The 57,671-nt window shown below is 41.6% G+C and carries 47 protein-coding genes (1 of these 47 running past the window's edge); 18 read left to right on the forward strand and 29 right to left on the reverse strand.

Features of this window, described 5'->3' with window-relative positions:
• Window positions 1-140 precede the first annotated feature (140 nt).
• The 6 genes from argC to egtD all read right to left on the reverse strand — a co-directional run bounded on the left by argC (window position 141) and on the right by egtD (window position 8,943).
• On the reverse strand, window positions 141-1,112 hold the full coding sequence (gene argC / locus V7K42_RS23110; RefSeq protein ID WP_334919679.1) for an N-acetyl-gamma-glutamyl-phosphate reductase: 972 nt from the start codon (window positions 1,110-1,112) through the stop codon (window positions 141-143).
• A 241-nt stretch (window positions 1,113-1,353) separates the two neighbouring features.
• Window positions 1,354-2,868, reverse strand: a complete 1,515-nt coding sequence (glpK, locus tag V7K42_RS23115) for a glycerol kinase GlpK (protein ID WP_334919626.1) — start codon at window positions 2,866-2,868, stop codon at window positions 1,354-1,356.
• A gap of 130 nt (window positions 2,869-2,998) precedes the next feature.
• Entirely contained in the window at window positions 2,999-4,168 is a 1,170-nt protein-coding gene (locus tag V7K42_RS23120; protein ID WP_334919627.1) for a helix-turn-helix domain-containing protein, read from the reverse strand.
• A gap of 1,087 nt (window positions 4,169-5,255) precedes the next feature.
• Complete coding sequence (locus V7K42_RS23125) at window positions 5,256-6,548, reverse strand: hypothetical protein (protein WP_334919628.1); 1,293 nt, start codon at window positions 6,546-6,548, stop codon at window positions 5,256-5,258.
• A gap of 860 nt (window positions 6,549-7,408) precedes the next feature.
• On the reverse strand, window positions 7,409-7,603 hold the full coding sequence (locus V7K42_RS23130) for a hypothetical protein (RefSeq protein ID WP_334919629.1): 195 nt from the start codon (window positions 7,601-7,603) through the stop codon (window positions 7,409-7,411).
• Window positions 7,604-7,908: 305 nt separating this feature from the next.
• A complete protein-coding gene (gene egtD, locus V7K42_RS23135) occupies window positions 7,909-8,943 on the reverse strand; it encodes an L-histidine N(alpha)-methyltransferase (protein ID WP_334919630.1) in 1,035 nt (344 codons plus the stop codon).
• 176 nt (window positions 8,944-9,119) lie between these two features.
• Here egtD and V7K42_RS23140 point away from each other — a divergent pair, with 176 nt between their 5' ends.
• Complete coding sequence (locus V7K42_RS23140; protein ID WP_334919631.1) at window positions 9,120-9,953, forward strand: nucleotidyltransferase domain-containing protein; 834 nt, start codon at window positions 9,120-9,122, stop codon at window positions 9,951-9,953.
• A gap of 240 nt (window positions 9,954-10,193) precedes the next feature.
• Here the strand turns inward: V7K42_RS23140 and V7K42_RS23145 are convergent, their stop codons facing one another.
• The 4 genes from V7K42_RS23145 to V7K42_RS23160 all read right to left on the reverse strand — a co-directional run bounded on the left by V7K42_RS23145 (window position 10,194) and on the right by V7K42_RS23160 (window position 13,586).
• Window positions 10,194-10,574, reverse strand: a complete 381-nt coding sequence (locus V7K42_RS23145) for a DUF423 domain-containing protein (protein WP_334919632.1) — start codon at window positions 10,572-10,574, stop codon at window positions 10,194-10,196.
• Window positions 10,575-10,646: 72 nt separating this feature from the next.
• A complete protein-coding gene (locus V7K42_RS23150) occupies window positions 10,647-11,126 on the reverse strand; it encodes a hypothetical protein (RefSeq protein ID WP_334919633.1) in 480 nt (159 codons plus the stop codon).
• A 514-nt stretch (window positions 11,127-11,640) separates the two neighbouring features.
• Entirely contained in the window at window positions 11,641-12,327 is a 687-nt protein-coding gene (bchM, locus tag V7K42_RS23155) for a magnesium protoporphyrin IX methyltransferase (RefSeq protein ID WP_334919634.1), read from the reverse strand.
• A 269-nt stretch (window positions 12,328-12,596) separates the two neighbouring features.
• Window positions 12,597-13,586, reverse strand: a complete 990-nt coding sequence (locus V7K42_RS23160) for a DUF4351 domain-containing protein (protein WP_334919635.1) — start codon at window positions 13,584-13,586, stop codon at window positions 12,597-12,599.
• A 425-nt stretch (window positions 13,587-14,011) separates the two neighbouring features.
• Here V7K42_RS23160 and V7K42_RS23165 point away from each other — a divergent pair, with 425 nt between their 5' ends.
• Entirely contained in the window at window positions 14,012-17,038 is a 3,027-nt protein-coding gene (locus V7K42_RS23165) for an SMC family ATPase (RefSeq protein ID WP_334919636.1), read from the forward strand.
• On the opposite strand, the gene V7K42_RS23170 is transcribed toward V7K42_RS23165, so the two are convergent.
• A complete protein-coding gene (locus V7K42_RS23170; protein WP_334919637.1) occupies window positions 17,035-18,480 on the reverse strand; it encodes a peptidoglycan-binding protein in 1,446 nt (481 codons plus the stop codon). The genes V7K42_RS23165 and V7K42_RS23170 overlap by 4 nt on opposite strands.
• Window positions 18,481-18,744: 264 nt before the next feature.
• On the opposite strand from V7K42_RS23170, the gene V7K42_RS23175 reads away from it, so the two are divergent.
• Window positions 18,745-20,511: an MHYT domain-containing protein gene (locus V7K42_RS23175; protein WP_334919638.1), complete on the forward strand. Its 1,767-nt coding sequence runs from the start codon at window positions 18,745-18,747 to the stop codon at window positions 20,509-20,511.
• A 39-nt stretch (window positions 20,512-20,550) separates the two neighbouring features.
• Here V7K42_RS23175 and V7K42_RS23180 read toward each other — a convergent pair whose 3' ends face one another.
• The 9 genes from V7K42_RS23180 to V7K42_RS23220 all read right to left on the reverse strand — a co-directional run bounded on the left by V7K42_RS23180 (window position 20,551) and on the right by V7K42_RS23220 (window position 27,620).
• Window positions 20,551-21,054 carry an SH3 domain-containing protein gene (locus tag V7K42_RS23180; protein ID WP_334919639.1) on the reverse strand — a complete coding sequence of 168 codons (504 nt, stop codon included), beginning with the start codon at window positions 21,052-21,054 and terminating at the stop codon, window positions 20,551-20,553.
• A gap of 118 nt (window positions 21,055-21,172) precedes the next feature.
• On the reverse strand, window positions 21,173-22,684 hold the full coding sequence (locus tag V7K42_RS23185) for an AAA family ATPase (RefSeq protein ID WP_334919640.1): 1,512 nt from the start codon (window positions 22,682-22,684) through the stop codon (window positions 21,173-21,175).
• 813 nt (window positions 22,685-23,497) lie between these two features.
• Window positions 23,498-24,019 (reverse strand): YceD family protein, encoded by a 522-nt coding sequence (locus V7K42_RS23190; protein WP_334919641.1) that lies wholly within the window; start codon window positions 24,017-24,019, stop codon window positions 23,498-23,500.
• 141 nt (window positions 24,020-24,160) lie between these two features.
• Complete coding sequence (locus V7K42_RS23195; protein ID WP_334919642.1) at window positions 24,161-24,703, reverse strand: Jag family protein; 543 nt, start codon at window positions 24,701-24,703, stop codon at window positions 24,161-24,163.
• Window positions 24,700-25,854 carry a membrane protein insertase YidC gene (gene yidC / locus V7K42_RS23200; protein WP_334919643.1) on the reverse strand — a complete coding sequence of 385 codons (1,155 nt, stop codon included), beginning with the start codon at window positions 25,852-25,854 and terminating at the stop codon, window positions 24,700-24,702. Before yidC ends, V7K42_RS23195 begins: the two co-directional genes overlap by 4 nt.
• Before the next feature lie 183 nt (window positions 25,855-26,037).
• Window positions 26,038-26,430: a PH domain-containing protein gene (locus V7K42_RS23205; protein ID WP_094327631.1), complete on the reverse strand. Its 393-nt coding sequence runs from the start codon at window positions 26,428-26,430 to the stop codon at window positions 26,038-26,040.
• Window positions 26,417-26,839 (reverse strand): ribonuclease P protein component, encoded by a 423-nt coding sequence (rnpA, locus tag V7K42_RS23210; protein ID WP_334919644.1) that lies wholly within the window; start codon window positions 26,837-26,839, stop codon window positions 26,417-26,419. The genes V7K42_RS23205 and rnpA overlap by 14 nt, the downstream gene beginning before the upstream one ends.
• Window positions 26,840-26,855: 16 nt before the next feature.
• Window positions 26,856-26,990, reverse strand: a complete 135-nt coding sequence (gene rpmH / locus V7K42_RS23215; protein ID WP_099102484.1) for a 50S ribosomal protein L34 — start codon at window positions 26,988-26,990, stop codon at window positions 26,856-26,858.
• Between the two features lie 117 nt (window positions 26,991-27,107).
• Window positions 27,108-27,620 carry a DUF2808 domain-containing protein gene (locus V7K42_RS23220; RefSeq protein ID WP_334919645.1) on the reverse strand — a complete coding sequence of 171 codons (513 nt, stop codon included), beginning with the start codon at window positions 27,618-27,620 and terminating at the stop codon, window positions 27,108-27,110.
• 761 nt (window positions 27,621-28,381) lie between these two features.
• On the opposite strand from V7K42_RS23220, the gene V7K42_RS23225 reads away from it, so the two are divergent.
• The 4 genes from V7K42_RS23225 to V7K42_RS23240 all read left to right on the forward strand — a co-directional run bounded on the left by V7K42_RS23225 (window position 28,382) and on the right by V7K42_RS23240 (window position 32,002).
• On the forward strand, window positions 28,382-29,548 hold the full coding sequence (locus tag V7K42_RS23225; RefSeq protein ID WP_334919646.1) for a Re/Si-specific NAD(P)(+) transhydrogenase subunit alpha: 1,167 nt from the start codon (window positions 28,382-28,384) through the stop codon (window positions 29,546-29,548).
• A 31-nt stretch (window positions 29,549-29,579) separates the two neighbouring features.
• The gene (locus V7K42_RS23230) at window positions 29,580-29,873 is read left to right on the forward strand and encodes an NAD(P) transhydrogenase subunit alpha (RefSeq protein ID WP_100900811.1); all 294 of its coding nucleotides are present in this window, start codon (window positions 29,580-29,582) and stop codon (window positions 29,871-29,873) included.
• The gene (locus tag V7K42_RS23235) at window positions 29,870-31,276 is read left to right on the forward strand and encodes an NAD(P)(+) transhydrogenase (Re/Si-specific) subunit beta (protein ID WP_334919647.1); all 1,407 of its coding nucleotides are present in this window, start codon (window positions 29,870-29,872) and stop codon (window positions 31,274-31,276) included. The genes V7K42_RS23230 and V7K42_RS23235 overlap by 4 nt, the downstream gene beginning before the upstream one ends.
• A 207-nt stretch (window positions 31,277-31,483) precedes the next feature.
• Window positions 31,484-32,002, forward strand: coding sequence for a hypothetical protein (locus tag V7K42_RS23240; RefSeq protein ID WP_334919648.1), 519 nt, complete (start codon window positions 31,484-31,486; stop codon window positions 32,000-32,002).
• A gap of 188 nt (window positions 32,003-32,190) precedes the next feature.
• Here the strand turns inward: V7K42_RS23240 and V7K42_RS23245 are convergent, their stop codons facing one another.
• The 4 genes from V7K42_RS23245 to petN form a co-directional block, all read right to left on the reverse strand.
• On the reverse strand, window positions 32,191-32,382 hold the full coding sequence (locus tag V7K42_RS23245; protein ID WP_334919649.1) for a hypothetical protein: 192 nt from the start codon (window positions 32,380-32,382) through the stop codon (window positions 32,191-32,193).
• Window positions 32,383-32,522: 140 nt separating this feature from the next.
• Window positions 32,523-35,672: a GAF domain-containing sensor histidine kinase gene (locus tag V7K42_RS23250; RefSeq protein WP_334919650.1), complete on the reverse strand. Its 3,150-nt coding sequence runs from the start codon at window positions 35,670-35,672 to the stop codon at window positions 32,523-32,525.
• A gap of 152 nt (window positions 35,673-35,824) precedes the next feature.
• A complete protein-coding gene (locus V7K42_RS23255; protein WP_189524930.1) occupies window positions 35,825-35,971 on the reverse strand; it encodes a hypothetical protein in 147 nt (48 codons plus the stop codon).
• A gap of 22 nt (window positions 35,972-35,993) precedes the next feature.
• Entirely contained in the window at window positions 35,994-36,083 is a 90-nt protein-coding gene (petN, locus tag V7K42_RS23260; RefSeq protein WP_012408302.1) for a cytochrome b6-f complex subunit PetN, read from the reverse strand.
• Between the two features lie 280 nt (window positions 36,084-36,363).
• Here petN and V7K42_RS23265 point away from each other — a divergent pair, with 280 nt between their 5' ends.
• The 5 genes from V7K42_RS23265 (at window position 36,364) to V7K42_RS23285 (ending at window position 42,900) form a co-directional block, all read left to right on the forward strand.
• Complete coding sequence (locus V7K42_RS23265; protein ID WP_334919651.1) at window positions 36,364-38,250, forward strand: ATP-binding protein; 1,887 nt, start codon at window positions 36,364-36,366, stop codon at window positions 38,248-38,250.
• A 28-nt stretch (window positions 38,251-38,278) separates the two neighbouring features.
• Window positions 38,279-39,544, forward strand: a complete 1,266-nt coding sequence (locus tag V7K42_RS23270; RefSeq protein ID WP_334919652.1) for a sensor histidine kinase — start codon at window positions 38,279-38,281, stop codon at window positions 39,542-39,544.
• A 127-nt stretch (window positions 39,545-39,671) separates the two neighbouring features.
• A complete protein-coding gene (locus V7K42_RS23275; protein ID WP_334919653.1) occupies window positions 39,672-40,103 on the forward strand; it encodes a hypothetical protein in 432 nt (143 codons plus the stop codon).
• 178 nt (window positions 40,104-40,281) lie between these two features.
• On the forward strand, window positions 40,282-41,244 hold the full coding sequence (locus V7K42_RS23280) for a protochlorophyllide reductase (RefSeq protein ID WP_334919654.1): 963 nt from the start codon (window positions 40,282-40,284) through the stop codon (window positions 41,242-41,244).
• A gap of 1,035 nt (window positions 41,245-42,279) precedes the next feature.
• A complete protein-coding gene (locus tag V7K42_RS23285) occupies window positions 42,280-42,900 on the forward strand; it encodes a TMEM165/GDT1 family protein (RefSeq protein WP_334919655.1) in 621 nt (206 codons plus the stop codon).
• Between the two features lie 67 nt (window positions 42,901-42,967).
• Here the strand turns inward: V7K42_RS23285 and V7K42_RS23290 are convergent, their stop codons facing one another.
• Window positions 42,968-43,861: a tetratricopeptide repeat protein gene (locus tag V7K42_RS23290; RefSeq protein ID WP_334919656.1), complete on the reverse strand. Its 894-nt coding sequence runs from the start codon at window positions 43,859-43,861 to the stop codon at window positions 42,968-42,970.
• Window positions 43,862-44,239: 378 nt separating this feature from the next.
• On the opposite strand from V7K42_RS23290, the gene V7K42_RS23295 reads away from it, so the two are divergent.
• The gene (locus V7K42_RS23295; protein ID WP_334919657.1) at window positions 44,240-45,277 is read left to right on the forward strand and encodes a hypothetical protein; all 1,038 of its coding nucleotides are present in this window, start codon (window positions 44,240-44,242) and stop codon (window positions 45,275-45,277) included.
• A 68-nt stretch (window positions 45,278-45,345) separates the two neighbouring features.
• Here V7K42_RS23295 and V7K42_RS23300 read toward each other — a convergent pair whose 3' ends face one another.
• A complete protein-coding gene (locus tag V7K42_RS23300; RefSeq protein ID WP_334919658.1) occupies window positions 45,346-46,515 on the reverse strand; it encodes a homocysteine biosynthesis protein in 1,170 nt (389 codons plus the stop codon).
• Between the two features lie 395 nt (window positions 46,516-46,910).
• Between V7K42_RS23300 and V7K42_RS23305 the strand changes: the two genes are divergently transcribed.
• Window positions 46,911-48,188: an MFS transporter gene (locus V7K42_RS23305; protein WP_334919659.1), complete on the forward strand. Its 1,278-nt coding sequence runs from the start codon at window positions 46,911-46,913 to the stop codon at window positions 48,186-48,188.
• Between the two features lie 180 nt (window positions 48,189-48,368).
• Window positions 48,369-49,553, forward strand: coding sequence for an anion transporter (locus tag V7K42_RS23310; protein ID WP_334919660.1), 1,185 nt, complete (start codon window positions 48,369-48,371; stop codon window positions 49,551-49,553).
• A 237-nt stretch (window positions 49,554-49,790) separates the two neighbouring features.
• On the opposite strand, the gene V7K42_RS23315 is transcribed toward V7K42_RS23310, so the two are convergent.
• The 3 genes from V7K42_RS23315 to V7K42_RS23325 all read right to left on the reverse strand — a co-directional run bounded on the left by V7K42_RS23315 (window position 49,791) and on the right by V7K42_RS23325 (window position 52,993).
• Entirely contained in the window at window positions 49,791-50,018 is a 228-nt protein-coding gene (locus V7K42_RS23315; protein WP_334919661.1) for a hypothetical protein, read from the reverse strand.
• 278 nt (window positions 50,019-50,296) lie between these two features.
• On the reverse strand, window positions 50,297-51,571 hold the full coding sequence (gene metK, locus V7K42_RS23320) for a methionine adenosyltransferase (RefSeq protein ID WP_334919662.1): 1,275 nt from the start codon (window positions 51,569-51,571) through the stop codon (window positions 50,297-50,299).
• A gap of 417 nt (window positions 51,572-51,988) precedes the next feature.
• Complete coding sequence (locus V7K42_RS23325; protein ID WP_334919663.1) at window positions 51,989-52,993, reverse strand: phosphoribulokinase; 1,005 nt, start codon at window positions 52,991-52,993, stop codon at window positions 51,989-51,991.
• Between the two features lie 1,209 nt (window positions 52,994-54,202).
• Here V7K42_RS23325 and petH point away from each other — a divergent pair.
• From petH to V7K42_RS23340, 3 genes are all read left to right on the forward strand, one after another.
• A complete protein-coding gene (gene petH / locus V7K42_RS23330; RefSeq protein ID WP_334919680.1) occupies window positions 54,203-55,549 on the forward strand; it encodes a ferredoxin--NADP reductase in 1,347 nt (448 codons plus the stop codon).
• 139 nt (window positions 55,550-55,688) lie between these two features.
• The gene (locus tag V7K42_RS23335; protein WP_334919681.1) at window positions 55,689-56,975 is read left to right on the forward strand and encodes a homoserine dehydrogenase; all 1,287 of its coding nucleotides are present in this window, start codon (window positions 55,689-55,691) and stop codon (window positions 56,973-56,975) included.
• Window positions 56,976-57,103: 128 nt separating this feature from the next.
• A protein-coding gene (locus V7K42_RS23340) for a Uma2 family endonuclease (RefSeq protein WP_334919664.1) crosses the window boundary here: on the forward strand, window positions 57,104-57,671 show its 5' portion. It continues 149 nt past the right edge of the window; only the first 568 of its 717 coding nucleotides appear in the window; the start codon lies at window positions 57,104-57,106; its stop codon lies off the right edge, out of view.

Below are 57,671 nucleotides of genomic sequence, written 5' to 3' on the forward strand. Positions count from 1 at the left end.
TCAATCACTTGTCTAGACTGAGTTTTACACGATTTTGACCACTGCAAACACCACGCTTGACAATTTCCCCTTTTCCTTAACTTGTCACCAATGATCGAGATGTAGTGAGAAATCTGGGTTCTCTATTCCTTAATGCTTTTTTATAACAATCCCAATTCTTCTGGAAAGCCCAGCATGATGTTTAGGTTTTGGATTGCGGCTCCTGATGCGCCTTTGCCTAAGTTGTCGAGACGAGCAACTAGCAAAGCTTCTTTGGTGGTGTCATTGGCGAATACAAAAACCTGAACAATATTGGTGCCATTCACTGCGATCGCATCCAAAAATACTCCGTCTCGCAGCAGAGTAGAATCTTGATATGGAGCAACCTGCACAAATTTTTCACCTTGGTAGTAATTAGCGATCGCTTCATAGATTACTTCACCTGATGGTGGATTATCCAAAGTTCCTAGTGGTAAAGGAACTTGAACTAGCATCCCTTGCTCAAAATCCCCTACTGACGGTACGAACAGTGGCGGCGATGCTAACCCTGAATAATAATGCATTTCCTTGACGTGCTTATGTCCAAACTGCAAACCGTATATGCCATAGGGATATAGTGACTCGCCCTCAGCTTGCTGTTCGTGGAAAGTATGGTATTGATTGATGAGATTCTTTCCGCCACCAGAGTAACCCGATACTGCATTAACAGTGATGGGAAAATTATTTTTTAAAAGTCCCTTAGCAATTAACGGACGGATACAGGCTAAAAATCCTGTGGGATAACAGCCTGGATTGCTGACAAACTGGGCGCTGGCGATTTTCTCTCTCTGTCCTGGATTGAGTTCAGGGAACCCATATACCCAGCCATTAGCTGTGCGATGGGCACTACTCGCATCAAGAATCTTAACCGTAGTACTACTTACTAAGCTAACAGCTTCGCGGGCTGCATCATCAGGTAGGCAGAGAATAACAACATCGACGGCATTGATTAGTTTAGCTCGCTCACTTGCATCTCTACGTTTAGATGCCTCAATGCTAACTAACTCGATATCATCCCGTTGATTGAGACGTGAGTAAATTTGTAAGCCTGTGGTTCCTGATTCGCCATCAATAAAAATCTTAGGTTTAGTAATCATGCGGGAAGCATCCTTAGATGTAAGTAGTATTTTAAAACAGCTATAGCAATCCGATTTGATTTCTGAATCACTCGTAGAGGTAAGGGATTGGGGACTGGGGATTGGGGACTGGGAAGAGAGAGAAAAATAGGTGGATTAATTACAGCACTGGTTTTGCACGTGGGAGTGCGCGATCCACGTTATTTGGAACAAAATTCTAGTACCCATTCGGTTGAAGTTTTGCCTGAGCAGTAAGCATTTACTCCTCCCAAGCGAGAGTACGTTTCACTGCTTTTTGCCAAGTACCAAAGTTGGACAATGGGTCATTGCTTTTTGGCTCAAACACACGCTCAATTTGTCGTTGCTGCACCAGTGCTTCATAGCTCTCCCAAAATCCTACAGCTAAACCTGCTGCAAATGCTGCACCCTGAACAGTCGTATCGCGCATTATCGGCCTTTCAACTGGAATACCTAATACATCAGCCTGGAACTGCATCAAAAAATTATTCTCACAAGCACCACCATCTACGGTTAATCGACCAACTGGATTACTACTAGATTCATTAATTGCTTGCACTACCTCCAGAACTTGATAGGCGATCGCTTCTAACACGGCGCGTACTAGATGCTCTGGTTGGACGCTGGCGGTAATGCCGAAAAAGGCTCCCCTAGCACTCATATCCCAATAAGGTGCGCCTAGTCCACTAAATGCAGGCACAAAGTAGACTCCGCCATTATCTTTGACCTGATTTGCCATCGTTTCACTTTCAGCAGCAGTTTTAATCAGTTTGAGGCGATCGCGCAACCATTGAATACACGCCCCACTAGTAAACATACTGCCTTCTAAGGCATAGCCTACATCTAATGCTCCGCTTGAATTTGCTTGTGTCCATGCCACAGTGGAAATAAGTTGATTGGGCGATCGCACAATTCGATCGCCTGTGTGAGCTACCAAAAAGCTGCCAGTACCATAAGTGCATTTCATCAAACCGGGGCGATCGCAGCCATGACCAAATAAAGCCGCTTGTTGATCTCCCAAGATAGCTGTAATGGGAATTTCAGCGCCCAACAAAGTAGTATCGGTAACTCCAAATACTCCTAAACTAGGCTGAATCTGAGGCAAAATATCAGCCGAAATCTGAAACAGATCCAGTAATTTCTCATCCCACTCACAGGTTTTGAGATTCATCAACATTGTCCGGCTGGCGTTGCTGTGGTCGGTGGCATGGACTTTCCCGCCTGTGAGATTCCACAACACCCAGGTATCAATAGTGCCTGCTAAGACATCGTTTAGGTCAACATCTGTAACTTTGTCTAATAGCCACCTGAGTTTGGTAGCAGAAAAATAAGCATCAATGATTAATCCAGTGCGATCGTAAATTTCATCACCATAGCCTTGCTTTTGTAACTGGTGACAAAGGGGAGCAGTACGGCGATCTTGCCAGACGATCGCTCTATGGAGTGGTTTACCAGTAGTTTTGTCCCAAATCAAGCAGGTTTCGCGCTGTACAGTTAGTCCCAAAGCTGCGATCGCTGATGGAACAACCTGGGCATTTTTAATCGCGGTTTGCATCACCCAACACGTATCTTTCCAGATTTGTTGAGGATCGTGTTCTAACCATCCGGGCTGCGGATAATACTGAGTTAGTTCTTTATATGCCTGCCCAACAATCTTGCCGTCGGCGTTAAATACAAAGGCGCGGTTGCCTGTTGTACCTAAGTCTAGTGCTAAGATGTAGCCCGATGATGGAGTTGTGTTGCCAAGTGTGTGCATAGCTGCTTTAAAATGCTGCGTAGGTGTAGCCCGCCGTAGGCATCGCGATTTTAGCAATCCGCATTAAATCAGATATACATTATTTTGTGTACCTTTAGGTCATATTTCCTCACCAGAAATCTATCTGTAATTAATCGAAATCTCTTAAAATAATGTGTTTTTTTAAGTCAAAACTGATAATACCTTCTTCTTGTAATTTGCCCATCAATCGTGTAATTGTTACTCTAGTAGTACAGCAGGCGCTAGCAATATCTTCGTGAGTAAAGCGAACACTTAAGCGAGTTCCCTCCGGTACACTTTCACCCACTTCTCGTTTTAAAAGTTTTAATAGATAGTACAAGCGCTCTTGTATTCGTCGCCTTCCAGAAATGACTAAAAAAGACTCTGTTTGCCGTAATCTCTGATTGATTTTTGGTAAAAGCGTATGGCTCAGATTTGGAGAAGCCTCTATCTCTGCCGCGTAAATTGATACCAACTCAACATCAGATAAGGCTGTTGCTTGGTAGATGTTTAGAGAAGTCAAACTAGAGCCAAAAACCATTCCTGCTGTTGCTAATCCTATCAACACTTCTTCACCCGTTTCACAGTAGGTACTGAGTTTGACTAAACCCTGAGAAACATACCAAATGACTAATGGATTGAGGGGAATAGTTTCACCTTTATAATGTTTATGCACGTGGCGATCGTTGAAGAAATCGCCGTCATTCTTGACTATTCCTGATTCTAAGTACTGACGGTCACTAATATTACGTACTATCCAGCGCAGAGAGATTGCCTTATCTTGCTGATTGCGGACAACTGTCACTGTCAAAGCTGCATCAAAAAATTCGCCATAACGTTGTTGCAAGCGTACCAATAACTCTCTAACTCTGTCTGACTGGGATAACTGGATGAGTTCGCTGTAAACCTGTTGACGTTCTTCTAGAGGGACAAAGTTAATCATTGGTTTGCCCACCAAAAAATGCTTTGAAACATTGAGCAACTTAGCTGCGGTATGATTAGCTTCTTGAATGATTCCTTCTGTATTAGTTACTAAATAGCCATCTGGCGCAAACTCAAATAAATCTTGGTAGTGTTGGCGTTCTGCTTCTAGCCAGTTCCGTGTTTGTACAAGTTCCTCGTTTTGTTGATACAGTTCTTGTGCCGCTAACTTTACTATCTTTGAGTTGTTGTAAAGTTCTTTAAAAGCTTGCGGCAGTAGATCCTCTGAAATCCAAGGTAATACATTAGCAGTTTGGTATAAATCTGCTAAACGCTTCTGCAATGTTTCTGCGCGTTGAATAAATTTTTCTATGTTCACCTTAAATTACCGCTACTTGTTTGCAGAGGTTGAGCAAAAAAAATATACCAGTAGGAAATTACAGAGTGCCCATTGATAACTGTAGTTATTCAGATACTTTTTTACAATAAAGTCTACGGTATTTTGCTAAGTATTACTTCTACCTTTGGTGGGACAATTCTATAAACTCAGCTAATAAAAACACCAAAATATGCTGACCTAAGATTATGCTAATTTATGAATAAACTGATAAGCCAGTAAAAACGGCGAGTAGCAGACAAACTAGATAATAAAGCATAAATCGGAAAAATTCTGGACTCAACCTTTGTTTAACTCACTTTGTCATTCCCCCAATGAATGATTTAGTGTTAATGATAATTATTTTTAATATTATTAAGATGATAACTGATAATATTTTCCTCACCTTCCATCACAAGAATCAATCCACTACTACTAAAGACATATAATTTAAGTTAAGCTTGCTTGTGTTCATAAACACATTTATTAGTAATAATTTTCATAACAAAATTCCTAACTTCTTTAAAAAGCAGCAAATAAGAGCCTTTCGGTTTTCAAATCGATTATGTAACTCTTTAGTACAGGCAAAAGTAAAACCGAAGTCGACCAGTCGCAAAAGATACTTGATGGAATTATAATTACTGAATTATCTTTGATAAATTAAAAAAATTCGTATAGAAAATCACGTAACAACTTAACAATTATCCGCCTCTTTAGTTAGAGGATAAATGAGATAGTCAGCTGGTGTAATTTAACAATGCGTAACAGCTAATCAACGCGCAAGTCATAAGGAGTGATGGGTGAGGTGTCAATACGATAAAATCTCGTCACTCCTTTTTATCTACTCCAATTTGCAGCGCTTTTCAAGTAATTGAACTGCACTGTACAAGTTGTGGTCTAAATGGATGTTTTAAAAATCCCTTTGTTCGTATCAAAATGTCCTAGATCCCTCTAAATCCCTCGGTAAATTGCGTGACTTTGATTCCGGTTCTTCCTTTTTAAGGGGGTTAGGGGGATCTAGAAGTGCTTAAATCTAACAGCCAAACACTTTTCAAACAACCTCTAAATACCTGAAATATCCGGTATTAGCTTAACGGATGCCATCATTATCAATGGCGCTGTAACTATCGCTGGGGAAAAGCCCCAACCAAGGGTCAGAACTAGGAGTTAAAAATAGTTGGGCGTATACTTGCTCATTGAGCGCTTCCACACTCCTTGTTTGCTTACCTTGGATAAACCATTGATGAATTTGGTTGTGTAGCATATATTCATTTCTGACTGTATCTAAAGCCATTGTGGTTTCAAATTTTTTTACTATTATCGGTAAATTATCTTCTTCAGTGTTGACAGAGTGAGACCTTTTAGCCCTGATTAAAGAGATGCTGTTTTGGTCTAGCTTGACATCTGCGGCATAGAGTTGAGCGATTTTGTTCCAAACTTCCTGGTCGGTAATTTTAGCTAAGGCGTTCTGATTCCGTTCAGCATCAGACTGGAAAGCACTCAGCATTGGCGTTTCAACTCTCATCTTAGAAACTGCTAGAGAACTTGCTATTTCTGCTGTTGGTGGCTGACTGGGATTGCTGGGAATTTTCACCAACTTAGGAGGAGACTGAATACCCAGGCGGGATAAATCTGCAACCCATTGGGTTTGGATAGAATTTAGGCGATCGCTGTGGTATTTTCTTAAATAAGCCTCGCGATCGCTTGGTGTCAGTTTACTATAATTTTTTACTGCTACTTCAGCCTGCTGTAACTGACGCAAAAATGCCTTGGGACTATACAACCCTGGAATTGCATCGATTGGACGACCCGATGCATCTAATATATAGTGAATGCTATTTCCTGTAATCGTCCGCTCCAATTTGCGTCCGTCGCCAAAATCAATTGTTACTTTAGGTACAGGGCGTACTGATTGCCAGTGCAAAATGAAGTGGTCTTGAAGCAGTTTAGAAATTTCACTATTTGGATACAGTGCTACCCTGAAGAACCTACTATTAGCACAACTCAAATCTTGATCCAGCCTACCTAGCAACCGCAGAGATAAAATAGGTTTGCCACTGGTTCTAGCAGCCGCCTTGGCTTGCTCTATATCAGTGTACCAGTACAGACGAGAGGCGTAACAGTCTCGTTGTTGGCAGAGTTCATCTAAAGCTACCCGAAGTTCAGGCGAAGGTACGGCTGCATCTAAAGAATTGATACTTAGCGTATTAGCATGTGATTTGAGAAATACTTGTAACCCGCTTGGGCCTTGTTTCCGAAGTACAGAAACTTCTTGAGATAGCTTGGAAATTTCAGCTACAGGAGTTTGAGCATCAGCTGTCTGCAAAAAACTGAAACCGATTAGCATGAGGGCGAAAGGATATTTGAAGGTTCTAAATTTCATATATTTTCAGAAAAATAGGGGCGTGGGTGTCGCTATTACTAACTAGAGAAATCTAGTCTAACTTGTAAGAATCCCCGGATGCTCTGAAAGTTTCAGGTGGGATAGTAAACCTTAAAATATCGACATAAGATCAAAAAATTATCACTTTATTGCTGGCTGATTCTTCCGAACCGAACGGAATGCTGCTTTAGGAGTTCTAGAGATAAACGATTAGTATCTATTACTGAACGTACACATGTATTTATTACAGAAGCTGCTTCATAAAAGTCAGGTTTTATTAAAAGTTTATATACTTTCTGCTTTAGTTACTTAAATATGTGACTTAAGAGTTGATTCCTATAAAGTAGCTTATTAAAAAAATCAGTAATTTTTCTCTTTTCTTAACAATCTAAATACAACTAAAGTATTAATGGTTGTGCTGGCTTAGTTGATGAACAAAAACGTCAACTCTTCCAGATGTATCTAATTGCTAACTCTCTATCAGACTGATTCAGCAGTTTCAAAATGACTGCTCTCTTTTGATTAAAGAGAAAATTTCATTATCCTTAATTTATAAGGGATTTGATTGGGTACGCTCCAGTCTTTTTAGCTAATTAATGTCCTACCAAGTGCTATTAATTATCTAATCAAACCTGAAAGTCAGGTTTGATTGAATAGAAATGCCATGATTTTATGGTGAAGTTACGGTTTTATTTATAACTAAGAACCAGCACAACTTCTTGAAACTTTGAATATTTTCCAACCATTTTGCCAATCTCTATGCAACAATATTTTTATCGTTTGCTCATACTAGCATTAGGAACAACTTCGATTTTCATCATTACTCCGTGTCAAGGTCAAACTCCGGTAAAGCCCAACAGTCAAAATCCTGAAAATATTAGCTCCATCTCTTCAAATTCATCTTCGGCTATTCCATTGAGTGATTCTGCCAATTCTACTAATAACAAACCAGCTATCATCTCTGAGGCAATTAATAACTCTTCTACTGCTAATACCAATATAACTACAACTAAGCCAAAGCCACGGATTCCTATATCCAGCAGAATTTTTCCCACAGCTTCGATGCAGCAATAATCAGTGGCTAATATTTACATGATGTGCGATTTTGCTAGTAAAAATATCACTCCAGCAAAAGAAATTTTAATTATTCTTTTTTAGTAGGGTGAGATGAATATTATGCATAGCGGTTCTTGTTTGTATGCAATATACCCTGACTTCACTCCCATCGCTCTCTCCTTTAAGAAGAGAAGAATGGAAGTGTTACTCCTCAACGCAACAAGGGTTGGGGCTGTTTTTGCTAGGGTCTATATTGGACTTAACTGAGAACCGCTATACTATGTGAGGCATAGCTTAATTTGCTTTATGCTTGCATTTGACAGAGCAATAAACCAAACCATTGATTTGGATCTGTCCACACTTCAAGAGGTGATAAACCCTGTGCGGAGAGTTGCTGCTTGATAGTATCGAGGTCAAATTTGCGGGAAATTTCGGTAAGGATAGTCTCACCTAGTGCAAAATTAACCTTGAGATTAAGAGCGTGTAATTCTACAATTTGCGATCTCAGGCTGCGTAAATGCATTTCTATTTGCTGCTCACTTTGATTGTAAAACGCCCAGTGTTCAAACTGCGTGGGGTCAAAATTTCCGTCAAAGCGCTGATTTAAATGCTCCAGTATATTGAGGTTAAATGCTGCCGTCACTCCCTGACTGTCGTTATAAGCTGGTTCCAAAATATGTTTCGGCTTTTGTAAATCTATCCCCAACAAGAAATACTCACCTACTTGCAGGGCTTCTGTAATTTCCGAAAAGAAGACATCACATTCATCAGGTGTAAGATTACCTAAACTGCTACCAATAAAACAAATCATCCTGCTGGGTAATTGCGTCGGTAGGAGTTGTGCAAGCGCTAATTCATAAGTTCCCGCTAGTGCATAAACTTGCAGTAAAGGATAATCTCCCAATAACTGCTTGGCGCTAGTCTCCAACATACCTGCACTCACATCAATTGGTAGGTAATGCAGAGAATAGCCTAGATTCTGGTAGGCATCTAGTAAAATCCGGGTTTTGGTAGAACTACCACTACCAAGTTCTACCAATTCACAAGGGCCAGTAATCTTAGCAATTTCGCCAGCATACTGCTGTAAAATCGTTGTTTCTGTGCGTGTAAGATAATATTCTGGTAAATCACAGATTTGCTCAAATAGCTCAGAACCACGGTCATCATAAAAGTAAGAAGGGGGTAGAGATTTAGGTGTTTGAGTTAATCCCTTCACAACATCACTCCCACTACTAGGTGCAACTATTTGAGTTGCTCCTAGCAAACGCTGTATCTGCAAGCGTTTTTCAACGCTGTTTTGAGAAGTAACATTACTGTTAACAGCTTTAGATATCGACATTAAACCTCCGTATGCTTGGCGTAATAAGTTACCTTTGATGGCAAACCTTTACTCCAATAGTGAAACACATCGTCATAGCTAATAAAATCATGCTTGAGCTATATAGCTCAAGCATTAAGACAGAAGATGCTCGTAATGACTCAGGCGAACCGAGGTAAGAAAGTAAACAGCAGATAATGAATATTCCACCTTCACTTAACACAATTATTGGGCAACAGCCTTACCCGCTTTTATTTACCATCATCAGTGGTTCCCACTTGTATGGTTTTCCGTCGCCTGATTCTGATTATGACTTGCGTGGTGTGCATATTTTACCAGTTCAAGAAGTGGTGGGATTAGAAACTGGTAATGAAACTATTGAAATTTCAGAAGTTCGTGAATCTTTGGAAATTGATTTAGTAACTCATGATGTCAAAAAATTCTTTTTGATGCTACTTAAAAAGAATGGTTACGTGTTAGAACAATTATATTCACCTTTAATATTAACAACTTCACCAGAACATCAAGAATTAAAATCTATTGCTAAGAATTGCATTACCCGTCACCATAGTCACCACTATCTTGGTTTTTCCGCAACCCAATGGAAACTTTTTGATAAAGACCAGACGCATCGAATAAAGCCATTGCTTTATGTTTATCGAGTTCTCTTGACTGGGATTTATCTGATGCAAACAGGGGTAGTTGAAGCTAATTTAATTAAGCTGAATGAGGTTTTTAATTTACCATATATTCATGATTTAATTGCCCAGAAACTAGTGGGTAAAGAAAAGTCTATTTTATCTGATGTTAATGTAGATTTTCATAGAATAGAATATGAACGTCTGCGTAATAAGTTGCAAGAGGCGTATGAATCTAGCCAATTACCTGAAGTACCTTCAGCGAATGTGGCTTTGCATAATTTGTTAGTACGCCTGAGAGGGGGAGCAACGCGAAAAAGTGAGATCCTCGTGAAAAGAGCAGGGGAGGCAGGGGTAGCAGGGGGAGCAGGGGGAGTGAAGAGAAAACTTTAGTCTTTTTTACGACCTTTATAGCTATAAATACACTTATTTCTTTCTCTTCCCCTGCCTCAATAGCATCCCCTGCTCCCCCTGCTCACAAAATCGCATTGCTCCCCTTGAGAGGGAGGAGCGATTAATATTGATTACTTTTTATACTTGAATGTTCCTTTCCCTACTTTGGAAGGAGAGAATTGAGACTCTAATAAATGGAGTTAGGAGTCAAAAACTCTTAACTCCGCATTTCTAAATTTTTTACAACTTCAAATTCCAAGCAGCAAAAGCTAAAGTACCCCAACCAGCAAGAAAAGCTACACCGCCGAGTGGTGCGATCGCTCCCAAGGATTTAATACCGGTTAAACTAAGGGCGTACAAGCTACCTGAAAAAATAGCAATACCAATGATAAACAGCCATCCACTGGCGATGAGAGTGGGTTGAGGGGACTCGGTGCGGCTAATTAGTATTGCTACTAAAAAAAGTGCCAGAGCATGATACATTTGATAGCGAGCGCCAGTTTCAAAAATTTCTAGCGATCGCTCACTAATTTTTTCCCGTAAGGCATGTGAAGCAAAAGCACCAGCAGCAACTGACAAACCGCCTAAAATAGCAGCTACACTCAAAAAAATCTGCGTCATTAGACTTAGCCGTAAGTTGATTATTAGTCATTTGTCATTGGTCATTGGTGAATAACAAAGGACAAATGACAATTAGACATCAAAATGATATGATACAGCCCCTTCTTCGTTCACTTTAAAGTTTGCATTGAATTCTTTAGCTTTTTCATCTAAATAGTGTCTGGCGTGGGTTGCGGGTAGTTGTGATTGCATTGCAAAGCCTAAAACAGTTACACGCCCATGATTTTCTTCTAGCATCTCATAAAAAATCGATTGCAGGCGATCGCTAACTTGTTGTTTAAGCGCCTTTTTCTCTTGCCGACTTTGACGATACAATCCCAATGCTAACCATGTCCCCAATGTTAAAGTTGGCACACCAAAAATTAAACCACCAACAGCAGCATTATCATCTTCGTAAGTAGCATTTGGCGCAGTAAAATCATACTTGTCTGTGGGTATTAAGATGGCATTACGTGTAGCAAATTTTTCTAATATAGCTGTTGCTGATAGCGTGAGAAACATGAATCCGAGTGTCAGTAGCCAACCAGCAGCCAATTTTTCAGCAGTTTTCATAGTTTCACTTCAGATTTACACTTTGCTAGCGATTTTAACCTTACTTTCGCAAAGCTTCCAATACATCAATCTACTCCCAGCGACGATTTTTTAGCTTTTGCATCAAATTTTTTGCCTGCCTTTGTTGAGGAAGCAAGGGTATTAAGTACATGCAACATACCCAGCAATCATGTAAGATTTCGACAAATTAAGCCATTTGATAACACCGAAATTGAACAATTCCTGCAACCATTTAAATCAGCATCCCCAAAATTTTGAACCAGCTGTATCCTCTATCAAAGCTTCTAAGGATAAAATTTATCGGAATACAAGGTAAATCTGGTTACTTTCTGGAATTATTTTCTTAGGATCGGCTGCGATCGCCATCGCTTATTTTATGATATTTACTGATGCTCCCAATCAGAGCGATAAGCAAAATCAGAATTTAGCGCCAACTACAATACTTACCAATGTTAAGCCTTGAAATTGTCAAATCGCAGCAAAGGTAAATAGACCTCTTGCTGCGATTTTCACCTTAGTTGCGTGTAGCTTCCAGCAGGCGGGAAAAATAGAAGCGAGTCTTCGTCATCGCCTTTCGTTGCAATGAAAAACCATTAGTTTCTAAAATTTTCACCACATCAGCCTCACGATGCAAATATGCACGAGTCGCTTTACTTGGCCCGGGAAAGAAACTACCAATTTTCTTGAGTATAGTCAGAGCGCAGGTTTTGGGCGCAAAACTAAGAATTATCCGCGACTGTGCCAAGGAACAGAGATGAGAAATCATCTCATCGGCTTTTTCTTGGGGGTAGTGGATGAGAACATCCAAGCAAATAACGGTATGGTAACTCCCACTTAACGATTCCAAATCCTGCACGGCAAAACTGGGATTTTCATCATTTGGCAAGGTTTGTTTGGCTCTATCCTTGCCTTCTTCCACCATTTTCTCAGAAATATCGGCGGCATAGACCTTGGCACCATCTACCGCTAGGGGAATGCTGAGACTACCGACACCACACCCAGCATCGCAGATTGATAGCTCTGGTAAATTGTTATCAGCCTTCAGCCAACCGATAACTGTATCCACGGTTTGCTGGTGTCCATTGCGAATATCTAGTTGGACTTTATTGACTTCGCCATCGCCGTAAATTCGCTTCCAACGGTCAAACCCTGTGGAATTGAAATACTCACGAACAATCGTTTTATCGTCGGCTGCGTTCATAAACTCTGATTTTTAGGGGTTCCCAATGCTTAAAATTATCATTGATAGCAACCCATAAGAGCGGTCTTCCAGATTTTTCTAAATATGGTGGACAGAAGTAGGGGGCAAATATGTATACCTCTAATTCATTTAAACAATAACCGCTATTTTTAAGAAAATATTGTTGTTTTATGACTTATCGAGCGCATTTACTACTATTTAAACATCTATTCTTTTTGTTACTATAAATTTCATTTAACCAAACTGAGTGTAGGAAAGGTGCGATCCCACTAAACTGTTTGATGAGCTTGTAGCCAATTGAGCAAATCAGCGATCGCACTAAAATCTAATAAAGCCTCACCCAGTGCTTCCAACTGTTCTAGAGAAAGACTTTGAACTCGTTCCCGAACTTCGTCGGGTAACTCTCCTACCCGTTTTTGTAGCTGTCGTAGGACGAGTGCTTGCTCACCTTCCTGTTTTCCTTCCTGTTTTCCTTCTTCCTTTCCTCGCTCGTAGCCAATGCGCTCGCCTGTAGTGATGTAACTCATGGTACGCTCCTGCTCGAATAACTTAAATTCTTGCCAAAATTCTGCTTCTAACGCTTTTGGTAAAATCATAACCCAATCGATAAAACGGTAGAGGTTGCGAATATCCCTTTCTTGCAGTCCTTGTTCATATAATCGCCGAATTAAGCTAAATTTCCAATTTTTCCGTTCTCCTGGCTGTTTACTAGTTTGCTGGGTTTTCAAATGTGCCATTATCACCGTTGCAAATGGATTATCGCTATTCTCTAACTCTGTCCATTGTTGTTGATAATCCAGCAGTTTGATAGTTCCAAATCTAAAATTAAGACCACAATCGGGATAATTGTAACTGTATTGATTTGGTCTCCAAGTAGAGTCAGCATCACACAAAATTGCTAGGCTAATGGCTGGGCTAATGGCTGGTTGAGCAAATTTGTCAAAAATTCGCAGGTTGTAAGAAAACATCCTTTGAGCAAAGATATCTTCCGGTTTGGCCTGAACTTCGACATGAATCAACAGCCAAATTTCCTCTCCTTGAATTTGCCAGACTTTGACTAACTTATCTGCATATCTTCTACCAAGTTCAGCGTCTCGTGCTATTTGTTGAAATTCCTTGTCGAGAAACTCGTGGGGACGTTCCCAATTAATTAGTGCTGCTGTTTGGGGGAAGAAAAACTGCATTGCTTGGGGAAAGTAGGCTTCTAATATTTCTTTCCACGGCGAATCGTTATCGGCTCTTTGTCGTTCCTCGATCATCAGTTGATTGGTAGATTCATGTTCTTAATAGTAAGGTGTGAGCAGCTAATATTTTTCAGTAGATTGAAGTTCCTCGATTTTCGCGTACATTCCCTTTAGCTTATAAATTCAGTCAAAAGGCGATTTGATGCTTAAGGTTGTTTTTGGTGCGATCGCTCATCGTCTTTCGAGAATTCGCCACAATAATTATAATGTTTTCACCTCAGACGACAGAGAGAAATAACGATCGCTCTCCACGGAAGTTTCATTTTTCTCCGAAAATAGCAAAAGTTTTTCATGCAACAAGAAAAATTTACTCATCCTATTGTTAATTTTTGTAAAATTGAAGTCTTCAAGACTAGAAACCTGATATCTAGATAGCTAAACTAAAAAACAGTGCATCTGTACTGTTAATTATTAAAAGTAGATGTGGCGCTATAGCCTGAATGATCCCAGTACAACTTATCCTCAAAAACTTTCTTAGTTACCGTGATGCAACTTTAGATTTTGGCGGTTTGCATACGGCTTGTATTTCGGGTTCCAATGGTGCTGGTAAATCTTCGCTTCTGGAAGCAATCACTTGGGCTATTTGGGGTGAAAGCCGCGCCACTGCTGAAGATGATGTCATCTATTCTGGCGCAAAAGAAGTTCGAGTTGATTTTACTTTCCAAAGTAACCAGCAAAAATATCGGGTGATTCGGACTCGAATTCGGGGAGGTACTAGCGTTCTTGAATTTCAGATCGAAATCCCATCTGGGTTTCGCTCACTCACTGGCAAAGGTGTAAGAGCAACCCAAGATTTGATTTTAGAACACATTAAGCTCGATTATGATACTTTTATTAATTCTGCATACTTACGTCAAGGTCGTGCAGATGAATTTATGCTCAAGCGTCCGACAGAACGCAAAGAAATTTTAGCGGAGTTGTTGAAACTCAATCAGTACGATGATTTGGAAGAGCGGGCAAAGGAATCTTCTCGTCAGTTCAAAGCACAGGCATTAGAGTTAGAGCGCTCTTTGGAGTCGATCAAAATTCAGTTGCAACAACGCGAGACTACCCAAGCGCAAAGAGTCGAGTTAGAAGCAGAACTTAACCAACTGCAACAGGTGCAAGCTTTTGATAATATTCAATTACAAAGTTTGCAAGTTGTCCAGCACCAGCGCCAAAATTGGGAACAACAACTCACTTTTGTAAAGCAGCAATACCAAAATCTTACCCAAGATTGCGATCGCCTCCAACAAGAACAATCAGCTATTGGCTCTCAGCTATCAGATTTAGAAAAAATATTACATCAAGAAGCTGAAATTAAAGCTGGATACGCCCAATATCAAAGTCTCCAATCTCAAGAAGAAGCCTTTGCTGCCAAATTTGAAGAATACACTCGCGCTGGGCAGACTCGTCAACAAAAGCAACAACAGCTTACCAAACAAATTCACGAAATCGAACGCCAACTGCAACAAGCACAAGCCCAAATCGAAGCTTTACAGCAACAAGAGCGAGATATTCAGCAAACTCTAACTAAATCAGGTGAAGTCGAAGCTGCTTTGTCACAACTAACCGCAGCCCGTCACCATGTTGCTCGTTTAGATCAACTGCAAATGCAAGTAACTCCCTTGTTGCAACAACGAGCAGCTTTACAAAGCCAACTCGATCGCACTCATGCTGGTTTAGTAGCGCGACTCGAACAACTGCAAAGTACTGAGAACCAATTGCAACGCCAGCAACGCCGCCAACCACAACTACAACAAGCGGTGATGGATGTGGCAATCCAGATTGAAGAACTGGAGAAAAAGCGGGTTTATCTGCAACGAGTCCAGGAAAAAGGGCAAGAAAGGCGGCACTTTATCGAACGTCTACAAGCTCACCAACGGGACTATGAAAAGCAACTGGGAGAATTAGAGCAAAAATTGCTTATGCTCCAAAATCCTAATGCTCTTTGTCCATTATGTGAACGTTCTTTAGATGAACATCATTGGAGCCGGGTGGTAGAAAAAACCCAGACTGAGTTAGAGGATACTCAAGGGCAGTTTTGGGTAGTAAGAGAACAAATGGCTGTGTCTGACAAAGAAATTCAAACACTGAGGCAGGAATATCGAGATATTTCTCAACAATTGGCGAGTTATGATGGTTTACGCGAACAACGAGGACAGTTGGCAGCACAGTTAGAAGCTACAACTGATGTCCAACAACAGTTACAACAAATTGCTGCTGAAAAACAACATTTAGAGCGATCGCTCCAAGCAGGTGATTATGCTTCCGATAAACAAGCCGAACTCCGGCAGTTAGACCAATATCTGCAACAAGCTAATTATAACGAACAAGACCACGCCCTCGCCCGGAGTGAAGTTGAACGGTGGCGATGGGCAGAAATTAAACTCCAGCAGATTAAAGATGCAACTAAGCGACAAACGCAACTATTAGCCCGAAAACCAGAATTACAATCCCAAATTGCTCAATTACAATCCAGAATCCAGCACGATCAAACTGATTCTGAATGTGCTAAACAAATTGCGGCTCTTGAGCGACACATTACCGAAATCGGCTACAGTTCTGAGCAGCACAACAATCTACGGATAGCTGCAAAGAAAGCTCAATCCTGGCATTTACGTTATCAACAACTGCTCTCAGCCCAGCAGCAGTATCCTCAACTCCAGACGAGATTGCAAGAGTTAGAAGACTCCAGAAGCGCTAGAGTCACCGAGCGACAAAAACTTAACGGACAAATCGAAAGCATTATCCAGCAATTACAAGCTACATCTAACCCATCTGCCCAAATTCAAGCTTTAGAGCAGCAGTTAGCCATCCGCAGACGGCAACTTGATGAGCAAATAGCCAAGTTGGGGCGTTTAGAACAGTTGGCGCATCAACTGGAAACGCTGCAAATTCAGTATGAACAACAGCAGCAGCAATTACAATCTTGCAAGCAAGAATATCGTGTTTATCAGGAATTAGCGCAAGCTTTTGGTAAAAATGGCATCCAAGCACTGATGATTGAGAATGTGTTACCACAACTGGAAGCCGAGACAAATCAACTACTTTCGCGGCTGAGTGGTAATCAATTTCATGTACAATTTATTACTCAAAAAGCTGGACGCAGTGCTAAATCAACCAAGAAAAATGCCAAGCTGATAGACACCCTAGATATTTTAATTGCCGATTCTAGAGGAACGCGCTCTTATGAAACTTACTCTGGTGGAGAAGCCTTTAGAATTAACTTTGCCATCCGTTTAGCACTGGCGAAATTATTAGCACAACGGGCGGGGGCGGCGTTGCAATTGTTGATTGTGGATGAAGGTTTTGGTACACAAGATTCCGAAGGATGCGATCGCTTAATTGCAGCGATTAATGCGATATCCTCCGATTTTGCCTGCATCCTCACCGTTACCCACATGCCCCACCTCAAAGAAGCTTTCCAAGCCAGAATTGAGGTGAATAAAACTCAAGAAGGTTCCCAGTTGAGTTTGTCAATTTAATTGTATTTTACCCGTGCATCCAAACCTAATGAGCGGAGCTTTTTACTTAGGGTTTCGGCTTGAGCGCGATCGCTAAATGCTCCAGCATTCACATAATCCCCTAGATGGGATTGCTCTGTAACAGCATCAGGTATATATTGTTGCACTTTAATCAGAGTATCATTACTGGAAATTGGCACTATTACTCTGTAAGGATTACTAGCAACTAATGTGTTGCCATTGCTAACAGGTACTACATAACCACCACTAGGAGGTAATACTGAGCGATAAGTTTGAGGTGCTACATAGTCATTATTAGGAGTTGATGCATAACTATTCGCTTCAGTATAATTGCCTCCAGTTGAGCTATTCAAGCCTAACGCTTGCCAAGTTGCCCAATCTACATTTCCAGTAGCATTAATTCGAGAATATTGCTGGAATGCAATCACAGACCCTCTGGTGTAATCGCTGAAAAAGCCATCAGGATTGGTATTAGAGAAACCCAACTGCGATAAACGCTCTTGAACTAATGTGACATTATCGCCGCGATCGCCTACAGTCAGATAATCTCTGCTCGGTTGTTGAGTAATAGATCCGCCTGTAGAGACTCTACGCACTGCCTCTAAAACTTGAGCATCGGCAATGCCATCAACAGGTAGGCGATTATTTCGCTGGAATTTGATCGTAGCATTTCTTGTTACCGGGCCAATAGTCCCAGTTGGATTAGTATTAAAATAACCTAGCTGCCGCAAACGCACTTGTAGTTCTCTGACTTGTTGAGTCGAGAGACTGTTTCTGGCTTGAGTTGGAGACGAACCGAGGAGTGCATTCCAAGTTTGTTGATTCACAATCCCGTTAGCAGCTATGCCATAATTTCGCTGGAATTTGATCGTAGCATCTCTAGTCTTTGGGCCAAAATTTCCAGTAGGATTCGCATTCAAGTAACCTAACTGCCGCAAACGCTGTTGTAACCTTGTGACGGCTGCACCAGTTTTGCCTTGAGAGAGAACAGGATATTGAACACTTGGGGAGCGCGATACACTACTAGTATTCCGACTAGAAGTTCGACATGCTCGTTGCAAGGCTTCTTGCGTATTAATACCTAAAACCCCATCAGCAGGTATTCTATTTGCTTGCTGGAATTTGATCACAGCATTTTGAGTCAAACTAGCAAACTTGCCACTGACTGGGCCATTAAAGTAGCCTAATTTTTTTAAACACCTCTGGCTACTGGTAACTTCCGGCCCATTACTTCCTATTTTCTGAAGTGCTAAAGCTTGCCCAGTTAGACTCAAAAGCCCTGTAATCATGACCCCAGACAAAAGACGCATCGCTGCACCGCTAGATAACTTTTTCCAATTCAAAAATTTGAAATTAGCTACATTAGGAACAACCTTGATGCTTTCAGATGCCTCGGAGACTGAGGCAAGCTTGGTTAAATAGCTATTTACCCCTGTTTTCACTTACTTTTTTCAAGTTACGGCTACACAAGATTATACCACTTACTTTGTATTATCTTTTCTTAGTATTATTATTTACATAAAAATTACCCGACTAGATGATACAAAAGTTTTATAGGGGGAATAATAAGCAATGTAAAGCTTTGGAGGCTTGTTTTCTATTTGCCTGACAAAATTTTTGCTATACCCATTTGGGTTTTGAGCATGAAGAACGCAGACAAATAGTCAATCTAGTCTTCAATTGAATTGCGGATAATATTCAACCTAATGCTCTACGGTATCTACGATATTCGCTTAGTCTTATTTTCCATTGCCATTGCCATACTTACGGCTTACACGACACTTGATCTAGCTATAAGAGTTACAGACGCTAAATCGCAGTCAAAGTGGCGGTGGCTACTAGGGGGAGCCACCGCTATGGGAATCGGCATTTGGGCAATGCATTTTATTGCGATGCTGGCGTTCAGTCTGCCAATTCCTATTAGCTATGACTGGTTAACAGTTTTGATTTCGGTGCTACCTGCAATTTTCGCCTCTGGATTAGCCCTGTACTTAGTTAGCCAGCCAGAATTTGGTATTTTGCGGTTGTTGAGTGGTAGCGTCCTCATGGGCACAGGAATTAGTGCAATGCACTACATCGGTATGGCTGCTATTCGTTTACCAGCCAAAATGTCATATAACTTAAGTGTGGTTGCACTCTCCATTGCGATCGCTATTCTCATCTCACTGGTTGCCCTCTGGGTAGGGTTTAACCTCAGAGCTAATAGTACAGTAACAGGACGCTTTTTGAGGATTGGCAGTGCAATTATTATGGGTGCTGCCATTCCCTCAATGCACTACACAGGGATGATGGCTACCCATTTTTCAGTCGTCGAATCGGTCGAGTTTTCAGCAGTTGATACCACTGCAACCTATTGGATGGCTGCGATTATTGGCTTATTCACATTACTCCTTCTAGGATGGACGCTGCTCACATCTTTTTTCAACGAACAATTGAGTGTTCAACTAGTCAAAACGGCTGATCTTAAACAAAACGAAGAACGTCTCAAACAAGCTTTACAAAACCAAGAAGTGCTAGCTGCTCTAGCTGAATCTCGGTCTGAAGAATTAGAGACAGCTATGTTGGCACTTCAGAAAGCTCAATTGCAATTTCTTCAAGCAGAAAAAATGTCGTCTTTGGGACAAATAGTAGCCGGAGTTGCTCATGAGATTAACAATCCTGCTAACTTCATTTATGGAAACCTTTTCCATACGGAAATTTATCTGCGGGAACTCTTAGAATTAATCAACACTTATCAGCAATATTATCCTGAACCTGAGCTTGTGGTTCAAGCGAAATTAGAGTCTATTGATTTACCATTCTTGCAAGAAGATTTACCCAAACTACTCAACTCAATGCAAGCTGGAGCAGAACGTATTAAACATATTGTGGAATCTCTACGTAACTTCTCTCGTCTAGATGAGGCACAATTAAAAGCTGTGGATATCCACGAAGGGCTTGATTCAACACTGCTCATTCTTCAGAATCGTATTAGTTATGCACCAAACAATCGTCCAGAGATTATTGTAATTAAAGAATATGGTAATTTACCCTTAGTAAATTGCTATCCCGGACAGTTAAACCAAGTATTTTTCAACATCATTGCAAATGCTATTGATGTGTTAGAAAAAAAGCTGATTAGCTTAAAATCAAAGTCTAGTTTTACACCTTTTATTCGGATTAGAACAACTGTTAATAAAGTTGGCTGGGTCAACATTCAAATTTTCGACAATGGTTCTGGTGTTAATGAAGACGTGCAAAATAAAATTTACGATCCCTTTTTCACAACTAAACCAGTTGGACAAGGAACTGGATTAGGATTATCAATTAGCTTTCAGATTGTCGTTCAAACACATGGTGGTAGGCTCAACTGTCTTTCTGCCAAGGGGCAAGGAACTACTTTTCAAATTGAGCTTCCAATTGATACATTGATACATACTTCCGGTTTTCTGGGAAAGCAATCTCAATTAATTCCAGATGAAGCTATTGAGTAGACACATCTCATTTTTGGTCATGCTTTCCTGTTGTTTGTGCTATTGTTGATCAACTTTTTCAGTATTACCTGCTTTCACCCAACCTTCTTGTTCGCTACCTTCCAAACGGATCTTTTGCCAAGCTTTATCCTCACTTTCTGACAAAATAATAATTTTTTGATTAAAAGTAACCCCACCAATTTTTTCAGCTTCTTGATTTGGTTGCGATCGCAAACTCAAGCCTTCAGCCCAACTAACACGCCCTCGGTAAGCTCCCGATGGCAATGGTTTTGGTGATGGGGTAGCCTTTGGTGATTCTGTGGGAGTGGAGGTTGGAGACGATTTAGTAGATATCCCAGGTGTAAGGCTGGGTTTGCCTTCTCCAGGCTGAGTTCCTTTTGGAGCTTGGGCTTTTACCGAGGGGCTATCGTTGGAAAAAACGGGTTTGGCAGGAGGTATGCCGGTGCGATTCATGAAATAGAGTGCAACTGCAACGCCGCCACCTACCAATACAGCGATCGCTAAGAAAAACCCAAGTAGAAATTTTGTTACGCCAGACAACATAGTTAAAACCCGATCGCCAGTGGTAAATAGTCAATAGTCAATAGTAATTCATGATTCACTATTGGCTATTAACTAGCAATTATTAACTAACTCATTATTGTAGCTACTGTTGAAGCGTTCACGTAGTGCGCCGGAGACGTTCGCTTAAAGGATTGTGTTTTGATGCTAAACGCGCTCTCCCAGCCGCCGCCCATTCTTGGAGTTGTTGAATTTGCTCTACAGCAGTTCGCGCCAAGGGGATAATTTGACTAGCTGCTTCTAAAATGTCGTCGGTAGCAAAGTCGCGGTTTTGGCTAAATCCAATATGCATCGCTTCAATTAAAGTTTGCTCAATCTCTGCCCCAGAAAAATCGGGCGTTTCATAAGCTAACCTTTCAATGTCATAACTTTTCAAGTTATGGGGGCGCAATCGGGATAAATGAACATCATAAATTGCTTTTCTCTCTTCTTGGGTGGGCAATCCCACAAAGAAAATTTCATCAAATCGCCCCTTACGGAGCATTTCTGGCGGTAAAGCTTGGATATCGTTGGCGGTGGCGACGACAAACACGGGTGAGCTTTTTTCGGCTAACCAGGTAATAAAAGTACCAAATACACGGCTGGCTGTTCCAGCATCACCTTTACTACCAAGTCCGGCAAAGGCTTTATCTATTTCATCAATCCACAAAATACAGGGAGCGAGGGCTTCGGCTACTTGGATCATTTGCCGAGTCCGAGATTCTGATTCACCCACCAAACCACCAAATAACCTGCCCACATCCAGACGTAGTAAGGGTAAATGCCAGTGGTGAGCGATCGCTTTTGCTGTTAACGATTTACCAGTTCCCTGAATACCCACCAACATTAAACCACGGGGGTGCGGTAATCCGTACTGTCGGGCCTTATCAGTAAAGGAGCCTCCCCGACGAATCAGCCAGTCTTTCAAGTTATCGAGTCCACCGATATCAGAAATTTGCTCAGTGGCGGGGTAGAAGTCCAGGATTTGGGTTTGGCGGATAGTTTGGCGCTTTTCTTCCAAAACCAGATCCACGTCTTCTGGCTGCAATTCTCCGTGAGTAGCGATCGCTTTTGCCAAAACCCGGCGAATCCGTTCCATCGAAAGTCCTTGACAAGATAGCACCAAATCATCTAAAACTTTGCCAGAAAGGGAGTTATTAGTACTTTGGAGTAAGCGTTCCACCTCAGTTTTAATTTCTGCGGCGGCGGGTAAGGGAAACTCGACGACTGTCAAAACTTCGCTTAAATCGTCAGGAATGGCGATGCGTGGCGACAATAGGACAATATTTTTTGGTTGCGACTTGAGAAGTCTGGAAAGATTGCGGAGTTTGCGGGCGATCGCTACATCATCTAAAAAGCGATGATAATCTCGGAGAATTATTACCGCAGATGCAGAAGCTGGTAATTTTTCGATAAATTCTAAAGCTTGTAGGGGGTTACGTCGCCCAAACCCAATATCATTGGGGTTTCCCTGGTAGCCATCGACAAAATCCCAAGTATACACGGGGCGATTACCCTGGTTGGTTGCTTCTTCTCGGATAGCTGCTTCTACCCGCTCCTCTTCATAAGTGGGAATATAAATCAAGGGATAGCGGGCACGTAGCAGCAGTTTAAACTCTTCACGGAAGTTCATATATAGCTGTGGTTATTAGTTCTTCTCTCATTGTTCAGGTTTGTATCGCTTCTAACAACTAAAAACTAATAACAATAATTCTAGGCTGCCATCTACAACTTTATAGAGATTGCCGATGCGATCGCTCTGTTGTGATATTACGATCTAAATTATTAGGTGGTTGATCCAATTTAATTGTGGCACTTCTGTATTTGTCCTTGCCAAAAACTTTTCTAAAATTGGATTTAACTTTAAACTTTTCTCAATAGTCTGGCTTTACATGAGTGAAGTTTGGAATTCGCTTTAAAATCTTTTCTGGCGATACATTAAAAGAAAGAGCCTGAGCTTAATCGGGAATGCTCACTCTACAAATGTGTATTCCTTGTAAACAAAACGGGCACCATATTACCATATAGCCTATTCTTGTTTGCAAATCACCAACATATTGAAAATCTACTCCTAGCTGATAACAATTTGGACAAGCTAATGCAGGTGAATTGGGCAAGTAATTATTAATATCGCTAATTAAATACATCCATCGGAGAAAAAGACTCTTCCTTTTTGGACTCATGCTTGCAACGCAAATTGATATAATTTAAGCTTAGATAAATTAATTTAGATAGTTTTATAATAGTGTGGCAAGACTAAGATGATGCATTAAAAATTTTGGAAAAATCCCAGCTTTAAAAATATAATTTAATTTTTCTCTTCACACCATTTTTGTCTTGCAGCGCCATTAGGAGCGTTAGGTACTATAGACACATATTTTATTATACAAAATAGTTAATTGCGCCGTAACGCACCAAATGGCACTTTAAAAAAGTTAAACTCCAGCTACGATCCCGGAAGTTGCTTTTTCAAAGCTTCCAGAGAAGCCCAACGGTTATCAACTGGAGTTTCAGGACTATCAGAAGTATCAACAGTATTACTTACAGGAATACCTGGACAATTGCGATCGCACAATTGGCGCTGAGGCACTGCCAAACACATCTGCTCATACAGCCATTCATTGGGATAAAAATGACCATCAGGTGGCAGGCTTTCAAGCAACTCTTCCATAACCACTTCCCGCTCTAAGGGCAAGTCATTTGCTTGATTTGCAGTTTCGTCTAACCAGATGATTTCTTTGGTATCAAGCCCTAAGCGGCGATTGTATTGCTGTAAGCAGCGATTGCAGGTACAAGTAATAATTGTTTCTGCCTGAGCGGACACTTCCAAGTAAGTGCCATTATGCTGCACGCGCACACGACCGCGAACTGGTGTTAACGTTTCCAGACCAGGCAGAAATTCTTCAACTTGAACTTCCTCTGTCCGCTCCGGGGCTTTGGTTAGCTGCGGAATATAAATTGCGTCCATAGGATTTGTGAGACATCCTCACGAAAAATTAATGGTGATTACCAGCAATAATACTGATACTACATCTTTATTTTAGCTTTTAGGAACAAGAGAAATTTTGAAATTATATTGAGCTTTCAATTAACCCTTGTACAGACGCGATTAATCGCGTCTCTCCTCACCCCTAACTTCTTCCAACGAAGCCGGTCGTACAACCAGATGACGATGGGGTTCTTTGCCGCGACTGAAGGTTTCCAAATCTCCAAATTCCTTCAAGAAAGTATGGATTTGTCGCCTTTCAGCAGAACTGAGAGATTTGATTTCTACTTCTCTACCAGAAAAGCGCACTTCATCGGCTGCTGCTTCTGCTAATGCGCGAATTTCGGCTTCTCTTTTGACCCGATAGCCATTCAATTCAATAGTGTAAGAGGCTTGTTCTTCTAGAGGTTGGCTCAGATTAAGAACTGAATTTGCTAGATACTGAATCGCATCTAGCACAGAACCATCAGTACCAATTAATATCTGGATTTGTTCTGTTGTCAGATTAGTTTGATCGATTGTCAACCAGTAGTTATCTGGTTCTGGGGAATCGCCTTCTTGAGATTGGGCCGTTTCTAAATGACCCTGAATCTCAGCAGGTACTCCAGTGAGTTCCAGCAGGGTTTTTAACCACTGCTGACCTCGCTGCATCGAAATGTTACTCATGATCCCCCTGTGGCCTTTTTCTTAGAACTTTTCGGTTCAAATGGTAATGCTTTTTGTCCAGTAGACGTTGTTGCTTCTTTCTCTTGGGTTTCTACAATTTTTTGCAATTCTTCTGGTAGAGGTTCGCGGGAAAGAAGATAAGTTTGTGCGGTTTGAAAAATATTACCAATCACCATATACATCAGCACCCCGGCTGGTAGGGGAAAGAACAAAAACATCCCAGAAAAGATGACTGGAGTGATTTTGTTAACGGTATCCTGCTGGGGATTACCACCACTAGAATTTTGCCCAGAAAGCATTTGGCTAACATAAAGGCTGATTCCAAAGAAGACAATCATGGCGACAATATCCCAGTGGATTGTGCCATCAGGATCTTGTGCGCCAACCCTGCCTAAAGCATCAATGAATAGAAAACCTTTTTCTGCTGCTAGTCCAGGAATTGTTCCTTGAATGCTAACTTCTCCTGGTTGCAAGGCTTCTACATTGCCATCAGCATCAATTTTTATCCGATCTTCCCCTTTGGTGACTTTCCAATCAGGAACTAGCTTATTTTCTGGGTGTTCTGCTAAAAGTACCTGAAAGGGTTTGCCCTCGACAGTCTGATATTGGATCTTAGTTTGTTCTCCCACCGCCAGTTTGTTACCACTGGGAAGGATTGCAGCTACTTTAACGTGTTCCCCATCCGCAACATAAATATTTTGAGGAGCAGTAGCAAAGGCTTGGGGTTGAATTTGCTCGATTTGTTCTGCGGGAAGAATTTGCAAGTTAACGCTGTAGTTCGCACTTGCAAAAGGCGAACCCCGTAAAGTGGCAAACAGCGCTAATAAGACCGGCATTTGTACTAGTAATGGAAAACAGCCTGCTAAAGGGTTGCCAAATTCTTTTTGGACATTGACCATTTCCTCTTGCTGCTTTTGCGGTTCGTCCTTATAACGCTCTTTAACTTCTGCTATCCGCTTCTGCATTAGAGGTTGTACAATTCGCATCTTCCGCATGTTGCGAATTGAGCCAGCACTCAGGGGATAGAGCGCGAAGCGGACTATCAATGTCAAAGCAACGATCGCCAATCCGTAGCTAGGCACTATACCATAGAAGAAATCTATGATTGGCAGCATCACGTTGTTCGAGAGAAAGCCGATACCAAAATCCATTATTCTGAATTCAACCTGAGGTACTGTAAACTGACTGAATCTAATTTATCTAAATCATTAATTATGTGCGACTACCCTTCGCTACGGATAGCCGCACAATGAAATCGGGAATTGGGCATTGGGAAATAACCAATCGTTTTTCTTCCCCTACTCACCCTGCTCCCTGCTCCCTGGCCCCTCTCATCACTTATTAGCAGTGGCGCTATATTCGGGATTTTTCGCAGCAATTCTTTCGTTAATGTAGTCATAGACTTCCCGGAATTTGGGAATTGCACGCAATTCGAGACGGCTGCCGTTTCTTAGGGTTAGTACCATATCTCCCCATAAGCCAATGCCACGGGGGATTGTAACTACTTTGACAATTTCTGAGTAAATTATGTCAGTGCGATCGCGCCCCTGCCAACCTCCGATTACGGTAACTCGGCGGTCGGTGATGCGGAAACGCAGCCACAATGCCCTAACAATTGCTCCAACTGTTAATGGTATTCCAACGACAGTTAACCCAATTAGCAGGTTGACAATTAAATCCCCAATATGGGGGCCACCTTCATAATAAACATCTTCACGAATTCCCATCGAACACCTCAGCTTGTGCCAACAACTGCTCTAATTCTTGCAGAAATTGTGGGCTTACGCACTTAGATTCTGCTGCTGTGGGTTTGACAATGAACACTAACCGCCATCCTGGTGATAATTTTGGTAGCAAGTTATATAAAGCAGAGGTTATTTGCCGTTTGATTCGGTTGCGAACCACTGCCCTTTTACTGACTTTTGTGCTTATGGAAATACCAATTCGCGTGCTGGCAAGATTTACTGAGTCAATTGCTTGTGTAGTCTGGGTGGCAGCGTCCAAAGAAGGTTTTTTTGAACACAACGGCTTTAAGGCTCTCAATGTTAAATAAGAGCCATTGCGCCGAATTCCTTCCCGGAAAACTGCCTGGAAATCCTTGCGGGATTTTAGCCGATTTGCTTTAGGCAAAGCCACAGATGCCCAATATGCCCTAAACGCTCAAACGGTGACGGCCCTTTTTTCTTCTAGCACTGATCACGTTTCTGCCGTCTGGTGTCCGCATCCTGGCGCGAAAACCAGAGGTTCTTTTTCTCTTACGGCTAGTGCCGCCTAGTGTTCTTTTCATACTCTTCTCCTCTTAGGTGATTTTTATAAAAACTCACAATCTCTAACTGTATCACCTTTTTTAGTGAATTTGGAATTGATTGTTCCTCTTGTTCCCTTCTCTGCCCAGTCCCCAGTCTTAATTGATGCTCAAAATCCATGTTCCCATGTAGCGCAGTAGTGGTACATCACCAGGGGAGAGGACTTGACAGTTAAAATAGTAAACTCCGCCAAAGGATGGGTTTTTAACGTTAGATAAGACTACCTCAACTGCGCTACCGGCTGGCACTGGTTCTTGAGGAAAAATATTAATCAACTTACCTTCTTTGTCCCATTTAACCTCAGAAAGTGGAACAGCTTTGCCTTTGACTCGGACTTCAATTTCTTTCTGGTCAAAAGTTCCTTTGTAATAATCAGGGTAGGTAATGGCAAATTGACCAACTGCCAATTTCATTCGTTTGGCTGGAATCCTTAATATGTATCGATCCCAGCCATTGGCTTGCCCGCCAAAATCTAACCGATAGGGTAGCTGATTTTCGCTTTTGACACCGCTAAATAGCGTAAATCCTGGTAAGCTATCTGCCCAAGTTAGGGCTGGAAATCCAGTCACTAAAAAGCTAGTAACGGCTAAAGCAGAAAGTAAACGTCGCATAATTGAGCTTCCTCCACCAAAAAATAAATCTGTTATCTAAAATAACCGTGTGTTAGTATTCGTTACTAAAGTTTACTACTCACTTCCTGACAATTGACGTTCCGTAACAACAAAAAGTGCCATTTTTCCTGATGTTTGGGCGACAGTAAAATTCCTTAGTAGTAAATTTAACCAATAATCAATTTACTTCATTACCCTTACAGAGTACTGATTTGATGACTAGGTTGGTCAAATTTTCAACTAAATATAAACACAGTGGGGATTTGATTGTGTTTCTAAATATGTACAAGTGTATCTAAATTTGAGAGTTTTGTTATAAAAATTGAGGGATGCCATCAGCGATCGCCAGTTAAGTTGAGATAAATTGATTAAGATAAGTTGGAATGAAATGCGTAATCATTAAAATTTGATTTGAAAATTCTCAAGCTTCAAAAATTCGGTCAATATTACTCTATAAGAAAGGAATACCAAAATTTCTCAATCCCGAAAATAAGCTAAAGATAAAGATGCAAAATTTGGGAATCAACTTAGGATGTGCAATACGTAACCCTGTTTGCAACTATCTGAAAATATGACATCTGCGAGCGGCAAAGTTAGGCTTTGCCTGGAGAGCTAAGAGTGGGAGAGGAAAGATTCAAGGTTCAATCTACAAGTAAAAGTCATGGTTGATGTTCCTGCTTAAGTACGATGAGTGCGGGATATCCCTCATCTAGACAATCGCTTACTTGGCAGAGATTAGGTATTTATCTTCAGGAGATTTCATGAGAATAGCAGTTGCTAAAGAAATTGAAGTTTGTGAACGTCGTGTGGCATTAATTCCTGACACCGTTGCTCGATTGGTAAAACAAGGTTTGGAAGTTTGGGTAGAAACAGGTGCAGGAGAGCGATCTTTTTTCAGCGATCCTGACTATGAAGCCGCAGGAGCTACAATAATCAGCGATACTGCCAAATTATGGGGCGAGACAGATATTCTTTTAAAAGTCAGTCCACCGCAAGAACGAGAAGATGGACGCTCAGAAGTTGATTTGTTAAAGGAAGGGGCTGTATTAGTCAGTTTCCTCAATCCTTTAGGGAATCCTGTTGTGGCGCAGCAACTAGCAAATCGGAAAATTACAGCCTTGAGTATGGAGATGATTCCCCGTACTACCAGGGCGCAAAGTATGGATGCTTTGTCCTCGCAAGCTTCATTAGCAGGTTACAAAGCAGTATTAATTGCGGCAGCTGCATTACCGAAATATTTCCCGATGTTAACCACAGCCGCAGGGACGATCGCTCCAGCGAAAGTATTTATTATGGGCGCTGGTGTAGCGGGATTGCAAGCGATCGCTACCGCTAGACGTTTGGGAGCAGTTGTAGAAGCCTTTGATATCCGTCCCGCCGTCAAAGAAGAAGTGCAAAGCTTAGGGGCAAAATTCGTTGAAGTCAAATTAGACGAAGAAACCGTTGCTGCTGGCGGTTACGCCAAGGAAATTTCTGAGGCTAGCAAACAACGTACCCAAGAAGTTGTCGCCGAACACGTCAAAAATTCTGATGTTGTAATTACTACCGCCCAAGTACCTGGAAGACAAGCACCACGGCTAGTTACAGAAGAAATGGTGGCACAAATGAAACCAGGTTCAGTAATTGTGGATTTGGCTGCTGACCAGGGTGGTAACTGCGCCTGTACCGAACCCGGTAAAGATATTGTGTGGAACGGCGTGACAATTATCGGCCCCATCAATCTCCCATCATCAATGCCAATTCACGCCAGCCAATTGTATGCCAAGAACGTAACATCGTTGATGCAACTGTTAATCAAAGACAAAGCTTTGCAAGTGGACTTCAGCGACGACATCGTTGATGCAGCTTGCGTTACCCACGCTGGTGAAATTCGCAATCAACGAGTCCGGGATGCACTACAAGCTTTGAGCGGCGTTGGAGCAGGTTAATAGCCAAATTACCATAAGGAGTTTTGATTTCATGACAGAGGCATTACTTGCTGCTTTGTTTGTATTTGTGTTGGCATCTTTTATCGGCTTTGAAGTCATCAACAAAATCCCACCGACTCTACACACGCCCTTAATGTCAGGCTCAAACGCGATTTCGGGCATTGCGGTACTGGGAGCAATAGTTGCTGCTGGTGCGAGAGACACCAGTGTGTCAGTAATTCTTGGTTTGATTGCTGTGGTATTGGCAACAGTCAACGTTGTGGGTGGATTTTTAGTGACAGACAGAATGTTGCAAATGTTCAAGAAGAAGGAGATTAAGGCGTGAGCGACTTTTTACCAACTGGCATTCAGCTGACGTACTTAGTCGCTGCATCGTTATTCATTCTGGGTTTGAAAAAGCTGGGATCGCCTGCTACAGCGAGAAATGGTAATATTGTAGCGGCTGTGGGGATGTTGCTGGCGATCGTAGCAACAATGTTAGATCAACATGTGTTGAACTACGAGATGATATTGTTGGGCTTGGCGATTGGATCGGGAATTGGTGCGATCGTTGCCTACAAAGTCCAAATGACCGAAATGCCCCAAATGGTGGGTTTACTCAACGGTTTGGGTGGTGCAGCTTCCGCTTTAGTAGCCGTTGCCGAATTCTGGCGGTTATTGGATAGTTCTCAGACAATACCCCTAGATGTGAACATTTCCATGCTATTGGACGTGTTAATCGGTGGTGTTACCTTCACAGGTAGTTTTCTCGCCTTTGCCAAATTGCAAGGTTTAATTAGCGGTTCCCCGATTACATTTCCATTCCAGCAACCATTTAACCTCTTGCTTCTGGGTGCTTATTTAGTAGGTAGTGCCTACTTAATCATCACACCAGATAGCTTACCCATATTCTTGGGAGTGGTTGGCGTTTCATTGGTGCTGGGTGTGATGTTCGTCATCCCCATTGGTGGCGGCGATATGCCTGTGGTAATCTCGCTGTTGAACTCGTTGTCAGGTGTGGCGGCTGCTGCTGCTGGATTCGTGGTGATGAACAATATGTTAATCATCGCTGGTGCTTTGGTAGGAGCATCTGGCTTAATCCTCACCGAAATTATGTGTAAGGCAATGAACCGCTCCTTATTTAGCGTGCTGTTCAGCGCTTTTGGTACAGGTTCTAGTTCTGGTGGTGGTGCTGCTAGTGGTGGTGCAACCGATCAAAGCGTCCGCAGCATCGATCCTGAAGAAGGGGCGATGATGTTGGGTTATGCTCGTTCTGTGGTAATTGTGCCTGGTTATGGTATGGCAGTTGCCCAAGCGCAACATAGCGTCCGGGAATTGTCAGATCAGTTAGAAAAAATGGGCGTTGATGTCAAATATGCCATTCACCCTGTTGCAGGGAGAATGCCGGGGCACATGAATGTGTTGCTGGCAGAGGCAAATGTGCCTTATACGCAGTTGTACGATATGGATGATATTAATCCCCAGTTTGAGCAAGCGGATGTGGCTTTAGTAATTGGGGCAAATGATGTGGTAAATCCGGCAGCGCGGAGTGATACAAGTAGCCCGATTTATGGTATGCCGATTTTGGAAGTAGATCGGGCGAAGCAGACGATTGTGATTAAGCGCGGGATGAGTACGGGTTTTGCCGGTGTAGATAATGAGTTGTTCTACAAAGATAAAACTACGATGCTTTTTGGTAGCGCGAAGGATATGGTGGCGAAGTTGGTTTCCGAAGTGAAGCAACTTTAACGAACCACAGAGGCGCAGAGAGCGCGGAGGAAGAATTTAGAGAGTTGGCTTGCTTTGGGAGTGTGATACTTCTGAGGCAAGTTTTTTTGTTGGGTAATTACCTAATGCAAAGACGCAAAAGCTTATTTATTATAGATTTGACGTTCGATCTATACTAAATCATTTTTGACTTTCCAATATTTTTTTTGTCAGTCAAATCACAAAAGTATGAATAATCAAGGTTTTTTTAATGATGAGCTTTTAGAAAAAAGAGTTGATACATTTTATGGATATGGTGATTATCAAGGTAATTATTGGTTTGTTGGTATGGAAGAAGCAGGAGGAGACTTTAACGATATTAATAACAGAATAAATATATGGTCAAACAGAGGTAAACAGGAAATAGAAGATATTGCAGAATATCATAAAGATATCGGATGGGGAGGTAGTTTTTTATCAGGTGCAAAATTAGATGTGCCAGTATGGAGGGCAATAATTCGTATTGTATTAAGTGCTAAAGGAAAAGAGAATTTTGATAAAAAAGATATTCTTGCGTATCAAATAAACGAATTAGGTAGAAAATATAAAGAAACTTGTCTATTAGAATTATTGCCTTTGCCGTCACCATCTCTTAAGCATTGGATATTTGCTCAACATTCTCGACTTAGCTTTTTATCTAATCGAGATACTTATGAAAAGTATTGTCTTGAAAAGCGAATAAATCATATTAGTCAGAGAATAAAATAACATCAACCTAAAGCAGTTGTGTTCTACGGTATAGGATATGAATATTCTTGGAGAAGAATAACTAAAAAAATAACAGATGTTGAGTTTACGCAAACTTCAGAAGGTTTCTTAATTTGTAGAAATAATAGTAAGACTGTGTTTATTATAACTAAACATCCTGTGGCATTCGGTTTAAAAAATGAATATTTTCATAATATTGGTAGATTAATTACTGCTAACCTAGCGTAACAATAATTTTCTGTGCCTTCGTAACTTCCTGGTTTGTTAAAAAAGCGATCGCCTGAAAAATCTCTACAGTGCGATCGCCTCTTCTCTGGTGTAAATACTCTCTCGACTAATCGCTTCATTGGAAGTGCTTGGAAAATTTCTTTAATTTGCATATTAATTCATAAGAGCAACTTATATTAATAATTGTAGTAAAATTTACGATCGGCGATCGCCTGCAAAATCTCTAGTTTGCGTAGGCGTTCGCGTAGCGTTCTGCAGGAAAGCCCGCTAAAGGCATCGCCTGATTTTTTTCTTAACTAACTATCCGTTTCATTGGGATTTCTATCCAGAACTCACAGCCGTTACCGGGTTCAGAAACACACTTGATATTACCACCGTGTTTTTCGACAATAATTTGGTAGCTAATAGATAGACCCAATCCAGTACCTTGTCCGGGTTGTTTGGTGGTAAAGAAAGGTTCAAAAATGCGCGATCGCACCATCTCTGGAATCCCACAACCATTGTCAGCGATGCAAATTAGAATAGTATTCTCTTCAATAACTTCTGTACGAATCAAAATTTTAGGATTGTCAATTATTTTTCCACTAGTTGCTGAGTTTTCTAGTGCATCGAGCGCATTGCTGAGAATATTCATAAATACCTGATTCATCTGGGCTGCATAGCAGACTATTAGAGGCAATTCACCATATTGTTTAACCACCTCAATAGCTAAAGAATTAGTCTGTGTTTGCAGTCGATGTTGTAAAATCAACAAAGTACTGTCGATACCTTCATGAAGATCGACAGGCTTCATTCCGGTTTCGTCAAGTCGAGAAAAACTTCGCAACGATAAGACTAATTGAGAGATTCGATCTGCCCCAATCTGCATTGAAGTAAGAATTTTGGGCAAGTCATCACTAATAAAATCTAAATCCAGTGCTGCAACTTGCTTTTTAATTTCTTCTGTTGTCTTAGGATACTGTTTTTGATAGAGGCGCAGTAATTTAAATAAATTTTCGGTATGTTCATTAACATAAGTAATGTTGCCATAAATGAAACTAATCGGATTATTAATTTCATGTGCTACCCCAGCAACTAACTGCCCTAATCCTGCCATTTTTTCACTTTGAATTAACTGGCTCTGAGTGTGCTGTAATTCTTTAAGAGTCTGAGTGATTTCTTCTTTCTGACGTTGAGTTTGTTCGAGTAATTCTGCTTGCTGAAGCCCTACCCCTAACTGAGTACCAATCTGCATCAGCAAATCGATCTCATCTTCTTGCCAATCACGGGGTTTGAGATTTTGATAAGCTGCTAGTAATCCCCAAAGTTTCTCGCCTTGGAAAATCGGCACAATCATATATGCCCTAGCCTCCATTAGCTCAAGTAGGGCAATATGAAAGATGGAATAATTAGCGCTGTAAATATCTTTAATGACGATAGTTTTACCATTAGCAAAGCTTCCGTCTTGGGTTTCTTGTAAGTAATCATCTGCGTAGGTGTAGCCTGTCGTAGACATCCCAGGTACAATTTTCCTGACTGGTGTCCAACCTTGGGCTAATGACTCAGCAACAAATTCACCACTCCAATCAGCCCGAAATCGATAGATTGTGACTCGATCGACTTCCAATAACCGCCGGACTTCTTCTGTACTAGTAGCAAAGATGGTATTAATGTCAAGAGACTGGCGAATTTTCTCCACGGTTGCAGCTAACGCCTTCTCTCTTTCGGCCGCTTTCCGTTCTCGTTCGGCGGCTTTAGCCAATTTTTGGGCTTGCACCTGCATCTGTTTCAATGACTCAGCTTGCTGTAATGCTACTCCCAATTGAACGCCAACTTGCGCCAATAAGTTGATTTCCTCATCTTGCCAATAACGGGGTTGGGAGTTTTGATAAGCTACTAACAATCCCCACAACTTCTCGCCTTGAGAAATTGGTACAAAAGCTTCATTCCGTGCATACTTACCTGCTTGCTTTCTTTGCACAAGAACGCCTTCTGTCACTGGCTGTGGCTTAACCATTGGTGTCCAGCCATCAACAATGGAATCGGCGACAAATTCGCCACTCCAATCAGGATAGAACCGGTAAATTGCAACTCGTTCTACTTCTAATAGCCGACGGACTTCTTGAGTTGTGGTTTTAAAGATGGCTTCAATTTCTAAAGACTGACGAATTTTTTCTACGGTGTTCGCTAACGCCCTTTGTCTTTCCGCAGCTTTGCTAATCTCTGCTGCTTGGATTTGCATTTGTTGGATAAATTCCGCTTGCTGCAAAGCCACACCTAATTGCGTACCCACTTGGGTAAGCAAGTAAACCTCATCTTTTTGCCAATCACGGATTCCAGCGTTCTGGTACACTGCTAGCAAGCCCCAGAGTTTCTGACCGTGGTAAATGGCAATGATTACATAAGCTCTTGCCTGATAAATTTCTAAAATTTTAATGTAGCAGTTGCTAAAACCTGAATTATAAATATCATTACAAATCCGGTATACTTCACAACTACTAAAGCTACCACCTTCCGTATCTTGTAAGTAGGTATCAGCAACTGGGGGTTTAGCTAAATCTTTGGCGCTACATTCACTAACATTTTCACTTAATTCTGGCCGATGCAATTGTTCATCAATCAGTGAAATCCAACTTTCTGCCACTGATTCAAACACGAATTCACCACTCCAATCGGGATTGAAGCGATAAATAGCCACGCGATCGGCATTTAACAGCTGCCTCAGTTCTCCGGTGGTTGTGTGGAAAATGCTTTCTAAGTCTAGAGACTGACGAATTTTTTCAATGGTTATCGCTATAGTTTTCTGCCATTGGGCTGCTTTTTCTCTGGCTTGTGCTTGTGCTAGTTGTGCCGATTGGAGTTTTACTTGTTCTAGATAGTCTGCTTGCTGTAAAGCAACTCCTAGATGTTCGGCGATTAATTGCACAAACTCAATTTCTGATGTTTCCCATTGCCGAGAACCACAACACTGATGAATACACAACAATCCCCATAAATTTTTACCTTTGATCAAGGGGGCGGTTATATTGGCACGGACTTGGAATCTTTCTAGAATCTGGATGTAGCAATCACTGATATTAACTTGATAAATATCAGCTATTGCTTTAATCCTACCTTGCTGATATAGTTTTGCGAACTCTTTACTAAAGCAGTGGTCGCGCAGTTTGGCTGCTAGTGCCGAATCCCATTCTGTTGCCACATCTTCATAGATAAATTCCCCTTCCCATGCCAAATCAGGATAGAAACGGAACACGCCAACCCGATCGCTTTTCAGAAGTTGGCGGACTTCAGTGACTGTAATTTTGAAGATCGCGTCTATATCTAGAGACTCGCGAATGCGGGCAATAACTCCAGACAAGGCTTTTTGTTGTTCATTCTGATGCAAAGAGAATGTCACATCTGAATGAGATTCTTGCCGTTCTGAATTTGGTTCTATGGGTTGAGTAGTAGAGGAGTTTTCCATTCCCAGTGGGACTTTAAATATTGAAAGTCTTCTATCTCATGATTCCCGTTGCGATCGCAAAGGTAACAGTATTTTCTCGGAATACCAAAAAAACATTGTAGGGACACGATACTATCGTGTCCCTACAAAAAGATTTTTCAACCACGAGAAAATTATCGCCGCTTGGGAGTGGCGCTGCGGCTGGTGCGTTTTTCTTCATCTCGGCGACGGCGATCGCGCCAATCTGCCACAGTCAAATAACCAATACCACCGGTGACTACTACGAGCAGCACTATGGCTACTATTGTTAAAATACTCAAAAATGGACTTTCCACAGTGCTTTTACAGTCCGTTACGTCCCCAAACTACCATTGCAATTGACCAAGTAAACACAACTAACAGCGATACCCAACCTAGTGTCAAAATCTCCATAGTCCCGCTTTTCAAATAATTACAAAAGGTTTCTAATATTTATCATACAGGGATTGGACAGGATGAGATTTTTTTTATAGATTAAATTGTAACTTGGGTGGGCGATGTCTCGAACGGCCTACGCCTACACAAAATAGACACCATTTTTTCTTGGTCCGCTAGTACTTCATGCATTAATCAAGACTTATGTGAAAAAATAGCGATCGCGCTTTCTTAATTAGATACTTTGGGAATACTAGGGTTACGGATATATATTCCAAATGCAACGACCCTTAGTATTATGCCGACATTTTTCAGCTATTTTTTCCAATCTAAGGGTTTTATTCCCCACGGGCATTGTTATCTCTGGCAGACGGGATTAGTTTGGCTCCACATTATTTCTGATGCCACGATTGCTATTGCCTATTATTCTATTCCCTTCTTACTAATTTACTTTATTTCCAAGCGCAAAGACCTTCCTTTTAATGGAGTCTTTTTATTATTTGGTGCTTTTATCATTGCCTGTGGTACTGGACACTTGATAGATATTTGGACGCTTTGGCATCCAGACTATTGGGTTGCAGGTGCTTTAAAAGCTCTAACTGCCATTATTTCCATATATACGGCATTTGCGTTATTTTACCTGATGCCTCAAGCTCTGACACTACCTAGCCCAGCCCAGTTAGAAGCTATTAATCGAATCCTTTCAACTGAAATTGTTGAGCGCAAGCGCATCGAGAAGGAACTACGCCTTGCGGAGGAAGTAGCTCAAAACTCTAACCAAGCCAAGAGTGAATTTCTCGCCAATATGAGTCATGAACTACGCACACCCCTTAACGGCATCCTGGGCTATACACAAATTATCCAACGCACAGAATCTTTGAGTGAAAAAGGACGCAAAGGACTCGGCGTTATTTATCAATGTGGTTCTCATCTTTTAACCTTAATTAATGATGTTTTGGATCTCTCCAAGATAGAAGCCCGGAAGTTAGAATTATATCCTATTGATTTCTACTTCCCTGCTTTTATAGATAGCGTGACTGAAATTTGCCGCATTAGGGCAGAACAAAAAGTCATCGCATTTCATGTCGAACTGGATCCTAATTTACCAACGGGTATTCATGCTGATGAAAAACGCTTGCGGCAAGTACTGATTAACTTGCTTAGTAATGCCATGAAATTTACTCATAAAGGCAGTGTCACCTTGAAAGTTCAGGTAATTAGTCAAGAATCAAATGCCAATGGCAAAACTAACTACAAAATTCACTTTCAGGTAGTAGATACTGGCACAGGTATAACCCCCCAACAAGCTGATAAAATCTTTCAACCCTTTGAGCAAGTGGGAAGTCAAAAACGACAATCTGAAGGTACAGGTTTAGGATTAGCAATCAGTCAAAAAATTGTTTTCTTGATGGGTGGTCAAATTCATCTGCAAAGTGAATTTGGCAAAGGTAGCACTTTTTGGTTTGAGGCAAAATTATTAGAATCTAAAGATTGGGCAAAGGTTTCTAGAGTAGTTGAGGAAGGAACTATTATTGGTTATCAAGGAAAAAGGCGCACTATTTTGATTGCGGATGATAAATGGGAAAACCGATCGGTAATTGTAAATTTACTAGAACCAGTTGGGTTTACTGTTATAGAAGCTAGTAATGGTCAGGAAGCATGGGCACAGTCTTTAGCCCACAAACCAGACACGATCGTTACTGATTTAGTGATGCCGATATTAGATGGATTTGAGTTTATAAATCGTTTGCGTCAGTCTGGGCAATTTAAAGAGATTCCTGTCATCGCTTCTTCAGCCAGCGTGTTTGCAGTCGACCAGCACAAAAGTATTGATGTCGGTGCAGATGCATTTTTACCAAAGCCCATAGAAGCTGAAACGCTGCTAGAAATGCTCCGACAATTTTTGCAGCTAGAATGGATTTTTGACGTTAAGTTAGAGGCGATCGCAAAAACCTCTACAGGTGGTTTTGAAGAACAGACTGAAATGATTTATCCTGCTCAAGAGGTTTTACAAGTATTGCTCGAACTAGTTCAAGACGGTGATATTCAAAATATTTTAGAAATGGTTGAACAACTTTCTGTATCTGATGAGCGGCTAAACACTTTTGTCCAGAAAATAATTCAGCTTGCTAGTAATTTTCAAATCAAGCGGTTGGAAAGTTTTATTGAAGAATATATCAATTAATTTAAATTAAATTGCCTTTTTAACAAACATGATAAAACCCCAAAGTAATGGATTCATTTTGATTGTGGATGATAATCCGACAAATTTATCTGTCCTGTGTGCAGCTCTCAATAGTGAGGGTTTTCGTTTCCGTGTTGCAGTCGATGGAGAAACTGCGATCGCCCAAGCTGAACGCAATCAACCAGAATTGATTTTGCTGGATGTCCAAATGCCCGGTATTGACGGCTTTGAGACTTGTCGTCGCCTCAAAGCCAATCCTCTCACCGAAAACATTCCCATTATTTTCACCACTGCTTTGGCGGATACGGAAAGCAAAACGAAGGGGTTTTCCCTTGGTGCAGTAGACTACATCCCTAAACCGTTTGCACAAGAGGAAGTCATTGCTAGAGTGCGCGTGCATTTACAACTAAAACAATTGACTGAATCGTTGGAACAACAAGTTAGCGATCGCACCAAGGCTTTGCAACAAGCTCAAGTCAAACTGGTACAGCAAGAAAAACTATCAACGCTCGGAGAGTTAATCGCTGGTATTGGCCATGAAATCAACAACCCCATTAACTTTATTTCTAGCAATATTCCACCCTTAGAAGAATACATTGCTGCAATCACCAAGTTGCTTTTCCTGTACGAACAAGAGTATCCCAACCCAACAACCAAAATTACCAATGCTGTTGAGAACTTGGATCTGAATTTTGTTCTTGAGGATATGGGAAAAATTTTGAATTCACTTGAGATAGGAAGCGAACGAATTCGGAACCTTTCTGATTCACTCCGTAGTTTCTGTCGCTCGGATAGTGATACCAAAATTTCTGCTGATTTGCACCAAGGACTTGATAGTACACTAATGATTTTGCAACACCGGATCAAGGCTAATGGCGATCGTCCTGGCATTGAAATTACTAAAAGTTATGGAGTACTACCAGAGGTCAACTGCTATCTAGGTCAGATGAATCAAGTATTTATGAACATTCTAGCAAATGCAATTGATGCTCTTGACGAAGCTATAATTGAGGGCAAAATGAGCAATCTAATTCCTCAAATTAAAATTGCAACAGAAATAGATTATGAGAAATTGGTTGTAATTCGGATTGCTGACAATGGGATTGGTATTCCTGAACGGCTTAAAAAACGCTTGTTTGAGCCGTTGTTTACCACAAAAAGCGTTGGGAAAGGCACTGGACTTGGCCTGTCGATAGCTTATGAAATAGTTGTAGAGAAACACAAAGGTGTATTAGATGTAAATTCTCAATCAGGTATGGGAACTGAGTTTATCATCAAAATTCCCATCTCATAACAGCATTTAATTAATTACAAAGCTGCTGTAGCATTTATCATATTGGGTATTGGGAAAGTATTTTCCCAATACTCAATCCCTCATTTCTATATATAGTGAAGTGAATTCAACTTTAGATCATAAATTAATGGTAGAACGTATAGAATCTCTCAAGGCTGGAATAGTTGGAGGTTTATCTATGTGTTTTACTTTTATACTTGCCAGTTTCTTGAATACTTTTGGATTAGGAAAGTATTTTGAGATCCTTGCAAGTCTGCAAAGTCATGTTAACTGGCATTGGTTGCTCGGTGGTGTAGTTGCAACTTTTACTGGCTTATTATTTGGTGTTACCTATCGTTATATCATCCGCTCAGATAAAAATCCCCAACTCAAAGCTGGTGGTGTTTTGGCTTTTGGCTTGGTGCGGGGATTAACTCAGATAGAGCTTGGGTGGAATGCTAACAGTACAATTTGGCCTTTTTTGGTATTAGCAGCAGAAAGTTTATTGTGGTTTGCGTTTGCTGCGATCGCTCTTGATATCGCTATTAAACTCTATTGGCTTAAACCTTTTTCATCATAACTTTGCGTTCAATTTTCAAGGTGCAGTGCTTCGCCTTTCGGCTCTTGGTTTTTAGTGTGGTTAATTACCTTTTCGACCATAGTATACCAAAAGCCGCCCTAGAACGGCGGGGCTTTAGACCCATTATTTTGGTAAAATCCTGAAGATAGGAAAAGGCGATTAACAGAGTCAGAATAGAATGGTACTGGATAGGAAGTCAACGGTTATAATCACAGGTGCTTCTTCAGGTGTCGGTTTGTACGCTGCCAAGGCTCTTGCTGAAAGGGGATGGTATGTAGTAATGGCCTGTAGAGATGTAGCGAAGGCTCAACTTGCAGCCCAATCTGTAGGAATCCCCCACCAGGGCAGCTACACTATCATGCATATCGATCTTGGCTCAATGGATAGCGTTCGACAATTTGTGAAGAACTTCCGAGCAAGTGGAAACTCTTTAGACGCTTTAGTGTGCAACGCTGCAATTTATATGCCTTTGCTAAAAGAGCCACTGCGAAGCCCAGAAGGATTTGAGTTAAGTGTTGCGACAAATCACCTCGGACATTTCCTTTTGTGCAACCTGATGTTAGAGGATCTAAAGAAGTCATCTTCAGATCCAAGGCTCGTAATTTTGGGAACTGTCACCCACAATCCAGACGAACTAGGTGGGAAGATTCCGCCGCGTCCAGACTTGGGCGATTTGCAGGGCTTTGCAGAAGGATTTAAAGAGCCAATCTCAATGATTGATGGCAAGAAATTTGAACCAGTCAAAGCTTACAAAGACAGCAAGGTTTGTAACGTGCTAACCATGCGGGAACTCCATCAGCGCTATCACGAGTCAACAGGTATCGTCTTCAACTCTCTCTATCCGGGATGTGTTGCAGAAACACCCCTATTTAGAAACCACTATCCTCTGTTTCAGAAAATCTTTCCATTATTTCAGAAGTACATCACTAAGGGATATGTGTCTCAGGAGTTGGCAGGAGAAAGGGTTGCGGCGGTGGTTGCCGATCCTGAGTATAATCAATCTGGTGTGTATTGGAGTTGGGGAAATCGCCAGAAAGAAGATGGTAAATCCTTTGTTCAAAAGGTTTCTCCTCAAGCCCGCGATGATGACAAAGGCGATCGCATGTGGCAACTAAGCGCCAAGTTGGTTGGAATTGGATAATGGAATAGGATTTGGCGTTATCCTTGAGCAGAATTCATCGATTCATCAATCCACTTTTTTGAATTAATCGGCATTATGTCCAGCTAAAAAATGGTTGAGGTGATTATTAAGTCACCTCTGAATTTATTGATAGCTTTATTTCATTTCAACTTATTTGTATAAGCCAGAACTCTGAAATAATCTTCAGGAAAAGCAGAGAAGATTATATGATAAGTTCTGGCTATAAAAAAGTGCATTTATGCATAGGGTAATTACAAATTATCATGACGTTTAGTGTGAGGATTCAGAATCACCATTGAAGTCCACTAAATTTAATATTTAGTGGAGGATGTTAAACGCCTTGATTAATTAGCCAATTGCTTAACCTTCTTGTAAATTCTGGCTACTGACTCCTAAATTCTTTCTTGATAAAATTCAACATCTTTACTGAGGCTGTGGAATTGTAAAACAGCGTAGGGCATTTAGCGCTCGCATCTCTGCAAGCAAGAAGATTGGAGCATCAACCAACGCCTAATTTTGCTTGTGATTCTTATCCAAAGGTTTAAGGAAAAACGATTATGGCAACAGAAGAAGCATCGATTAGCCTGATAAAAGATATAAATACTGGTGGAGTTTCCTCATAGGACTCATATTTGATTTTTGAACAAAACTCAGTACACCTTTATTCCTTCTTCCCAGTCCCCATCGCCCCTAATCCCCAGAGGGGGCCCCGAGTTCCCCAATCCTAGTCCCTTACCTCTACGAGTGATTCAGAAATCAAATCGGATTGCTATATATAGCCAGTTGCTTTGACTTTAATCTGTAACAGATATATAATTAAAATCACATTGAAGGGGAGTAGCTGCTGGCAAAAAACATAAAAAGCCAGTACATCTGAATCAACATACTGGCGATGAGCCTGGTTCAGATGGCAAGTAATCAATATTTGAAAGCGAGACCTTCACTAAGTTCACACCGAAAAGTGTAAACTTGGTGAGGTCTTTTGGTTCTCATCAAGCTTCACATCGGTAAACGATTTTTCAGGAGCTTGAGAGAGTGTTAACAGCTTTTACCGCAGGTTTATTATTAATTACAGTTTCAGAATTAGGCGATAAAACATTTTTTATTGCCGTGATTTTGGCGATGCACCACCCACGGCGGTTGGTATTTATTGGTGTGACAGCTGCTTTAGCGGCGATGACAATTATTTCGGTGCTATTTGGACAAGTGGTATCTTTGTTGCCAAAAGCTTATATTCATTACGCCGAAATATTTTTGTTTCTTGCCTTTGGTATCAAGCTGTTGTATGACGCTAGTAAAATGTCCTCGGCCGCTTGTGATACAGAAGTTGTACAAGAAGCGGAAGCTGCCGTGAAAAAAGCAGATTTGGAGTTACCAAAGCAAAAGACTCCCTTAGCAATTGTCATAGAAGCCTTTATATTGACATTTATGGCAGAGTGGGGCGATCGCACCCAAATTGCCACCATTGCCCTAGCCGCAGGTAATAATCCAATTGGAGTGACAATAGGTGCAATTTTAGGACATGCCATTTGTGCTGCGATCGCAGTTATCGGCGGCAAAATGATTGCCGGACGCATTTCGGAGCGTCAACTCACCTTTGTTGGTGGATGCTTATTTTTAGTCTTTGGTGTCGTTGCTGCCATTGAGGGAGCGTGAGGGGGCAGAAGGAAGGGGGCAGGGAGCAGAAAGCAGGGGGAAGGAGAACAACTCAATTCCCAATTCCCTACTTTGGAGTACTTTTCAATGAAGGTGCGGGAGATGGAGCCCGATTAGGAATGGAGGAAGCAGTTGCTGCCTTTTTAATTTCGTCTTTGTACTGAGCAGGTGCTAAAGCTGCGGCACTATCAAATAAAGATTTTGCCTCTGCGTTTTTGCCCTGTTGTTTCAGGAGCATCGCTTTTGCCACAACAGGGCGAAAATCTTTAGGATCTTTCTTAATTGCCTGGTCATAAGCAGAGCTAGCTTGAGCATAGCGTTTCTGGGAAGCATGAACAGAACCTAACAGCACTTGCACGGCTACTATATCTACACTTCCCGGCTGAATTGTATTTGCTTGAGCTGCTTTCGAGAGGCTTTCTTGCAGCAAACCAATAGCTGCTTCCGGGCGTTGCTGACTGATTAACAGAGCGACCATTCCTTGCAAAGCCTTTAAATCGCCCGGTTTTGTGGACAAAATCGTGCGATAAGCTTGAGCGGCTCCTTCGCGATCGCCTATTTGCTGTTTCGCTTGAGCCAGTAGCACTGAATATTCTGACTGTTCGGGATTTAGCTTGGCTAGCTTTTCTAGGGGTTCAATAACAACTTCGATATCAGCTGGTTTAATTTCACTTTTTTCTTTTTGACTCAATAGTTGTAGCCGCGCCTGCAATAAGCCCTTAAGGGCAGTCTGATTTTCTGGTTCCCTTTGCAAAACCAGTTCATAACCCCGTACTTCGTCTTCCAGTTTTGATTTTTGGTCAGAGGAGGGCAAAGTGCCTCTGGTGCTAGCGGTATTCTGATTTGAGGGTGGCGTATTATTAAATGCTCCAATTATAGGAATCACTGAAACACCCACAAAAGCAAGAACTGCCAGCGCCAAGACAACTTGAACCATCCAGCGATTGCGTGTTTGAAACACAGTTTTGTCTTTCTCCTGAACTCTAATGACATTATCATTTACATAAATCGTAAAGTTAAAATTTTCCAAAACTTTGCGGAATACCGCCAATTGCCTGTGAATTTTATAACAATTAACTATCTACACTGCTAAAGTAAGTGATGACTTTAGGAGGAGCCGTCAGAATTGTAGCTATGATATGCTTCCGAAACTAGTGTCAGGGCGCTAAATTACACGTTTAATGTACAAACACTAAATTTAGCGCCTTTAGGATTGTATAGAGTATCCTAGTGTGACTTTGTGAAAAGCAAATATACTTTCATCAGTCGCACAAATGCTCTTTTCAGCTACCTTTATAAAATCCCACAATGGGATGTGTCTCCGCCGCAAGGAGTTTTTATGAATTCCGACCTGATGCCGTTGCCTGAATCCTCCAATTCTTCTGCCTCTAACCAGGGCCCAACTAATATAGAGGCAGCCGCTAATGTTCGCATAGCAGCTAAGTCCTCTAAAGAAGTTGAAAATTCGCCTGTTAACCCCAGTGAGACTGACTCAAATGGCAACTTAGCCAATCGACAGCAACCGATTCCGCCTCCCAGCGAACCGATGCAGTATCGAGCGATCGGATTAGTCCGGGGTCGCTATCATGCTAGCAGCGAACAATTTACTCAAGGTACGCTGCTAACCACAGATGGTGTAGAACTCAATGCCGTCCTCCTAGGCCGGATTATGAGCTTAGTCAAGAATCACCTAGATTTAGAAAAAGAACACTTGTGGGTAGTATATCCACGTACCAGACAAGAAAATGACACCTTGCACATCCAAATCGTCGGAGTTTGGGAGCCAGAAAATCTCGCTAAAAACTCAACAGATGAAGACGAGTTAGATTTAGAGTTGCAAGAGTCACAGACACCCGATGATGGCTTATCCGAAAGTTCTGAATTAAGCACAATTCCCGCGATCCCCTCATCAGAAGTAACAGATGGTGGTTTTTCTGTTCGTGGTGAGGTAGTATACCAATCTTTTGATGCTAAGAGCTTAGTAGTCAAAATTAGGCAGGCTGCACGCAAACCAACTGACAAACCCAAGTATTTCAAATTGAAATTGAGGGGTGTCCTGACGACCAAAGCAGTAGGAAAGTTCTGGGACTTTCAAGCCAAGCGAGAAGCTGACGTTTTGATAGTAGAAAAAGCTGAAGCGATCGCTGACTTGCCCAAAAAACGCAAACCACCATTCAGAGGTGGCCCTCGTGCTGGCGGTGGCGGTGGTGCTGGTGCTGGTGGTAGAAAACCATTCCCCCCCAGACGCAGTGGCGAAACCCCTCGTCCTATCAAGAAAACAGGCACAGGCAGCGACATATCTGTGGTGTCAAAACCTATACCAAAAACGCCTGCTCCCAAGCCTATTATCAAGCGACCAAAACCAACTCAAGAGTAGAGATTGGGGATTGGAGATTGGGAATTATTCTTTCCTATTACCCAGTCCCTAGTCCCCAATCCCCACGATCAAAAATCCGTCCGACGGTCTTGGGGTAGAAAAGATCGCTCCATTGGAATTGGCGAAACAGGTTCTGTAAGGGTAAACGTCCCTGCTTCAATCCACTTTTTCAATTCTAGGGCGACTTGTCTAGAAAAAAACAAACTCGCTAAAGGGGCAGAGCGTACTGCTTTGCCTTCAATAGCGATCCTTCCAGATTTGAGTTGGGCGTAACTCACCAAACCAAAGGTGGGACGAACCCGCCGGGGAATAGAAAAATCCACTATTGGGGCTACTAAGTCTTTATCCTGGACGGCACAGTGTTCAACGACTTGTTCGCTTAATACAGGGAGTGGGACACCAACGCCTAACATCAATGAGGGGCCATAACTTTTGAAGTAACAACCCCGCACCCAATGAGCATCCATTTGCTTGGCATCACCAATTAAAGCTAAAGTGGCGGAAGGCCCAATCGGTGTACGATTAGCTAAACGTTTTTGTAAGGGGAAGTGCTGAGTGCCTTCCCAAGCGACATAGCCAACACCGCCGCCTAAAAAAATTCGAGTCCCTATACCAACGAGTTGCAAATCGGGATCGTTGAGTAAGGGGGAAATAGCACCGGGATTAGAATAAACAGCATTTCCCAGACGCGGTTGTAAAGGACCGAGATAGGTGAAGAGGGGGCGATCGCCACCATTTACACCGACAATAAAATTTTGATAAAGATTACGCGGATTGAATAAATAAAACTGATTAATCGTTTCACTGGTAATTGTAGTTTCAAAATTTGCTCTGGGGTAACAATCAGTGACTTGTCCTTGCGCTTTTACATGTATGGCTTTACCAGCGATTAAATCTTCGATTACATGACCGCCACCACGTTCTCGCACTTCTTCCCCGTCCGTCGTCTCTACAGCAGAACTCGCACCCAAGTATAAATCTACTGCCCCAAAACCAGAATATGCTGGCACACCATCTAACCAGCAACGACGAATTTTTATCGGTGGATCGGTGTGTCCGAGATTAATAATTGCACCACTTGATTCCATCGGCTCAAACGTACCAGTGGTAATTACATCTACTTCTTTAGCAGCTTTAGTAACACCGATTTCTACAACTCGTGCTTTTAACTCTTCAGTTGTCAGTACTACCGCACGTTTGCGGCTGATTTTTTCGTTAATTTCTGCAATTGTTCGCATTTTATCAGTGCTAGCGCTTCCTGCTGTCTTCCTTTTTGAAGGATATCTTGATAAATCACAGACTCTTGCATAATTTCCTTTCAAAATAATTGTCGCTAATCTCTGCGCGACAGCTTACCCCGGATAGAGTTAAAATTCCCAAAAAAGCTGAACTCTATAGTTATCTATTGACCAATCCTAATTCCTGGGATAAAGAGACGCTGACTCTGACATAACTAGAAGACTGACTATATTTTTTTTGCTTGAATCTGATCCCGTTGATGAAATATTGCTTAACTCAGTTTCTGTAAATGCACTCGTAAGAGTTTTCTCGCCAGATGCCCATTGATTTGGCACGATTTTTGCACAAGAGTATTGTGACCTCTCCATAGCTCACAAAATATCACTAAAGACTTATGCAAAAACAGCGAAAACCGAGTAATAAGAGTTTGCGAGCGCTTGATTACTTAAATGTGTTTCTCGCAGATGTGCGCGATGGTGTTGGGCCATATTTGAGTATTTACTTGAAAGCTTCAGCAAATTGGAACCCTGTCCAGATTGGATTGGCGATGTCAGCTTCGTCAATTGCCACAGTTATTGCTCAAACACCAGCTGGTGCATTGGTTGACAGGCTACGTCAAAAACGGATGTTGATTGTCCTGGCGGCTGTGTTTGTTTCTATCGGCTGTATTGCTATGGGCTTGTTCCCCATTTTGCCTGTTGTCATCGGCTCTCAGATTATGATTGGGATTGCTGCTGCAATTTTCCCACCTGCGATTACTGCTATTACTCTGGGACTCGTAGGACATGAGAAATTAGATAGGCGAGTAGGTCGTAATGAAACATTTAACCATACAGGAAATCTGCTAGCTGCTACTCTCGCTGGTTTAGTAGGTTACTTTATTGCACGCAAGGCAATATTTTTCCTGGTTGCAGCTATGGCTGTGGGCAGTATTATTTCGGTGAGGATGATTCGTGAAAGAGAGATTGACCACGAATTAGCGCGTGGAGATAGTGAAGAGGGCGAAGAAGGCCAAGAGGAGGATAATGAAAAACATCAGCAGCCATCTGAAGGCATATTGCAATTATTGAGCGATCGCAAAATCTTATTCTTTACTATTGCAGTAGTTTTGTTTCACTTTGCCAATGCTGCTATGTTACCGCTAGTCGGTCAAGAATTGGCACAGGGAAAAGGGACAAGTGACACAGTTTATATGTCTGCTTGTATTATTGTGGCTCAGTTAGTCATGATTCCAGTGTCTAACTTGGCTGGGCGTTTCGCACATACAGCTAGAAAACCCATATTTCTGCTTGGCTTTGCCGTCTTACCGATTCGAGGAGTGCTGTATACGTTTTCGGACAATCCCTATTTTCTCGTTTCTGTGCAAATTCTGGATGGTATTGCAGGCGGGATTTTTGGTGTGCTTTCCGTGTTGATGGTAGCTGATTTTACTAAAGGTACGGGACGCTTTAATCTTACCCAAGGGATGCTCAATACTGCCATTGGCGTTGGTGCGGGTTTGAGCAACATTTTGGCTGGGTTTGTGGTTAAAAGTGCTGGTTACAATGTTGGTTTTTTGATTTTAGCAGCGATCGCAGTTGTGGCTTTAGCAGTTTTTTGGTTCTGTGTACCTGAAACAAAAACAGGAGTTAATAGAAAAGCATCACATCAAACGGCTTCCGGGAGTCATTAATTATTAGTCATTAGTCATTAGTCATTAGTCAAAAATAAACACGTCCACTCTTTAACATGGCTTGAATTAGTCCCATAAAAGACAAGTTTTTCCACCCACAAGAAGCGAGATATGCACTAAAATTCAATGACCAATGACCAATGACCAATGACTACTTAATCAAAAGCATTTAGCGAAATCATGATTGTTTTTAGATACATCATCATTGGACTGACTTATATAGGTTTGGGTTTAGGATATATCCCTGGTTTGCGGATGAACCGAGCCAGTATTGCTTTAGTTGGTGCATCTTTGCTGATGGCATTTGGGGTATTAGACCTCAAAGAAGCATGGCAAGCGATAGACTATAAAACGCTGATTTTCCTGTTTGGCATGATGGTAATCAGCACAAACTTAGCTTACGCTGGTTTTTTTCAACTAACCCTTGATACAGTTACGCACTTTACCCGTAGCCCTTTGGGTTTGCTGATTGTTTTAACTTTCGGTAGTGGAATTCTCTCAGCTTTTTTTCTAAATGATACCATCGCTCTAATTTTTACTCCTTTGGTTCTCGGTTTAACCCAAACTTTGAAGCTCAATCCAATTCCTTACTTACTTGCCTTGGCGGGAGCAACTAATCTAGGCTCAGTGGCTACCTTAAGTGGTAATCCGCAAAATATTTTGATTGGTTCCTTCTCTGGTATCAGCTATCTCGATTTTGCAAAAGCATTGACTCCCATCGCATTGGTAAGTTTGTTGATCCAAATTGGGTTATTGTGGTGGCTTTATCCTGATGTCCGTTCTACTAAGTCTTGTCCGAGTGTAACCCCCGCGCGTTACCGCATATTTAAACCGTTGCTTACTAAAAGCCTATTGATAACAGGAGGATTATTAATTGCATTCTTAATTGGGATACCCCCAGCCCAAGCAACACTTGTAGCTGCTGGTTTACTCTTCATTACTAGACGAGTTAAACCGCAACGAGTTTTAAATAAAGTTGATTGGGATTTACTTGTGATGTTTTCTGGACTGTTTGTTGTGACTGCTGGAGTAGAAAAGTTAGGAATATTGAATTTATTTAGCGGTTTAGTTTACAATCCCCTGAACATATTAGGAATTACTGCTCTGCTTTCAAATTTAGTTTCTAATGTTCCAGCAGTATTATTACTACAACATTTAATTCTCCATCCAGACACAAAAACCTGGTTACTATTAGCAGCAGGATCTACCTTAGCAGGTAATCTAACTTTGTTAGGTTCAGTTGCTAATTTAATTGTTGCGGAAGCTGTCGCAAAACTTGGTTATCAATTGTCATTCTGGGAACATCTACGTTTTGGTCTGCCGCTAACTGTGCTGACTCTTATCCTGGCTTATTTTTGGATTTAGTTATTGGTCATTTGTCATTTGTCAACAATCAAACTTAAGGTTTCAAGCTAAAAGGCTCAACTTTCAGCTTTAAAGACTCAACTTCGAGTTAAGGATAATCGTAGGTTGGGTGGAACGTAGTGTAACCCAACAAACACGCGAAAATGTTGGATTTCGTTCCTCCACCCAACCTACGCAGTTTATGGTTTTTAGCGTTAATCCAAGCGCATTGCCTTAGTCATTGGTCAACAATCAAACTTAAAGTTTCAGGCTCAAAGGTGCAACATTCAAGCTCAAAGGTGCAACATTCAGGCTCAAAGGCTCAACGTTCAGGTTCAAAGGCTCAACATTCAAGCTCAAAGGTGCAACATTCAGGTTCAAAGGCTCAACATTCAAGCTCAAAGGTGCAACGTTCAAGCTCAAAGGCTCAACGTTCAGGTTCAAAGGTGCAACGTTCAAGCTCAAAGGCTCAACGTTCAGGTTCAAAGGCTTAACAAAAATTTTTGCAACAGATGAATCTGCTGTCGGGGCGTTTAGCTTGACAAAGTAGTAGTTTTAGTTGTGGATATTCAGGTGGCTAGTAAAAAATCACAGTTGCCTGTTGGTTAGAAAATTGTGTATTGAAAGGTATCAAAAAATGCAAGTATTTTAGCGATTGCCCTTCTCTGAAAAACTTTTTGATTTACTGATGAGGGTATTAATAACTTGTTAAGTTGCCAATACCCTCACGTAGATAAACTAAGTTTTTGCAGTAGCGTATAAGTCTAAGTTAGTGCTTGAGCAACTACCGCCGAAAGTGATTCGTTTGCTGCTTGCTTCAACAATTCAGCTTTATCGGTCTGTTCCCAAGGCAAGTCTAAATCAGTCCGCCCAAAATGACCGTAAGCCGCGACGTCCTGATAAAAACGTCCGCCTCGTTCACTTGGTAAGTTGCGTAAGTTGAAGGTATGGATAATCCCTGCTGGACGCAGTTCAAAATGTTGGTTGATTAATTCCAATAAGGTTTCTTCATCCACTTTGCCTGTGCCAAAGGTATCCACCAGAATGCTTGTTGGTCGCGCTACACCAATAGCATAGGATAGTTGGATTTCAACTTTTTCCGCCAACCCAGCAGCGACAATATTTTTCGCTACATAGCGAGCCGCATAAGCAGCAGAACGGTCTACCTTCGTGGGGTCTTTACCAGAAAAAGCGCCGCCACCATGTCGTGAATAACCACCGTAGGTGTCAACGATTATTTTCCGTCCTGTCAGACCAGAGTCTCCTTGAGGGCCACCAACGACAAATTTGCCAGTGGGGTTGACTAAAAAACGTGTTTCCTCATTAGGCTTAACGTCAATGTCGCCAAAAACAGGTTCGACCACTGCTGCCCAAAGGTCTTGTTTAATCTTAGCTTGTACAGCCGCCTCATCTGTAATTTCCCCAATAGAGGCTGTATGCTGGGTGGAAATTAGAATAGTATCAATACCTACTGGTTGTCCATCTTCGTAGACTACAGTTACTTGAGTTTTACCATCAGGACGCAGGTATGACAATTCACCTGTTTTACGGACTGCTGCCAATCGGCGAGCAATGCGGTGGGCGAGACTGATGGGTAATGGCATCAGTTCTGGTGTTTCATTGCTGGCAAAGCCGAACATTATACCTTGGTCGCCTGCACCAATTTTGTCGAATTGTTCATCACTATCTTGCTCGCGGGTTTCTTGGGCTGTGTTAACGCCTTGAGCAATATCGGGTGATTGTTCGTCTAAAGCCAGCAGAACGCTGGTGCTATTAGCAGAAAAGCCATTATCAGCATTGGTATAGCCAATTTCAGCAATTTTTTTGCGGGCGAGATTGACAAAATTCACATTGGCTTTGGTGGTTATTTCACCAGTGATTAGCACCAAGCCAGTATTAACTACTACTTCAGCAGCGACACGGCTAGTAGGGTCTTGTGTCAGTAAGGCATCCAGAATGGTATCAGAAATCTGATCGCAGATTTTATCTGGATGACCTTCAGTGACTGACTCGGAGGTAAATAAATATCGACGAGACACAGCAAATTCCTCCTGACTTGAGTTTTTTCGCTGACTAAATGTGAGTATTTAGTTCAACTACCTAAATTTAACGTGAGTTCTATCAACCTCTCTCGGACTTGAAATAAAGCTCAAGTCCGTCCCTCTCAGATTTGGAGAGAGACAGTTTTAGGTTCTTAGAGGTCTTTTGATTCAGCTCGTGAGGCGAACATCACATAAGCTGTAGAACTCACGTTAATTTATGAAATCATAACAATATTTATACTTCAGTAGTTAGTATCTTGTTGATATTGATAAAAACCACTAATCATAAGGTAAGTATGTGTAAATTAGATAAATTTATGCTAATTATTTTTTGGGGTGAATGTATTTAATAACACAAAAAAAGGGGGACACCCAGAAGCGCCCCCACAAACTTTGACACAAGCACTGCTGCTTTTAAACCTGAACCGCTAACTTTGCTTCCGTAGCTGTTAAACGCTCATAAGCAGCACGCATTTTTAAACCTGTAAGCACTTGGAAGAAACCAGTACCATTATTGGAACCTGGATACTCGCGGTGCTGGAGTAACAAGTGAGTCAATTCACCCTGATATTTGGTGGATGTATTGCTGAGATGGGTTTCGATGTAAATGACTTCTTCCAAGTTATCAAATTGACCATCTACCTCTAGCACTGAGACATAGCGACCGTAATAAACATCTGAACCATAGTATAGTTGCATACCAGGGTAAGAACAGGTCAGCTTACGTCCACAGGGAGTCCAGTTAATTGTTGACCCTTCATCAAATAGGTAGGTCGGTTCAAAGCCTTCCTTCCCTTCCCGTTGAAGCATCCGTACCCGTAAGACTCTGCGCTCGGTGTCGTTTTTGATCAAGTTTGTGGGTAATACTTGGAGAACTACATCGGCAAATTCTCTTTGTGGTTCGATAAACTTTTCAAAGTCAGGTTTGCGGGAATTGATTTGCGCTAAGACATCTTCGTAGCGATGACCGCGTTCAGCCATATCTCGCTGGATTTTCCAGGCAATTTTAACTTCATCGCTAATGTCAAAATAAACACTGAAGTCGATTAGCGATCGCACCCGCTCATCATATAAAGGATGCAGTCCTTCAACAACTATAATGCGATTCGGCTCGATCCGCTCTGGCGGATCGAGCAAGCCAGTTTCATGGTTGTAAATCGGCTTATCAATCCCTTGACCACTTTTGAGCGCTTTAATTTGCTCATACATCAGGTCAAAATTGTTCGCCCTAGGATCTAATGCAGTTATCCCAGTTTCTTTACGCTGTTTGCGATCTAAGGAGTGATAATCATCCAAGCAGATGACTGTCATTAAATCTTCACCAAACAAATCTATCAAACGACGCAAAAACGTAGATTTCCCGCACCCAGAGTCTCCGGCTACTCCAATCAGTACCACGCGTTCCGGCTTACTTGTCATAAATCTCCTCTAAAATACTAAAATTGTGTCAATATTTTTTCACACAGCAGATTCCGAAGCCAGGAATTTACCCCTTTGGTTTATCCTGCGTTCTTGCTACCTAGCACATCTATAAGACACCAAGCGGGTAAACAACAAAGTAATTAAGTTGCTACTCGTCGGACTAGCCTGAATTTTGGTGCCGGTAAGTATTTAATCCTAGTGGTATATTTGATTTTAACAGAAGGAGGTATCCTCATACAAGATTGCTGTCAAGAAGAATTAGCATGGTTCATGAATCATTTTTTGGTGATTTAGTTGTTAATTTAAAAATGGGGATCAACACTGGTCATGAGTGTTGCACCTCTGTCATTCTGCTACTTATGACTCTACGAATCTAAGTTTATAAGGTATAATTTAGGGTTGCAGCAATTTTATTGATGTTCTTAAATTGTAATTCCAGTTTGACAATGCTTAAGATATTCAAAGCAAAAATCTATCCAACGAATGAGCCAACAACTTGCATTAGTCAAATTATTGGCTGTAAAGTTATGGATAGGCTCAAATAGAAGCCTTGGTTTATAGCAAATTACTGAATAAAGGTTGACAGATTTTTCTCATTAAGTAAAACTGATTACATCTGCTTAAATCGCGATTATCTCTGTCATTATGTTTGTAACTGAAATTGTCCTACTCATGTAATTATCCATAGACAGTCCATAAATATAGCTAACAACATTTCGAGAGAGCAGTATATTTTGTGATGTAAAACCAATTGTCATAAAATCTTCCGAGATTGACATTATCCGATTTAAGCCCTTGAAGTAGGCAAGCACAACGGCAAATTTTGGCGGTAAACTGAGCGGTAGCTTCTGCCAATCAAACTAGTCCTCCTTATGAATATCTGCTATCGTGAGTTACTCGTTGGGTAGTCAGGTAAAAAACCATCTCGTTGATGCAGATGGTAGTTAACAAAAAAAAGATTAAATTGACTCATTATTAACATTCTCCACAAGACTTATCCTTTACCTTAGAAGGTGAACAGGTGTGTTTTTTGCTATGCCTGCATGTCTTTGGTGAGTGTACTTAGCAAGGCATTAATTTAATGATGCCGTTTTTCCTTCAGAACCAGTTTTGTGAAACGAAAATCCGGTAAACTAAAGCTGGTAAGGTAGGGGAATTGTTTTTTTTTGAAAAACGGTTAAGTAAATTATCGGAGTGGTAGAACGAATGTACAATCAAGGTGCTGTTGAGGGTGCTGCCAACATAGAATTAGGTAGCCGCGTCTTCGTTTATGAAGTGGTGGGTTTGCGTCAGGGAGAAGAAACCGATCAAACTACCTACCCAATTCGCAAAAGTGGCAGTGTGTTCATCAGAGTGCCTTACAACCGCATGAATCAAGAAATGCGACGTATCACTCGTCTAGGCGGCACAATTGTTAGTATCCAGCCTGTAACTGCTCTAGAGCCAGTTAATGGTAAAGCCTCACTTGGGAATGCTACAAGCGTTGTCAGCGAGTTAGCTACATCTGGAGAAACTGCTGACACTGAAGGGAATGGTAAAGCCACACCTGTTAATGCTAGTAGTGAAGCTAAAGGCTTTGCTAAACCACCAGCTGAAGAACAGCTTAAGAACAAGGACAAGAAAGGCAACACCATGACTCAAGCGAAAGCCAAAAAAGACCACGGTGACGTTCCTGTTAACACTTACCGTCCCAATGCTCCATTTATTGGCAAGGTAATATCTAATGAACCACTAGTCAAAGAAGATGGTATTGGTATTGTTCAACACCTTAAATTTGACCTTTCTGGCAGTGATTTGAAGTATATAGAAGGTCAAAGTATTGGGATTATTCCACCAGGAGTAGATAAGAACGGTAAACCGGAAAAACTCAGACTATATTCTATCGCCTCAACTCGTCATGGCGATGATGTAGATGATAAGACAGTATCACTGTGCGTCCGCCAGTTAGAATACAAGCACCCAGAAACTAGCGAAACAGTATATGGTGTTTGTTCTACACACCTTTGTTTCCTCAAGCCAGGGGAAGAGGTAAAAATTACCGGGCCTGTGGGTAAGGAAATGTTGTTACCCCAAGATCCTGAAGCTAATGTAATCATGATGGCAACCGGAACAGGTATTGCTCCCATGCGGGCTTATCTCTGGCGGCAGTTTAAAGATACGGAAAGAGCAGCTAACCCAGAATACCAATTTAAAGGATTCTCTTGGTTAATATTTGGTGTACCCACAACTCCAAACCTTTTATATAAGGAAGAACTGGAAGAAATTCAACAAAAATATCCTGAGAACTTTCGCCTGACTGCTGCCATCAGCCGCGAACAGAAAAATCCCCAAGGCGGTAGAATGTATATTCAAGACCGCGTAGCAGAACATGCTGATGAATTGTGGCAGTTGATTAAAAATGAAAAAACTCACACCTACATCTGCGGTTTGCGGGGTATGGAAGAAGGTATTGATGCAGCATTAACTGCTGCTGCTGCTAAGGAAGGCGTAACCTGGAGTGTTTACCAGAAGGAAATTAAGAAAGCTGGACGCTGGCACGTAGAAACTTACTAAAGTTAGTCATTGGTCATTGGTCGTTAGTCATTTGTAAATACCAATGACGAAGGACAAATGACAAAGGAAGCAGGATAATCAGTAGGTAGGGCAAATGCTCTACCTACAATTGTTATTTGTGAAATTGGGTGCAGAAATTGTGGGTGTGAAACTAGGAATACTGGGACTAGGCACCGTGGGAACGGGAACAGTGCAGTTGTTGCAAGATAGGGTTGGTCGTCACCCTTTGTTGCAAGATATAGAAATCTATCGGGTGGGAGTGCGATCGCTCGAGAAACCCCGTGCAGTAGAATTATCTACGGAAGTCTTAACTACAGATTTAGAAGCGATTGTCAACGATCCGGCAGTAGATATAGTTGTCGAGGTGATGGGTGGATTAGAGCCGACGCGATCGCTAATCCTCAAAGCTTTGAGTAATGGTAAGCATGTAGTCACTGCAAATAAAGCAGCGATCGCCCGCTTTGGGGCAGAAATTTTTACAACTGCCAATCAAGCCGGCGTATACGTGATGTTAGAAGCTGCTGTGGGTGGTGGGATTCCAGTGATTCAACCCCTGAAACAATCTTTAAGTGTTAACCGCATTCACACTGTCACAGGCATCGTGAACGGTACAACTAATTACATCCTGACGCGGATGCAAACAGAAGGCAGCAACTTTAACGATGTCTTAGCTGATGCCCAACGCTTGGGTTATGCTGAGGCTGACCCTACAGCTGATGTTGATGGCTTAGACGCAGCAGATAAAATTGCCATCCTCGCATCATTAAGCTTTGGCGGACGCATCAACCTACAAGATGTTTATACCGAGGGCATTCGGCAAGTCAGCAAAACAGATATTGCCTACGCCGAAAAATTAGGATTTGTGATTAAATTATTAGCGATCGCTAAACGTGATACTCCCTCATCCCCACTTTCCGTAAGAGTTCATCCTACTTTAGTGCCCCAAGCCCATCCTTTGGCTAGCATCAACGGTGTTTACAATGCCATCCTTGTCGAAGGAGAACCCATCGGACAGGTAATGTTTTTCGGCCCCGGTGCTGGTGCTGGTGCAACCGCCAGTGCTGTCACATCGGATATTTTGAATTTAGTTGCTGTCCTCAAAACCAATACAGCAGTTGCAAATCCATTATTAACTTGTGGACATCAAGAATATTGCCAAATTGCGCCGATGGCAGAACTGATAACTCGGTTTTATGCCCGTTTCCTCACGAACGATCAACCTGGAGTTATCGGTAAATTGGGGACTTGCTTTGGTAACTATGGCGTTAGCTTAGAGTCCATTGTCCAAACTGGCTTTCAAGGGGAACTTGCAGAGATTGTGGTTGTTACCCATGATGTGCGGGAGGGTAATTTTCGGCAAGCTTTGGCAGAAATTCGGGATTTAGAAGCGATTGAAAGCATTCCTAGTTTACTGCGTGTACTTTGAGATTATCGTATAGCGATCGCTATTAAGTGTTCCCACAGACTAGAATACTTAATTTTTTCAAATTTCTGTTTGTGCTTACCTTTGGTAGACTAAATAACAAACCTCACGAAAAACGCGAGGGTAGCCCTATGACTGCAACGAATCCAGCTACTAGTACTACACTTCCAGACCACACTCAACTTCCAGAGTCTGATGGCACCTTCGTGAAAAACTTTCAGGAACATCCCCAAAGCATTCTAATAACGGAGTCCATTAAACCAGTATTGCAAAAACTTCATCCTGATGGGCAATATTGCATAGGTCAAGATAGTGGCATCTACTGGCGCATTACTGACCCGCTAGAACGAGGTGCAGAAGCTCCCGATTGGTTCTATGTCCCGAATGTGCCGCCTACACTCAATGGGCAAATGCGCCGCTCTTATGTGCTTTGGCAAGAACACATTGCTCCTTTAATTGTATTGGAATTTGTCTCCGGGGATGGTAGTGAAGAGCGAGACAAAACTCCTTGGAAGGGTAAATTTTGGATTTATGAGCAAGTGATTCATCCGGCTTTTTATGGCATTTATGAAGTGAATAAAGCCAGTGTGGAAATGTACCACATTATTGAAAGCCAATATCAACTTTTACCAGCAAATGAACGGGGACATTATCCCATTGCACCTTTGGGAGTTGAATTAGGTATTTGGCAAGGAGTTT

Source organism: Nostoc sp., assembly GCF_036917455.1.
Taxonomy (GTDB): domain Bacteria; phylum Cyanobacteriota; class Cyanobacteriia; order Cyanobacteriales; family Nostocaceae; genus Nostoc.

Coding starts and splice junctions, on each gene's coding strand:
- V7K42_RS23240 (WP_334919648.1), top strand. CDS start 31,484: ATGAATAATCAAGGTTTTTTTAATGATGAGCTTTTAGAAAAAAGAGTT.
- V7K42_RS23225 (WP_334919646.1), top strand. CDS start 28,382: ATGAGAATAGCAGTTGCTAAAGAAATTGAAGTTTGTGAACGTCGTGTG.
- V7K42_RS23245 (WP_334919649.1), bottom strand. CDS start 32,382: ATGCAAATTAAAGAAATTTTCCAAGCACTTCCAATGAAGCGATTAGTC.
- V7K42_RS23150 (WP_334919633.1), bottom strand. CDS start 11,126: ATGAAAACTGCTGAAAAATTGGCTGCTGGTTGGCTACTGACACTCGGA.
- V7K42_RS23195 (WP_334919642.1), bottom strand. CDS start 24,703: ATGAGTAACATTTCGATGCAGCGAGGTCAGCAGTGGTTAAAAACCCTG.
- V7K42_RS23175 (WP_334919638.1), top strand. CDS start 18,745: ATGCTCTACGGTATCTACGATATTCGCTTAGTCTTATTTTCCATTGCC.
- rpmH (WP_099102484.1), bottom strand. CDS start 26,990: ATGAAAAGAACACTAGGCGGCACTAGCCGTAAGAGAAAAAGAACCTCT.
- V7K42_RS23140 (WP_334919631.1), top strand. CDS start 9,120: ATGAATATTCCACCTTCACTTAACACAATTATTGGGCAACAGCCTTAC.
- V7K42_RS23180 (WP_334919639.1), bottom strand. CDS start 21,054: ATGTTGTCTGGCGTAACAAAATTTCTACTTGGGTTTTTCTTAGCGATC.
- V7K42_RS23230 (WP_100900811.1), top strand. CDS start 29,580: ATGACAGAGGCATTACTTGCTGCTTTGTTTGTATTTGTGTTGGCATCT.
- V7K42_RS23220 (WP_334919645.1), bottom strand. CDS start 27,620: ATGCGACGTTTACTTTCTGCTTTAGCCGTTACTAGCTTTTTAGTGACT.
- bchM (WP_334919634.1), bottom strand. CDS start 12,327: ATGAACGCAGCCGACGATAAAACGATTGTTCGTGAGTATTTCAATTCC.
- V7K42_RS23190 (WP_334919641.1), bottom strand. CDS start 24,019: ATGGACGCAATTTATATTCCGCAGCTAACCAAAGCCCCGGAGCGGACA.
- V7K42_RS23160 (WP_334919635.1), bottom strand. CDS start 13,586: ATGATCGAGGAACGACAAAGAGCCGATAACGATTCGCCGTGGAAAGAA.
- V7K42_RS23185 (WP_334919640.1), bottom strand. CDS start 22,684: ATGAACTTCCGTGAAGAGTTTAAACTGCTGCTACGTGCCCGCTATCCC.
- V7K42_RS23280 (WP_334919654.1), top strand. CDS start 40,282: ATGGTACTGGATAGGAAGTCAACGGTTATAATCACAGGTGCTTCTTCA.
- petN (WP_012408302.1), bottom strand. CDS start 36,083: ATGGAGATTTTGACACTAGGTTGGGTATCGCTGTTAGTTGTGTTTACT.
- V7K42_RS23325 (WP_334919663.1), bottom strand. CDS start 52,993: ATGACAAGTAAGCCGGAACGCGTGGTACTGATTGGAGTAGCCGGAGAC.
- glpK (WP_334919626.1), bottom strand. CDS start 2,868: ATGCACACACTTGGCAACACAACTCCATCATCGGGCTACATCTTAGCA.
- yidC (WP_334919643.1), bottom strand. CDS start 25,854: ATGGATTTTGGTATCGGCTTTCTCTCGAACAACGTGATGCTGCCAATC.
- V7K42_RS23265 (WP_334919651.1), top strand. CDS start 36,364: ATGCCGACATTTTTCAGCTATTTTTTCCAATCTAAGGGTTTTATTCCC.
- V7K42_RS23310 (WP_334919660.1), top strand. CDS start 48,369: ATGATTGTTTTTAGATACATCATCATTGGACTGACTTATATAGGTTTG.
- V7K42_RS23165 (WP_334919636.1), top strand. CDS start 14,012: ATGATCCCAGTACAACTTATCCTCAAAAACTTTCTTAGTTACCGTGAT.
- V7K42_RS23270 (WP_334919652.1), top strand. CDS start 38,279: ATGATAAAACCCCAAAGTAATGGATTCATTTTGATTGTGGATGATAAT.
- V7K42_RS23300 (WP_334919658.1), bottom strand. CDS start 46,515: ATGCGAACAATTGCAGAAATTAACGAAAAAATCAGCCGCAAACGTGCG.
- petH (WP_334919680.1), top strand. CDS start 54,203: ATGTACAATCAAGGTGCTGTTGAGGGTGCTGCCAACATAGAATTAGGT.
- egtD (WP_334919630.1), bottom strand. CDS start 8,943: ATGTCGATATCTAAAGCTGTTAACAGTAATGTTACTTCTCAAAACAGC.
- V7K42_RS23295 (WP_334919657.1), top strand. CDS start 44,240: ATGAATTCCGACCTGATGCCGTTGCCTGAATCCTCCAATTCTTCTGCC.
- V7K42_RS23125 (WP_334919628.1), bottom strand. CDS start 6,548: ATGAAATTTAGAACCTTCAAATATCCTTTCGCCCTCATGCTAATCGGT.
- V7K42_RS23205 (WP_094327631.1), bottom strand. CDS start 26,430: ATGGGAATTCGTGAAGATGTTTATTATGAAGGTGGCCCCCATATTGGG.
- V7K42_RS23250 (WP_334919650.1), bottom strand. CDS start 35,672: ATGGAAAACTCCTCTACTACTCAACCCATAGAACCAAATTCAGAACGG.
- V7K42_RS23305 (WP_334919659.1), top strand. CDS start 46,911: ATGCAAAAACAGCGAAAACCGAGTAATAAGAGTTTGCGAGCGCTTGAT.
- V7K42_RS23275 (WP_334919653.1), top strand. CDS start 39,672: ATGGTAGAACGTATAGAATCTCTCAAGGCTGGAATAGTTGGAGGTTTA.
- V7K42_RS23145 (WP_334919632.1), bottom strand. CDS start 10,574: ATGACGCAGATTTTTTTGAGTGTAGCTGCTATTTTAGGCGGTTTGTCA.